General features: G+C 47.4%; 55 protein-coding genes and 1 pseudogene (2 of these 56 cut by a window edge). 7 read left to right on the top strand and 49 right to left on the bottom strand.

Annotated features, from left to right (window positions below; genetic code table 11):
- The 14 genes from glyS to rpsU form a co-directional block, all read right to left on the bottom strand.
- Window positions 1–1,179: the 5' portion of a glycine--tRNA ligase subunit beta gene (gene glyS, locus ACZGCQ_RS00895; RefSeq protein ID WP_481265111.1), read on the bottom strand. 882 nt of this gene lie to the left of the window's left edge; 1,179 of the gene's 2,061 nt are visible here — the first part of the coding sequence; the start codon lies at window positions 1,177–1,179; its stop codon lies off the left edge, out of view.
- Window positions 1,172–2,062 (bottom strand): glycine--tRNA ligase subunit alpha, encoded by an 891-nt coding sequence (gene glyQ / locus ACZGCQ_RS00890; protein WP_029341034.1) that lies wholly within the window; start codon window positions 2,060–2,062, stop codon window positions 1,172–1,174. Before glyQ ends, glyS begins: the two co-directional genes overlap by 8 nt.
- A gap of 288 nt (window positions 2,063–2,350) precedes the next feature.
- A complete protein-coding gene (recO, locus tag ACZGCQ_RS00885) occupies window positions 2,351–3,100 on the bottom strand; it encodes a DNA repair protein RecO (RefSeq protein ID WP_023467502.1) in 750 nt (249 codons plus the stop codon).
- Between the two features lie 3 nt (window positions 3,101–3,103).
- A complete protein-coding gene (gene era, locus ACZGCQ_RS00880; protein ID WP_023467500.1) occupies window positions 3,104–4,012 on the bottom strand; it encodes a GTPase Era in 909 nt (302 codons plus the stop codon).
- Window positions 4,005–4,403 (bottom strand): cytidine deaminase, encoded by a 399-nt coding sequence (locus tag ACZGCQ_RS00875; protein WP_023467498.1) that lies wholly within the window; start codon window positions 4,401–4,403, stop codon window positions 4,005–4,007. The genes era and ACZGCQ_RS00875 overlap by 8 nt, the downstream gene beginning before the upstream one ends.
- Window positions 4,404–4,451: 48 nt before the next feature.
- Window positions 4,452–4,769, bottom strand: coding sequence for a diacylglycerol kinase (locus ACZGCQ_RS00870; protein WP_285801479.1), 318 nt, complete (start codon window positions 4,767–4,769; stop codon window positions 4,452–4,454).
- A gap of 29 nt (window positions 4,770–4,798) precedes the next feature.
- Window positions 4,799–5,275 (bottom strand): rRNA maturation RNase YbeY, encoded by a 477-nt coding sequence (gene ybeY / locus ACZGCQ_RS00865; RefSeq protein WP_029341033.1) that lies wholly within the window; start codon window positions 5,273–5,275, stop codon window positions 4,799–4,801.
- Window positions 5,272–7,329, bottom strand: a complete 2,058-nt coding sequence (locus ACZGCQ_RS00860; RefSeq protein ID WP_481265110.1) for an HD family phosphohydrolase — start codon at window positions 7,327–7,329, stop codon at window positions 5,272–5,274. The genes ybeY and ACZGCQ_RS00860 overlap by 4 nt, the downstream gene beginning before the upstream one ends.
- Before the next feature lie 36 nt (window positions 7,330–7,365).
- Entirely contained in the window at window positions 7,366–8,328 is a 963-nt protein-coding gene (locus ACZGCQ_RS00855; RefSeq protein ID WP_023467492.1) for a PhoH family protein, read from the bottom strand.
- A 171-nt stretch (window positions 8,329–8,499) separates the two neighbouring features.
- Window positions 8,500–8,970, bottom strand: coding sequence for a hypothetical protein (locus ACZGCQ_RS00850; RefSeq protein WP_481265109.1), 471 nt, complete (start codon window positions 8,968–8,970; stop codon window positions 8,500–8,502).
- Between the two features lie 13 nt (window positions 8,971–8,983).
- Window positions 8,984–9,967, bottom strand: coding sequence for a flotillin-like protein FloA (gene floA / locus ACZGCQ_RS00845; protein WP_023467489.1), 984 nt, complete (start codon window positions 9,965–9,967; stop codon window positions 8,984–8,986).
- On the bottom strand, window positions 9,964–10,473 hold the full coding sequence (locus ACZGCQ_RS00840; RefSeq protein WP_238239123.1) for an NfeD family protein: 510 nt from the start codon (window positions 10,471–10,473) through the stop codon (window positions 9,964–9,966). Before ACZGCQ_RS00840 ends, floA begins: the two co-directional genes overlap by 4 nt.
- Before the next feature lie 181 nt (window positions 10,474–10,654).
- On the bottom strand, window positions 10,655–11,101 hold the full coding sequence (locus ACZGCQ_RS00835; protein ID WP_035409225.1) for a GatB/YqeY domain-containing protein: 447 nt from the start codon (window positions 11,099–11,101) through the stop codon (window positions 10,655–10,657).
- A 21-nt stretch (window positions 11,102–11,122) separates the two neighbouring features.
- Window positions 11,123–11,296: a 30S ribosomal protein S21 gene (rpsU, locus tag ACZGCQ_RS00830; RefSeq protein ID WP_012369719.1), complete on the bottom strand. Its 174-nt coding sequence runs from the start codon at window positions 11,294–11,296 to the stop codon at window positions 11,123–11,125.
- Window positions 11,297–11,609: 313 nt separating this feature from the next.
- Here rpsU and ACZGCQ_RS00825 point away from each other — a divergent pair, with 313 nt between their 5' ends.
- On the top strand, window positions 11,610–12,869 hold the full coding sequence (locus ACZGCQ_RS00825) for a dicarboxylate/amino acid:cation symporter (RefSeq protein ID WP_481265108.1): 1,260 nt from the start codon (window positions 11,610–11,612) through the stop codon (window positions 12,867–12,869).
- A gap of 68 nt (window positions 12,870–12,937) precedes the next feature.
- On the opposite strand, the gene pulA is transcribed toward ACZGCQ_RS00825, so the two are convergent.
- The 13 genes and pseudogenes from pulA to ACZGCQ_RS00760 all read right to left on the bottom strand — a co-directional run bounded on the left by pulA (window position 12,938) and on the right by ACZGCQ_RS00760 (window position 30,487).
- Entirely contained in the window at window positions 12,938–15,850 is a 2,913-nt protein-coding gene (pulA, locus tag ACZGCQ_RS00820) for a type I pullulanase (RefSeq protein WP_481265107.1), read from the bottom strand.
- Between the two features lie 226 nt (window positions 15,851–16,076).
- Window positions 16,077–17,003, bottom strand: coding sequence for an LCP family protein (locus ACZGCQ_RS00815; RefSeq protein ID WP_481265106.1), 927 nt, complete (start codon window positions 17,001–17,003; stop codon window positions 16,077–16,079).
- Between the two features lie 13 nt (window positions 17,004–17,016).
- Entirely contained in the window at window positions 17,017–18,192 is a 1,176-nt protein-coding gene (locus tag ACZGCQ_RS00810; RefSeq protein ID WP_481265105.1) for a DHHW family protein, read from the bottom strand.
- A gap of 15 nt (window positions 18,193–18,207) precedes the next feature.
- Complete coding sequence (locus ACZGCQ_RS00805) at window positions 18,208–19,596, bottom strand: MBOAT family O-acyltransferase (RefSeq protein WP_214728137.1); 1,389 nt, start codon at window positions 19,594–19,596, stop codon at window positions 18,208–18,210.
- Complete coding sequence (locus tag ACZGCQ_RS00800) at window positions 19,586–20,071, bottom strand: hypothetical protein (protein ID WP_029341025.1); 486 nt, start codon at window positions 20,069–20,071, stop codon at window positions 19,586–19,588. The genes ACZGCQ_RS00805 and ACZGCQ_RS00800 overlap by 11 nt, the downstream gene beginning before the upstream one ends.
- Window positions 20,068–21,168, bottom strand: a complete 1,101-nt coding sequence (gene wecB, locus ACZGCQ_RS00795) for a non-hydrolyzing UDP-N-acetylglucosamine 2-epimerase (protein ID WP_029341024.1) — start codon at window positions 21,166–21,168, stop codon at window positions 20,068–20,070. Before wecB ends, ACZGCQ_RS00800 begins: the two co-directional genes overlap by 4 nt.
- A 112-nt stretch (window positions 21,169–21,280) precedes the next feature.
- Window positions 21,281–22,021: pseudogene (tagH, locus tag ACZGCQ_RS00790) on the bottom strand (teichoic acids export ABC transporter ATP-binding subunit TagH); the annotation flags it as partial.
- Between the two features lie 11 nt (window positions 22,022–22,032).
- The gene (locus ACZGCQ_RS00785) at window positions 22,033–22,833 is read right to left on the bottom strand and encodes an ABC transporter permease (protein ID WP_023467468.1); all 801 of its coding nucleotides are present in this window, start codon (window positions 22,831–22,833) and stop codon (window positions 22,033–22,035) included.
- Complete coding sequence (locus ACZGCQ_RS00780) at window positions 22,830–24,122, bottom strand: nucleotide sugar dehydrogenase (RefSeq protein ID WP_481265104.1); 1,293 nt, start codon at window positions 24,120–24,122, stop codon at window positions 22,830–22,832. The genes ACZGCQ_RS00785 and ACZGCQ_RS00780 overlap by 4 nt, the downstream gene beginning before the upstream one ends.
- Window positions 24,123–24,400: 278 nt before the next feature.
- Window positions 24,401–25,654, bottom strand: coding sequence for a glycosyltransferase (locus ACZGCQ_RS00775; RefSeq protein WP_481265103.1), 1,254 nt, complete (start codon window positions 25,652–25,654; stop codon window positions 24,401–24,403).
- Window positions 25,651–26,967 (bottom strand): glycosyltransferase family 4 protein, encoded by a 1,317-nt coding sequence (locus ACZGCQ_RS00770; protein ID WP_481265102.1) that lies wholly within the window; start codon window positions 26,965–26,967, stop codon window positions 25,651–25,653. Before ACZGCQ_RS00770 ends, ACZGCQ_RS00775 begins: the two co-directional genes overlap by 4 nt.
- Window positions 26,862–27,866 (bottom strand): class I SAM-dependent methyltransferase, encoded by a 1,005-nt coding sequence (locus ACZGCQ_RS00765; RefSeq protein ID WP_481265101.1) that lies wholly within the window; start codon window positions 27,864–27,866, stop codon window positions 26,862–26,864. The genes ACZGCQ_RS00770 and ACZGCQ_RS00765 overlap by 106 nt, the downstream gene beginning before the upstream one ends.
- Complete coding sequence (locus ACZGCQ_RS00760; RefSeq protein WP_481265100.1) at window positions 27,863–30,487, bottom strand: glycosyltransferase; 2,625 nt, start codon at window positions 30,485–30,487, stop codon at window positions 27,863–27,865. The genes ACZGCQ_RS00765 and ACZGCQ_RS00760 overlap by 4 nt, the downstream gene beginning before the upstream one ends.
- Window positions 30,488–30,774: 287 nt before the next feature.
- Here ACZGCQ_RS00760 and ACZGCQ_RS00755 point away from each other — a divergent pair, with 287 nt between their 5' ends.
- Entirely contained in the window at window positions 30,775–30,939 is a 165-nt protein-coding gene (locus ACZGCQ_RS00755; protein WP_023467459.1) for a hypothetical protein, read from the top strand.
- Between the two features lie 58 nt (window positions 30,940–30,997).
- Here the strand turns inward: ACZGCQ_RS00755 and ACZGCQ_RS00750 are convergent, their stop codons facing one another.
- Complete coding sequence (locus tag ACZGCQ_RS00750; RefSeq protein ID WP_481265099.1) at window positions 30,998–31,993, bottom strand: NADP-dependent oxidoreductase; 996 nt, start codon at window positions 31,991–31,993, stop codon at window positions 30,998–31,000.
- A 188-nt stretch (window positions 31,994–32,181) separates the two neighbouring features.
- Between ACZGCQ_RS00750 and ACZGCQ_RS00745 the strand changes: the two genes are divergently transcribed.
- Window positions 32,182–33,240 carry a PTS sugar transporter subunit IIC gene (locus tag ACZGCQ_RS00745; protein WP_029341015.1) on the top strand — a complete coding sequence of 353 codons (1,059 nt, stop codon included), beginning with the start codon at window positions 32,182–32,184 and terminating at the stop codon, window positions 33,238–33,240.
- Between the two features lie 86 nt (window positions 33,241–33,326).
- On the opposite strand, the gene ACZGCQ_RS00740 is transcribed toward ACZGCQ_RS00745, so the two are convergent.
- From ACZGCQ_RS00740 to ACZGCQ_RS00730, 3 genes are all read right to left on the bottom strand, one after another.
- Window positions 33,327–33,956, bottom strand: a complete 630-nt coding sequence (locus ACZGCQ_RS00740; protein ID WP_481265098.1) for an HAD family hydrolase — start codon at window positions 33,954–33,956, stop codon at window positions 33,327–33,329.
- 13 nt (window positions 33,957–33,969) lie between these two features.
- Complete coding sequence (locus ACZGCQ_RS00735; protein ID WP_481265097.1) at window positions 33,970–34,533, bottom strand: DedA family protein; 564 nt, start codon at window positions 34,531–34,533, stop codon at window positions 33,970–33,972.
- A gap of 131 nt (window positions 34,534–34,664) precedes the next feature.
- Window positions 34,665–35,099, bottom strand: coding sequence for a YkvA family protein (locus tag ACZGCQ_RS00730; protein WP_047396354.1), 435 nt, complete (start codon window positions 35,097–35,099; stop codon window positions 34,665–34,667).
- A 137-nt stretch (window positions 35,100–35,236) separates the two neighbouring features.
- Between ACZGCQ_RS00730 and ACZGCQ_RS00725 the strand changes: the two genes are divergently transcribed.
- The gene (locus tag ACZGCQ_RS00725) at window positions 35,237–35,986 is read left to right on the top strand and encodes an SDR family NAD(P)-dependent oxidoreductase (RefSeq protein ID WP_481265096.1); all 750 of its coding nucleotides are present in this window, start codon (window positions 35,237–35,239) and stop codon (window positions 35,984–35,986) included.
- A gap of 334 nt (window positions 35,987–36,320) precedes the next feature.
- Window positions 36,321–37,568: a murein hydrolase activator EnvC family protein gene (locus ACZGCQ_RS00720; RefSeq protein ID WP_481265095.1), complete on the top strand. Its 1,248-nt coding sequence runs from the start codon at window positions 36,321–36,323 to the stop codon at window positions 37,566–37,568.
- Window positions 37,569–37,632: 64 nt separating this feature from the next.
- Here the strand turns inward: ACZGCQ_RS00720 and ACZGCQ_RS00715 are convergent, their stop codons facing one another.
- The 15 genes from ACZGCQ_RS00715 to lepA form a co-directional block, all read right to left on the bottom strand.
- A complete protein-coding gene (locus ACZGCQ_RS00715) occupies window positions 37,633–39,282 on the bottom strand; it encodes a methyl-accepting chemotaxis protein (protein ID WP_481265094.1) in 1,650 nt (549 codons plus the stop codon).
- Entirely contained in the window at window positions 39,279–40,253 is a 975-nt protein-coding gene (locus tag ACZGCQ_RS00710) for a BMP family lipoprotein (RefSeq protein ID WP_481265093.1), read from the bottom strand. Before ACZGCQ_RS00710 ends, ACZGCQ_RS00715 begins: the two co-directional genes overlap by 4 nt.
- 135 nt (window positions 40,254–40,388) lie before the next feature.
- On the bottom strand, window positions 40,389–41,054 hold the full coding sequence (deoC, locus tag ACZGCQ_RS00705) for a deoxyribose-phosphate aldolase (protein ID WP_023467449.1): 666 nt from the start codon (window positions 41,052–41,054) through the stop codon (window positions 40,389–40,391).
- Between the two features lie 76 nt (window positions 41,055–41,130).
- Complete coding sequence (gene rarD, locus ACZGCQ_RS00700) at window positions 41,131–42,015, bottom strand: EamA family transporter RarD (protein ID WP_481265092.1); 885 nt, start codon at window positions 42,013–42,015, stop codon at window positions 41,131–41,133.
- Window positions 42,016–42,031: 16 nt separating this feature from the next.
- Entirely contained in the window at window positions 42,032–42,913 is an 882-nt protein-coding gene (gene rarD, locus ACZGCQ_RS00695) for an EamA family transporter RarD (protein ID WP_341086937.1), read from the bottom strand.
- 47 nt (window positions 42,914–42,960) lie between these two features.
- Window positions 42,961–43,656 carry a 23S rRNA pseudouridine(2604) synthase RluF gene (gene rluF / locus ACZGCQ_RS00690; RefSeq protein ID WP_023467446.1) on the bottom strand — a complete coding sequence of 232 codons (696 nt, stop codon included), beginning with the start codon at window positions 43,654–43,656 and terminating at the stop codon, window positions 42,961–42,963.
- A 107-nt stretch (window positions 43,657–43,763) separates the two neighbouring features.
- The gene (gene mtaB, locus ACZGCQ_RS00685) at window positions 43,764–45,098 is read right to left on the bottom strand and encodes a tRNA (N(6)-L-threonylcarbamoyladenosine(37)-C(2))-methylthiotransferase MtaB (protein ID WP_481265091.1); all 1,335 of its coding nucleotides are present in this window, start codon (window positions 45,096–45,098) and stop codon (window positions 43,764–43,766) included.
- A 5-nt stretch (window positions 45,099–45,103) separates the two neighbouring features.
- Window positions 45,104–45,850: a 16S rRNA (uracil(1498)-N(3))-methyltransferase gene (locus tag ACZGCQ_RS00680; RefSeq protein ID WP_481265090.1), complete on the bottom strand. Its 747-nt coding sequence runs from the start codon at window positions 45,848–45,850 to the stop codon at window positions 45,104–45,106.
- Window positions 45,851–45,854: 4 nt separating this feature from the next.
- Complete coding sequence (gene prmA, locus ACZGCQ_RS00675) at window positions 45,855–46,802, bottom strand: 50S ribosomal protein L11 methyltransferase (protein ID WP_029341002.1); 948 nt, start codon at window positions 46,800–46,802, stop codon at window positions 45,855–45,857.
- 25 nt (window positions 46,803–46,827) lie between these two features.
- Complete coding sequence (dnaJ, locus tag ACZGCQ_RS00670; protein WP_023467442.1) at window positions 46,828–47,934, bottom strand: molecular chaperone DnaJ; 1,107 nt, start codon at window positions 47,932–47,934, stop codon at window positions 46,828–46,830.
- Window positions 47,935–48,066: 132 nt separating this feature from the next.
- Window positions 48,067–49,893: a molecular chaperone DnaK gene (gene dnaK / locus ACZGCQ_RS00665; RefSeq protein ID WP_035398411.1), complete on the bottom strand. Its 1,827-nt coding sequence runs from the start codon at window positions 49,891–49,893 to the stop codon at window positions 48,067–48,069.
- Window positions 49,894–49,941: 48 nt separating this feature from the next.
- Window positions 49,942–50,499 (bottom strand): nucleotide exchange factor GrpE, encoded by a 558-nt coding sequence (grpE, locus tag ACZGCQ_RS00660; protein ID WP_029341000.1) that lies wholly within the window; start codon window positions 50,497–50,499, stop codon window positions 49,942–49,944.
- A 24-nt stretch (window positions 50,500–50,523) separates the two neighbouring features.
- Window positions 50,524–51,558 carry a heat-inducible transcriptional repressor HrcA gene (hrcA, locus tag ACZGCQ_RS00655; protein WP_481265089.1) on the bottom strand — a complete coding sequence of 345 codons (1,035 nt, stop codon included), beginning with the start codon at window positions 51,556–51,558 and terminating at the stop codon, window positions 50,524–50,526.
- Between the two features lie 316 nt (window positions 51,559–51,874).
- Window positions 51,875–53,020, bottom strand: coding sequence for a radical SAM family heme chaperone HemW (gene hemW / locus ACZGCQ_RS00650; protein ID WP_481265088.1), 1,146 nt, complete (start codon window positions 53,018–53,020; stop codon window positions 51,875–51,877).
- Window positions 53,021–53,078: 58 nt separating this feature from the next.
- A complete protein-coding gene (gene lepA, locus ACZGCQ_RS00645; protein WP_029340997.1) occupies window positions 53,079–54,902 on the bottom strand; it encodes a translation elongation factor 4 in 1,824 nt (607 codons plus the stop codon).
- Window positions 54,903–55,134: 232 nt separating this feature from the next.
- On the opposite strand from lepA, the gene rpsT reads away from it, so the two are divergent.
- Complete coding sequence (gene rpsT / locus ACZGCQ_RS00640; RefSeq protein ID WP_023467434.1) at window positions 55,135–55,395, top strand: 30S ribosomal protein S20; 261 nt, start codon at window positions 55,135–55,137, stop codon at window positions 55,393–55,395.
- Between the two features lie 126 nt (window positions 55,396–55,521).
- On the opposite strand, the gene ACZGCQ_RS00635 is transcribed toward rpsT, so the two are convergent.
- Window positions 55,522–55,965: a GNAT family N-acetyltransferase gene (locus tag ACZGCQ_RS00635; protein WP_481265087.1), complete on the bottom strand. Its 444-nt coding sequence runs from the start codon at window positions 55,963–55,965 to the stop codon at window positions 55,522–55,524.
- A 13-nt stretch (window positions 55,966–55,978) separates the two neighbouring features.
- The gene (gene holA, locus ACZGCQ_RS00630) at window positions 55,979–56,980 is read right to left on the bottom strand and encodes a DNA polymerase III subunit delta (protein WP_023467432.1); all 1,002 of its coding nucleotides are present in this window, start codon (window positions 56,978–56,980) and stop codon (window positions 55,979–55,981) included.
- A gap of 100 nt (window positions 56,981–57,080) precedes the next feature.
- Here holA and ACZGCQ_RS00625 point away from each other — a divergent pair, with 100 nt between their 5' ends.
- Window positions 57,081–57,242: a YqzM family protein gene (locus tag ACZGCQ_RS00625; RefSeq protein WP_023467431.1), complete on the top strand. Its 162-nt coding sequence runs from the start codon at window positions 57,081–57,083 to the stop codon at window positions 57,240–57,242.
- 36 nt (window positions 57,243–57,278) lie between these two features.
- Here ACZGCQ_RS00625 and ACZGCQ_RS00620 read toward each other — a convergent pair whose 3' ends face one another.
- Window positions 57,279–57,671 carry the 3' end of a DNA internalization-related competence protein ComEC/Rec2 gene (locus tag ACZGCQ_RS00620; protein ID WP_481265086.1) on the bottom strand. 1,770 nt of this gene lie beyond the right edge of the window, so only the last 393 of its 2,163 coding nucleotides appear in the window; its start codon lies beyond the right edge, outside the window; its stop codon occupies window positions 57,279–57,281.

The following is a 57,671-nucleotide window of genomic DNA, read 5'->3' as shown; positions in this document are numbered from 1 at the left end:
ACTGACGAGATCGAATTTATAGATTTGTCCTGCACGTTCAACACGTGTTTTGTCCGCACCGACACGATCTGCAAGTGCGAGCGCCATCTGACGGACGCGACGGACTTTTTCGCCTGTCGTTCCTAATTTTTCATGGAAGACGATTTTATCAAGACGTTTCGCCTGTTCATCGATATCTGCTTTTTTATCTTCTTCATAGAAGAACTGCGCATCGGCTAAACGAGCACGGATGACTTTTTCGTTTCCGCGTGCGACGTTTTCAAGATGTGTTGCGTTTCCGTTTCGTACTGTCACGAAATAGTGGAGCAACGCACCGTCACGTTTGACCGGGAAGTAACGTTGGTGTTCTTTCATCGTCGTGATCAAGACTTCTTCTGGTAACTCAAGATACGCTTCATCGAATGCACCGAACAAGGCTGTCGGATACTCGACCAGGTTCGTGACTTCTTCAAGTAAAGACGCATCGATCGGCACTTCGAATTGTTCGCGTGCCGCAAGCGCTGCGATTTGTTCTTCGATCAACTGGCGACGGGCTTCATAACTGACGATAACGTGTTCTCCTGCGAGCGCTTCGACGTATGCGTTCGGACGCAGGATTGTGATGTCCTGACCGAGGAAACGATGTCCACGCGATGTCCGACCTGTTTCGACAGATGCGACTTCAAACGGGATGACTTGATCGTCAAGCAGGGCAATCAACCAGCGAATCGGACGCATGTAACGTAACGATTGTGTGCTCCAACGCATGTTTTTCGGGAATGTCATCGCTTCGACGACTTGTTTTAGTCCAGGAAGTAGATCAGCTGTCGCTTGTCCAACTTCCTTACGTGTCGCATAAAGGTATTCGACTCCTTTTTCTTCTCCAAGGAAAAGATCATCCGTCGTTAACCCTTTACCACGCGCGAATCCTTCGGCTGCTTTCGTCCAATTACCGTCTTCATCCATCGCGATGCGTTTTGCTGGTCCTTTTAATGTCTCTTCGAGGTCGCTTTGACGTGCTGCGAGACCTTTGACATACACTGCAAGACGGCGTGGTGTCGAGAAGGATTCAACGCTTGTGAACTCAATCCGTGCTTCTTCAAGAAAACGCGTCACGCGTTCCTTGAGTTGTGTTTCCGATTGAAGGACGAATCGAGCCGGCATTTCTTCTAAACCGATTTCAAGTAATAATTCATGCATGTGACTCACCTGCTTTCGACTTGATCAATGGGAAGCCAAGACGTTCCCGTTCTTCGATGAAACTTTGCGCACAACGGCGCGACATGTTCCGGACACGATGGATGAATCCTGTGCGTTCCGTAACAGAGATTGCTCCCTTCGCGTCGAGAAGGTTAAAGGTATGCGAACATTTCAAGATGTAATCATATGCCGGGAAAACGAGGTTCTCGTCCAAGGCACGATTTGCTTCTTTTTCATATTGATCGAACAACGTGAAGAGTAACGCGACATCAGATGTTTCAAACGTATACTTCGAATGTTCGAACTCTGGTTGATAGAAAATATCACCGTATTTGAAGCCATCCGTCCAAACGAGATCAAAGACACTCTCGACGTCTTGAATATACGACGCGAGACGCTCAATTCCGTAAGTGATCTCTACTGCGATTGGATTACACTCGATTCCACCGACTTGTTGGAAGTACGTGAACTGCGTGATTTCCATTCCGTTCAGCCACACTTCCCAGCCGAGACCTGCAGCACCGAACGTTGGGTTCTCCCAGTTATCCTCTACGAAACGGATATCATGTTCGAGTGGGTTGATACCGAGCAACTCGAGACTTTGTAAGTACAATTCCTGAATGTTGTCAGGTGATGGTTTCATGATGACTTGGAATTGATGATGTTGATACAGACGGTTCGGGTTCTCCCCGTAACGACCGTCAGCTGGACGGCGTGATGGTTCTGTATAACAAACGTTCCATGGTTCTGGTCCGAGACTCCGTAAGAATGTCATCGGATTCATCGTACCGGCTCCTTTTTCTACGTCGTATGCTTGCATCGTCAAGCAGCCTTGTTCTGCCCAAAATTTTTGTAATGTCAAGATCATGTCTTGTACTGTCATCTTCACGACTTTCACCTCCGAAATGATTAAGGAACGCAAAAAACGCCCCTATGTACAACAATCGTTGCACATAGGGACGAGACGAGCCCGCGGTTCCACCCTACTTGCATGCATCGCATGCCACTCTTTTTGACAAAGAACACTCCGAAACGCCATTCGCGCCCCTCTCACTCCCAGCTCGCACCACCCTGGAATCGCTTGATTGAGAAAAAGACGGTACTCCTTTTCGTCATCGTGTTCATTTAGTTGCTTCTACCGCATTTATTCTACCGAACCCGCTTGTTGCTGTCAATCGTTGCCGAAATCAATCAACTGGTCGAGGACACGTTTTGAACGTAGGCGTAACCCGCTGTAACGTTCCATATAAGCATCCATGATTTGACGCAATAGACGCTTCGTTTCCGGCTTCACCGTCACGGTCCCGATCCGTGAAAAATCGTAGACAGAAAATACGTAAAGCATCTTCGCGACTGCTTCTGACATGAAGACAGCATGTTCATCCTCATGACGATGCCGGCGACAGAGAAGACCGCCATGGTGTAACGAAAAAGCAAACGGTGCTTCAGCACTCCCGCAAATCGTACAACCATTCAAATGAGGCGCAATCCCTAGATGACGCAACAGACGCAATTCGATGATGAAAGAGACGACGTCAGGATCCAGTCCTTCATCCATCGCCTCCAATCCTTCGACGAATAAATCGTACAGTGCCGGTTGCGGCACCCGTTCATCAAGCGCTTTATCTGCAAGCTCCAGTAGATACATCGCATACGCCATCAAGACGACATCTTGCCGGATATGCGCATGACTCGTGATGACGTCTGCTGATTTCAACTGACCGAGACCACGTGACCGCGGATAAATATAGACGGCTCGAACGAAAGGCTGGCTTGCCGCGTTGAAACGACTACCCGGCTTCTTCGCTCCTCGCGCCATGACGGCGAGCTTGCCGTATTCACGTGTCAGTAGCGTGACGATCTTATTCGATTCACCATATACGACCGTTCGTAGTACAAGCCCTTCCGCCTTATCGATCATCGCTTAATACTCGTCATCGCGGAAGCCAAGTTCACGCAATTGACCGGCCTTATTGCGCCAATCTTTTTGGACTTTGACCCACAAGTTCAGGTAAACTTTCGTTCCGAGTAACATCTCGATGTCCGTTCGTGCTTCAGAACCGATTTCTTTTAGAAGTGCTCCGCGTTTACCGATGATGATTCCTTTTTGGGAATCGCGCTCGATCAAGATCGTCGCATGGACATCGACCATGTTTCCATTCTCACGCGTCTTGATTTGATCAATCGCGACCGCGATCGAGTGTGGTACTTCATCGCGTGTCTTTTGCAAGACTTTCTCACGAATCATCTCTGAGATGATAAAACGCTCCGGGTGGTCAGTGACTTGATCCGCTGGGTAATACATCGGTCCTTCTGGTAGAATTTTCGCGATTTCTTCAAGTAACGGTCCGACGTTGTTCCCTTGAAGCGCAGAGATCGGAACGACTGCCGCAAACTCAAGTTCATTTTTATATGACTCGATGATTGGCGGAATATCATTCGGATGAATCAAATCGACCTTATTCATGACGAGAATGATAGGTGTATCGAGTTCCTTCAATTTTTCAATGATGAAATCGTCACCTTTTCCTTTTGGTTCCGTCACGTTGACCATGAACAAAATCGCATCAACTTCACGCAATGCGTTTGTCGCAACCTTCATCATGAAATCGCCGAGTTTATGTTTTGGTTTGTGAATCCCTGGTGTATCGATGAAAATCGTCTGAACGTCTTCCGTCGTATAGACACCTTGGATCTTATTTCGCGTCGTTTGTGGCTTATCAGACATGATGGCAATCTTTTGTCCGATGACACGGTTGAGGAATGTCGATTTTCCGACGTTCGGGCGTCCGATGATCGAGACAAAGCCCGATTTGAATCCTTCTTTAAACATGTAAATCCCCTTTCGTGAATGCTCCTGGTAAGAGGGCACCCACTGTTGTTTCTGTGACGTCCCCTTTAAGGTTCGTCAAATAAATTGGCATATCCGCGTCACACATCTCTGATAACACTTGGCGGCATTGTCCGCATGGTGCGACCGGTCCTTCTGTGTCAGCAACGACAGCCATCGCTGCATATTCACGAGCATCCTGTGCCCACGCAGAGAAGATTGCCGTCCGTTCTGCACAGTTACAAAGACCATATGCAGCGTTTTCAATATTACAGCCGTGGAAGACTTGTCCGTCTTTCGTCAGGAGAGCAGCACCGACTTGGAATTTCGAATATGGAACATACGCTTTTTCGCGTGCACGTTTAGCTTGTTCGAGTAATTGTTCTGTTTTCATGTGAATATCCCCTTCTTAGGAACGGTATTGGCCAAAAAGGCCGGATTCTTATTGTACCAAATATGGGATGAAGATGCATAGTGCAATTGCAACAGATGTAAGCGCCAACACAAGAACTGCTCCACTTGCGATATCCTTGACTGCTTTTGCCAGTGGATGCCACTCCTGCGTCACGAGATCTACGACACGTTCAAACGCCGTATTGAACATCTCGGCGCTAATGACGATTCCGACCGTCAAGAAGAGGATCGCCCGCTCGACAGACGTCAATGGTAATAAAAAGGCGACAAGTAACACGATGGCGCCAACTGTCACGTGAACTTTCATATGCCGTTCTTCTCGAATCGATTGGCACAATCCGTTCATGGCATGCCGAAACGGTTGCCACCAGCTTTTCACAATGTGCCCCGGTATAACTCGAAGTGATGCAGGATTTCCTCCTGTCGCTTCGTCATGACTTCCTCATCTGCTTTTTCAATGTGATCGTATCCGAGTAAATGGAGGAAACCATGGACAGCGAGGAAACCGAGCTCTCGCTCAAAATGATTGCCATACTCTGCCGCTTGTTCACGACACCGTTCTACGGAAATGATCAAATCTCCGAGGACGATTGGTTCATCTTCGAGTAATCCAAAATCGATTTCATCTTCTCCGAGTTCTTCCATCGCAAAGGAAATGACGTCTGTCGCCTGATCCTTTCCACGCCATTCACGATTGATTTCTTGAATCTCATCGTTTGAGACGAAAGTCACGGACAACTCACTATTTGAATCGACTTCTTCTTGTTCCGCCGTGTAAATCAAAATCGATTCGACAAGCTGTCGTTGTTCTTCCGTTAGACGATTATTTTCGTCTGTCATATAAATATTCATGTCGTTGCCTCTTTCTTTAATTCTGGATACTCGATTCGTTCATGGAACAAACCGGATAAGGTATGACACGCACTTTCACCGACGCGATAAATCTCACGTGTCGTAATGTCACATTCCGCAAATTGGTCATCCATCATCTTTTCACGAATGATTTTCGCGACCAAGTCCCGAATCCCTTCTTCTGAAGGAGATTTCATCGAACGTACGGCTGCTTCAATCGAGTCGACGATCATAATGACCGCCGCTTCACGTGTTTGAGGTTTCGGCCCCTCGTAACGGAACGTCTCCTCGTCGACCTCACCTTGTTCTGCTGCCTTGACATAAAAGTATCGGAGCAACGACGTTCCATGATGCTGGCGGCAAATATCGATGATTGCGGCAGGCAGTTTTGCGTCTTCGAGTAATTCAACACCATCCTCGGTATGTGCCAAGATGACACGTGCTGACTCTTCCGGTGTCAATCGATCATGCGGATTACGTCCATGCTGATTTTCAATAAAATAGAGTGGTCGTCGTGTTTTCCCTAAATCATGATAATAGGCACCGACTCGCGCAAGCAACCCATCTGCTCCGATTGCTTCACAGGCTGTTTCCGCTAGGTTCGCGACCATCATACTATGATGGTACGTCCCCGGTGCTTCAACTAATAGTTTTTTGAGTAACGGATGCGTCGGGTTCAGCAGTTCGAGTAGACGCGTCGGTGCTAAAATACCGAATGTCATCTCAAGAAACGGTAATAACCCAATCGCAAGAACGGCACTTAATATACCACTTGCAATCGCAAAGCCGATTAAAATCAATGTTTCTCGCGGTTCGAACGTACCGCTTCGCAGTAGAACGAATGCTAAGAAAATCGCGATATTTGCTCCGGCAATCGAGATGCTGCTCATGAAAATACGACGCCGTGACAAACTAGACCGTAGGAAAAACGTCGCAACTAGACCACCGATTAATAAATAGATTGCAACATTAAAGCTGAAGTTTTGATTCGTACTATAAAAGAACGTTCCGGCAAGTGCCGTGAAGAGCGAACTCGATAACGCAATCCGTTCATTCAGTAAATTTCGTAGAACGAGCGCAGCAAAAGCTGTCGGTGTGAGTAAGTAAAGTGCAGGGTTGATGTCGTCTGCTAAGAACGCCATACCATACATGACGAGTAATTGTAGACTGACGACGAGATAGACAAGCCCGAATAAACGAATCCGCCCCATTTGAGCGTATCGCAGTTTCGAACGATGAATGAATCCAAACAAAAAGGCAGTCATCAACGCACTGACAAGCATCGCACCGAGTAACGGTTTCAACGACTGTCGATCAGAAATCAAGCCGACGAGTTGTAGCTGACGATAGGCATCTTGTGAAATCACTTCGCCTCGTTTGACGATCACTTCACCTTCCGAAATGATAACCGGTTCTACTTTATCACTCGTCTGCTTACGAAGCTGTTCCGTCTTTTCCGGATCATAGACGTAGTTCGTCACGATCAGTTGATCGGTCAGCGCTTTAGCGACTGCTTTTAATGAGAAGGAGAGCGGCGAACGTTCGATATCAGTCCGCGCATTCTCACGTGCTTCCGCCACTTCACCACCATCGGACGAGATGCGTTGACGCATCGCTTCTTCAATCGCCGTAATGACGACGTCACGTGTCGTATTCCGCAGAGCTGTCGTCGACGTCACAAGCAAGCGTAGCTCATCATCCTTCAACAGCGTCGCCGCCTCCGTTCCACGTAGACGCTGTTTGATTTTACCAATCTCATTTGCTTTTTTTATACCGGACAAACTAGCAAAAAGTTGTTCTACTTTATCAATTTGCTGTGCTGCATACTCTTGTTTGATCGTATACTGACTCTCGATTGCAGCAACCGAATTTTCCTTGATTTGATTTGTTGCGACCCGGTCCTCCATCGTCAAGGGTGACCGGATATCTTCTTCTGCAATTGAGAATGGTTCTGCGGACAAGGCTTCTGGTCGAACACTGACGTACATCATCGTCGATACGATGAGATAGAATACTGCTGTCAAAAGACCGACCCAGACCCCAACCTTGCGCATATCATCTCCCCCTTTTCCCTCTATTTCCGTAACGGCTTAGGTCAAATCCTGACTATAAGCATCAACGATTTTTCGGACAAGTGGGTGACGTACGACATCAGCTGAGCCAAAGTGTTCAAAATGAATCCCTTTGACATTGCCGAGCAAATGTAACGCTTCTTGTAGACCAGACGTTTTCCCACGCGGAAGATCGACTTGTGTTAAATCGCCCGTAACAATCATCTTCGAATGGAACCCGAGACGCGTCAGGAACATCTTCATTTGTTCCCGTGTCGTATTTTGCGCTTCATCGAGAATGACAAAAGCATGTTCAAGCGTCCGTCCTCGCATATAAGCGAGCGGCGCGATTTCGATGACACCACGTTCAAGCAGGCGAGCCGTATGCTCGACACCAAGCACGTCATGTAACGCATCGTACAGAGGACGTAGATATGGATCGACTTTTTCTTTTAGATCCCCCGGAAGAAATCCTAAATTTTCTCCTGCTTCTACTGCCGGACGCGTCAGGACGAGTCGTTTGACGTGACCTTCTTTTAACGCTTTTGCCGCCATCACGACAGCAAGATACGTTTTTCCGGTTCCCGCTGGTCCAATGCCGAATGTCAAATCACAGCGGTCGATTCCCCGAACGTAACGTGCTTGACCGAGTGTCTTTGCGCGAAGTGGTTTTCCTTTATGATTCGTATGAATGACCGTATCGTAAAGTTCTAGCAGTTCATCCACACGATCTTGACGTGCAAGTTGAATAGCGCTCGTCGCGTCACGTTCCGTTAAAACAGCTCCACGATTCACAAGTTGTTTCAAGACGCCTACGACCTGTCCTGCTAAGATCACAGACTGCTCCTGTTCGGATTGTGCCAATAGCTCGTCTCCTCGATGTGTCAGCTGAACGTCAAGTTCTGCTTCCATCGTACGTAAGACTGCATCATTCGGACCGACGAATGCTTGAATCTGTTCTGAATTCGAAAATGCAAATGGGATTCTTTCGTTGAATATCACGTTGTGAATGGCCTCCTAGTCATGGATAACAAGTTGTCATCGCTTCATATCTAATCTCTTCCACTTTAGCACTTCCGCCGAAAAGATGGAAAGAAAAACCCGTTCCCACCTTTTAGGAAATAAAAAGAGTCAATCCTACGCGTTTCGTAGGATCGACTCACTGTCTAATCATCATCGTTTTCGTTTTGAAACGGGTGCACCAAGAACCTCACTCCAGACGATGGCACGACGCATTTCATCCTGCGAGAGTCTCGTCGCTGATGCTGAACGACTCGACGTTCCAATAGCACCGTCTGCGACGCTATCTTTGATTTCACCGATTGTCGAAGAGGACATCCCTTTTTTCGAATGTTGTTTCTGACGTTGGTCCAAACGTTGTTGCAATTCCGTTCGTTCATGAACGGGTCGCGCTTTCGTTTGCGTTACCCCCGGTTGTTTCTTCGCGGGTGCTTTTTTACGAACGACAGGTGGAGGTACCGTCTCTTGTCGCATCGTATCAACCTGTTCGGTTATTTGTTTCACATAGTCGCCGAACTCCTTTGAAGGTGTCCGGTTCGTCTGCTTCGGTTTTTTATCCGCTGCTTTTGAGATGACGGAGATGACACCGAATGCGATCATCAATCCGACCCATATGATATCCATACCGTCTCACCCTTTATTGTGAGTCATTTGGTGATGATTGCCCACCGATTGCTTGACGCATTTTCGTATCTGCCGTCACGTTCAAGTAGTTTGCATAATCCATGACGCCAAAGTTACCGTCACGCATTGCTTCAGCGATTGCAAGTGGTACTTCCGCTTCAGCAGCGACGACTTTCGCACGCATCTCTTCAACACGTGATTTCATCTCTTGTTCGCTCGCGATCGCCATCGCACGACGCTCTTCCGCTTTCGCTTGCGCAATGTTCTTATCTGCTTCTGCTTGGTCCGTTTGCAGAACCGCACCGATATTCTTACCGATATCAATGTCTGCAATATCGATCGAGAGAATCTCGAACGCCGTACCCGAATCGAGTCCTTTTGCAAGAACCGTCCGTGAGATCATCTCTGGATTCTCAAGTACTTCTTTTTGGTCATTACACGAACCAATTGTTGAGATGACACCCTCACCAACACGCGCAATGACGGTTTCTTCGCCAGCACCACCGACGAGACGATCGATGTTCGCACGTACCGTGATCCGGGCTTTCGCTTTTACTTCAATCCCGTTCATCGCCACACCGGCGATGAATGGTGTTTCGATGACTTTCGGGTTAACTGACATCTGGACAGCTTCAAGTACGTTCCGACCAGCAAGATCAATCGCTGCTGCGCGTTCAAAACTCAGTTCGATATTCGCACGATGTGCTGCAATTAAGGCATTGACGACACGGTCAACGTTACCACCAGCAAGGAAGTGACTTTCTAGTTGGTTCGTGTTCAAGTTCAATCCTGCTTTAACAGCCTTGATCAATGGATTGACGATTTTAGATGGTGTAACTCGACGTAGTCGCATCCCGACTAACGTAAAGATCGATACGCGAACTCCTGCTGCGAGCGAGCTAATCCAAAGTGGAATCGGAACGAGCGTGAAGAAGATGGCGAGGAAAATTAAAATTCCTCCGGATATGAGTAATACGGTCAATAGTTCAGGTGTCATGTGTGGGACTCCTCCTTCGTATGTTGGACTCTAACAATAACGCGTCCATGCGTTACTTCTTTTACGACGATCGTTTCCCCCGCTTGAATGAAGGTCCCTTCCGTTACGGCATCGATTCGGTTTCCGTCGATTTCAATCGTTCCTGATGGACGGAGAGGCGTTAAACTGACTCCTTCTTGTCCTAACAGTTGTACTTTTTCTTGATGAGAGAGATACCCTTTCTCAGACGATGTGGAATCCGTCAAAATCAAACCTCTCCATAATAAGGATTGATTCGATTTAATTCTGCGATATGCCCAGTAGCCGGCCGCAAGTGATAGAAATACAGCAAGTCCAATCGCTATTCCTACTTGACCAACTGTCGCACCTGCCATGATCAGACTAGCAAGGACAGCACCGATTCCGAGGACTCCAAAAATCCCGAACCCTGTGACGAATATTTCGACCAGTAACATGAGGACCCCGATCATGAAGACCGCCAAAATCATCCCTAAGCTAAACGTCATGCGTACGTTCACCCCTTTTCATTCGTGTCAGAAGCTACTTCTTTTGCACTTTGATTCGTTACTATAATTATATACGCTTTCAAAACAAAAAGGTTTCATGACTATTCTGAATTCATTAAGAAACTTTTAATTGTGACAGGAACGACAAAAAAGGTGCCCCGAAGGACACCTTTTCCATGTATTAAGCGAGCCGTTGTTTGACGAGTCGATTAATTAATGCACCGTCTGCCTTGCCTTTAAGCTGTGGCATGACGACGCCCATTACTTTCCCCATATCTGAAGGAGCAGAGGCACCCGTCTGCGCAATAGCTGCGTCGACGATTTCCTGTACTTCTTCCTCGGAAAGCTGTTTTGGCATATAAGCTTCGAGCACGACAATCTCTGCTTGAATTTTCTCGACGAGATCGTGACGACCAGCGCTTTCGAATTCTCGGAGGGAGTCGTTGCGCTGCTTCATTTCACGTGAAAGAATCGTTAATTCTTCCTCGTCCGTCAATTCTTGCTTACCGAGTTTGATCGTTTCATTTTGCAGCGATGATTTTACCATCCGAATCGTCGTAAGACGATCTTTTTCACGTAGACGCATGGCATCTTTCATATCCGCTGTCAAACGCTCCTGAAGACTCATGAGGATACACCCTCTCTAACGTTAGAACTTCTTACGCTTACGCGCAGCCTCCGATTTAAGCTTACGTTTTACACTTGGCTTTTCGTAGTGTTTACGTTTACGAACTTCAGCAAGCGTACCATCTTTTGAAACACCACGTTTGAAGCGACGAAGTGCGTCTTCAAGTGATTCATTTTTACGTACACGAGTTTCCACTAGTTTTCCCTCCCTCCGATATTACCGACTAAAGGAAACGTGTCAGACACGTCATACAACATTATAGTAGGAATATACAATTTGGTCAACAGTTGATTCTAGCGACTTTTCTGTACCCTACGCTGTTCCTTTTTGTTCCTTTCTATCCTCTCATGGTTGCATCCGTTTGACAACAAAATCTAGTCATTCCTGCATCAAAATCAAGAAACTTTTTTGTAAGCGTTATCATGTATTTTTTAAAATGTTTTGTCAAAACGGGTGATGATGTGTCAAAATATAGACAATTATCAAATAAAGGAGTGTGACATCACTTATGAAAGAAGCAAAGCGCATCATCTGGGGATTGATTCTCGGGGTGATCCTCGGAATCATTCTTGCAACCTTACCGGATAAGTCGATTTATGAGGGGTTGAATAAATATGCTTTACAACCAATCGGGACAATCTTCCTGAACCTGATTAAGATGCTCGTCGTACCGATCGTTTTCTTCTCGATCACTCTCGGCGTCATGGGACTCGGTAATCCAAAAGAGCTCGGTCGTGTCGGCGGAAAGGCAATTGGCTACTTCATGACGACAACGGCTGTTGCGATTGTCATTGCCCTCGGTTTGTCATTACTGATTAAACCGGGTACGTTCGGTAACTTCGAGACGCAAGGTCTTGAATATGATAACGGAAATCTACCAGATACGAGCATAATCAACACAATCGTCGGTATGTTCCCGACGAACCCGATCACGTCGATGGCAGAAGGCAACATGTTACAAATCATCGTCTTCAGTGTCTTTATCGGTTTTGGAATCACGTTCCTCGGTAAAAAAGTCTCGACGTTACGGACATTCGTCGAACAAGGAAACGAATTGATGACGTACCTCATCACGCTCGTTATGAAGATGGCTCCGCTTGGAGCATTCGCCCTGATCGCATCAGCCGTTGGTTCACAAGGATTTGATTCCCTGAAGGCGATGGGACTTTATATGGGTGTTGTCATCTTGTCACTATTCGTCCATTCCGTATTGACGTATGGTTCGACCGTTTCACTTCTAGGGAAGATGAACCCGTTCTTCTTCTTTAAGAAGTTCGCACCTGTCATGCTGTTCGCTTTCTCGACGTCTTCGTCGAACGCAACACTTCCTGTTGCGATGCAAACGGCTCAAAAAGAGTTGAAGGTTCCGCGTTCCGTCTCAAGTTTCGTCCAGCCTCTTGGTGCGACGATCAACATGGATGGAACAGCGATCATGCAAGGTGTCGCGACTGTCTTCATCGCGCAAGTTTACGCTGTTGATTTGACGCCAGGTCAACTTGCGACGGTCGTCCTGACAGCTGTTCTTGCATCAGTCGGAACAGCCGGTGTACCGGGTGTCGGTCTTGTCATGTTGACGATGGTTCTTCAATCGGTCAATCTACCGGTCGAAGGGATCGCTTTAATCATCGGTGTCGATCGTCTTCTTGATATGATGCGGACAGCCGTCAACATCACTGGTGACGCAGCATGTGCCGTCATCGTCTCGAAATCGGAAGAAGGTAATCTGAAAGAAGAAGAGAACGAAGAAACAGATGAGCGTTACGCTTGATTGCACGTTTCTCGACTGACGAAAAGGACGTTCCGCCAACTGCGGAACGTCCTTTTTTATCTGTTCACTTATTTTGATAAGACGAATGAGCTAAGTCCTTCGACGCGAACCGTACCTGATACTTTACGGATTGCTTTAGTTCCTGCCTGCTTACCATCTACAAGCAGCTTCCATTTCCCTGTCGGTAGCTTCATGTCGACTGCTGTTCGATTCGCATTATGAATGACGTAGAGATCATCCTTTTGTTGTGGCGCAGCATCATCTAATCGATAAGCGATGACTTGTGCCGGTGCTGCTTCAAACGTCAGGTAACGACGAATGTCTTTTGCTGTTGCTAAATGAAGTACTGGATTCTTCTTGCGTAACTCAATCAATCCTGTCATATAATCAACGTCTTGTTGACGGTCCATCTTCCGTTTCCAGTCGAGCTGGTTGACGGAATCCGGTGATTTATATGAGTTATGGTCGCCGCCCTTCGTCCGCATGAAGTCCTGTCCTGCATGGATGAACGTCGTTCCTTGTGACGTCAACAAGATGCTTGAAGCTAGACGATGCATCTTCGTCTTCGTTGCGTCATTATCTTGAGGATTCGTCAGGTTCAACTTATCCCAGAGCGTATGATTATCATGTGCTTCAACGTACGTGATGGCTTGATCTGGTTCTTGCGTAAATCCTTGAATCTCTTTGTCATAAGCAATTTCTCCGACGATTCCGCGTTTAATGCGCGTTTCAAGACCGGTCGTTCCGTTAATGAAACCAGCATCTGAATCGATGAAGACACTTCCTTTGAGTGCATCGCGCAGGTTGTCATTGAAATGTCCGATCCCTGGCATTTGTTTTGTGTTCGTTTGGTTTGCTTTCTCTGCATCCGGAAGCGGTGTTCCAAGACTCCACCCTTCTCCGAATACGAGAATCGACGGATCAATTCGTTTTGTCGCTTGTTTGACGGCATTCATCGTCTTGACGTCGTGAATGCCCATTAAATCAAAGCGGAATCCATCCCAGTGGTATTCTTTCGCCCAGTAGGAGACAGAGTCAACGATCAATTTGTGCATCATTTGACGCTCAGACGCTGTATCGTTTCCGACACCCGTTCCGTTCGCTAAATCGCCGCCTTCTGTATAACGGTAGTAATAACCAGGAACGATTTTATCAAGGTTTGATGCCTTTGCGTCAAACATGTGGTTGTAGACGACATCCATGACGGCACGTAGTCCATTGTCATGTAATCCTTGGATCATCTGCTTCATTTCTGTGATTCGGACTTTTGGATCATATGGGTTTGTCGCATATGATCCTTCTGGTGCGTTATAGTTCTTCGGATCATAACCCCAGTTGTACGATTTAAGTGGATTCGTCTCGTCGACGGACGCTGTATTAAAGTCGTAGACTGGAATGAACTGAACGTGCGTGATACCGAGTTCTTTCAAGTGATCTAATCCTGTTTTGGTCTTCGTTTTCTTACCATCCTTCGTCAAACGTGTACCCGGCTCGATGACTCCGAGGTATTTCCCTTTTTGTTTGATGCCAGAATCGTAACCCGAATTCGTCACATCAAACATCGATAAATCACGGACGTGTGATTCATAGATGATCGCGTCTGTCGCATGGCGAAGTGGCATTTTCCCATTCGTCCAACGTTTTGGATCCGTCTCGCGTAAGTCGACGACGACACCTTGGTCCCCATTGACGGCGACTGCTGTCGCATACGGATCAACGGCACGCGTCGATTCTTTGGCGTGTTTGACTTCGTATGTGTAACCGACACCGTCAAGATCGCCCTTGACCGTCACTTGATACACACCACGATCCGTTCGCTCCATCTTGATTTCACGCGTGATATCTTTTGTCGTAGCAACTTCTTGTTTTGGTAGGCGATACAATTCGAGCTCGACCGCTTGTGCTGTCGGTGCCCAAACTTTAAACGTCGTCTTTGATTTTTGATAGTCGACACCGAGTTTTCCATCGTAGGCATACTTTTGGTCGAATGCTTTCGAACGGAGCACTTTACCCGCCTCAAGGACTGCTTCTCCAAAAACAGGATGAGATGCTCGGACGACTTTTGCTAAATCGATATCTGAAGTGACTTCGACTTTTACCGTTTTGGCATCGATTGCTGACACGACTGGATTCGTCACGCCTTCAAACGTAAATGCTTTTACATCTTCTTCCGTCAATGGTGCATTCGTTTTTAATGTCATCGTCCGGAAGTCATCTGCTAAAAAGCTCGTGATTTTCGGTGTGCGATCGATTTCCGGTTTGCTGTAGTATATCGTCTGATCCCCTTCAATCAACCAGATGTCTTTCGCCCCTGCATAAAAGAAACGATCAGCTCCGTCTTTTTCCGACCATCCTTCAAGATGAGGAATGACGCCTGCAAGACGCGCTTTCGTTGGGTTATCAAGTGTTACCTTTGCAACGGCACCGAACTCATCCTGCTGATTGAATTCGAAACGCTTGCCATCTTGCTCTTCCGGCCAAGACCAGACGCCGTACTTGTCATAATCATTGTCATACCGGTAATAGTGGATGTTCGTGTCAATATTTGCGACATCTGCTCCATTGCTTGGATTGACTGTCGAGATGTCCTTACTTCCCGACTCGATCCAAATTTCGGCAACACCATTTTTAATCATGTCTTTCGTGATGAAGCGATCATTCTCAGATCCCCCATCCTTGTTCCAGTTGTCATCTCGAACGATGAAGCCGATTTTTTCCGGCTGATCCACTGGAAATTCATAAGCTGCGATTTTTCCGTAAGCATCCTCGCCGTTAAAAGCGTGGGCTTTATTCGGAAAATAATCCGGACCATTTGCCCATAACCACAGATTCCAATCCTTTGTGGCATTCGGGTCTTCCTTGTAGTGAATGATGACCAATGTCGACTTCCCTTTTTCCAGTGCTTGACCGGATAAAGAGAGTCCACTAAATATCAGTGCAAACGTTAGCGCAACGATACAAACGAATCTCATGCGTTTCATACGGTAGCCATCTCCTTTTAATATGTAATCGTTTTCATTTTGCATCCGTTTACAAGTCCTGTCAAAGCCTATTTCATCGATTTGATCGAAAATAAGACTTTTGAACCAAGCACTTTTTTCAAAAAGAATAGTGAGCTACATCAGAGAAAGACAGGAAAAAGCGCCTCCACAATTATTTGCTAGAGACGCTCAACTTTGTTTGTTTGATGGTAATACTGGTTATTGCTTACGATTGTGCGAGAAGTTTAGCGATCGCCTGCTTCGTCTGTTCCATTGATTCGTCCGACGCAAAGAAATACCAGACACCATCACTTGCGATATATCCTTCTCCGTCGATTTTCAGCGGCTTCAATTGTTCGAACCCACGCTGATTCTCCTGAGCTAGCTGCGCTGCGACATCAAGTCCGATATTTGTCGTAAAGTTGTTTTTCATGACATCCGTGATCTTTTCGAGTTGCGTCAACAACTGTGGTCCAGCAAGCTTCATTCCGACTGCTTCCAGTACTTGTCGCTGACGAATTTGTCGCCCCATATCGCCGAGTGGATCTTGCTTTCGCATCCGAGCGTAACCACTCGCTTCAAGGCCCGTCAAATGAATTTTCCCTTTCTCATACTCCTTTTGAAGGCGACGATCGTTCCAACTGAAGGCAGATGGATTGTCGACCGTGACACCCCCAACAGCATCGACCAACTCAATCAATCCATCCATGTTGATCTTCGCATAATAAGGAATATCGGTCTCAAACGTCTGCTCCACCGTTTCGACTGTTTCTTTCACACCCCCATAGGCATAGGTATGATTGATTTTAGTCTTTTCGCCAGACGGTACGGTTACCTGCATATCTCTTGGAATAGACAGGGAAGTCGCTTGTCTTGTTTTTGGATTGAACGAAAGAAGCATGACGGCATCAGCACGTCCCTTATCATTTTTCCGTTCATCCACGCCAAGTAACAAGACATTGACCGGCTTCATCGATTCAAGTGGCTTCGGTTGCTTTCCATCTAACGGTGTCAAGAACGCGTCTGCCGTTTGCTTCACTTTTAAAAAAGCTAAACCAGCTGATGTACTAGCAATCAGAACGAACCCTAGTAGGAGCGCACTCAATATGCGCCAAACAAGGCGTGGTTTTCTTTTCGCCATTCGGGATCTCATGTTATGAACTCCTTCATAGTGTGTTTTCATACGTCTTCATCAATCCAGCAATGTTCGAGTTATGCAGGAACAACACGGAGTCGACTTGTTTTTGTTTAGCGAACTGCGAGACGTCGAATGATTTTGGGACATAACGAACGTCGACGACTTCCAGATTGGCACTTTTAGCAAGGAACGGTAAGACTGGATTCGCGAATGAATCCTTTAAGACGAGAATCGTTGGTCGATCATTCTTCGTCTGCTCCTTCATCGACATGATGCCGTGATTCCCGCGCAAGAATACTTCATACCGATCGACGTAATCTCCCTCCTGCTGAACGAAGGATTCATCAATGACTGGGCGATCGCATGCCCCTTCGTAACAGACATCGATCCCTTTAAAGAATGCTGGTCCATAATAAGCTAATTGATCACCAGACGTCGCGTACGCAAGTGTCGTCTTTCGTGCCAACGAACCATAATAGGCATGTTCATCCTCTTTACGATCTGCTTTCGATGGTGTGACCGGTTGTAGGTCCATGCCTTTCGTAATCGTCTGATACGCGGACGCCGCCCCGTCGATATTCCAGTGATGATCCGTCTTGAAGTAGTCCGTTATCTTTAATTGATCAAGTGATAAATTTGTCATTCCGGCAGCCTTGAAGTCACGAATCATTCCTGCGTACCGTGTCCGAGCGTTTGAAGCAACATACGATGGAATCAACTGATCGCGTTCAGCAATGACCGTCTTCGATGGAGCTAGCGCCATATAGACGGGTCGATCGACTTCTTGCACGAACTGCTGAAACGCGTTTGGAATCTGGACTTGAGTCGAGGCACTTGGTTCGATCATATAGCCATTTTTAGCTGTATAGATTCCATTACGAAAAGGCTGTCTGAAGACATCCTTCGATAGCAGTGCCTGCATCTCAACGAACGTCCCTCGCAAAAGCAGTTGATCCGTGAAATACGTCTCCATCTTCAGCATATCTTTTCCGGTCGCGATTCCTCCGATCGTCGGATCGACCGATTGAGCGAGTGTGCGATTTTCTAGCTGAGAACGCACACGATCTTCTCGGACGATCGTTCCAACGCCAATCGTTAATAAGATGAGTAAAAAGCTGATCGTCGTTACCCACATCATGATCCGTTCAAAAGAAGTCGTCCGTTTTTGTCCCTGCTTATTTTCTGTTTCAAGTGGCTGTGCCATCAGTAGACCTCCTTTTTAGAAGCGGAAATAGATGAATGGGTTAAACGTACTTGCAACAAGTGCTGATGTCGCCAAAAATAGTAGCAACATCGCATACCCATACTGCATCGTCGTACCAATTCTTCCGAGTGACACGACTAATCGCTCTCCGATGATTTTCGGAATCGGTGTCGCTGCGATACACGCGACAAGCAGTAGAACACCATTTTGGACAAGCTGGTAGCTTGCGCGTTCATCCCAGATCACATCTGGTACGAACATTGCTTGAATGTACGTAACGGCTTCCGGGAACGTCTCGGAACGGAAGAATACCCAACCGACCAAAACGAGTACGAGTGTCCAAACGGTCGAGAAGACTGGCATTTTCGCCAACCATTTCCCGAGAAATGCTTTCTCAAGCATGATCCAGATTCCGTAATAGGCTCCCCACGCGACGAACGTCCAACTAGCACCATGCCAAAGACCCGTCAGCATCCAGACAATTGCTAAGTTGCGATACTGTAACCACGGTGAGACACGATTTCCACCAAGCGGGATGTAGACATAATCCCGAAACCACGATCCAAGTGAAATATGCCAACGACGCCAAAATTCAGAAACGGACTTTGAAATGTAGGGATAGTTGAAATTCTCAAGAAAATGAAATCCGAACATCAAAGCTAATCCAATCGCCATATCACTGTATCCTGAAAAATCGAAATAGATTTGTAAGGCGTAGGCGATGATGCCGATCCAAGCAAGCCCCATCGAGAGATCCTTCATATTGAAGATGGCATCCGCGACTTGACCACATCCATTGGCAAGAATCAGTTTTTTAGCTAAACCGATCGTAAATCGACGAACTCCTCGAGCAAAATCGGAAACTGTCTCTTCTCGTGACTCGATTTGGCTCGCAATCGTGTTGTAGCGAACGATTGGACCCGCAACGAGTTGGGGGAAGAACGCGATATAAAGGGCGAGGTCAAGCGGATTCTTTTGCACCGCTTCCTTCCCTTTGTAGATGTCGATGACATAACTCATCGCATGGAACGTATAGAACGAAATCCCGAGTGGCAAGACGACTTCTGGTACGAACCACCCTAATCCGAATGTCTCGTTGACCGAACGAACGAAAAATCCGCTGTACTTGAACCAGCCGAGTAATCCTAAATTGACTGCAATCATACTAAACATGATCCATTTGACGCCGATTCGCTGTCGATACAGATCGACGAACAAGGCGAAGAAATAGTTGATCGTAACGCTCAGTAACATCAGCAGTGCAAAGCGTGGTTCTCCGAATGCATAAAAGAATAGACTCGTCACTAGCAGCCAACCATTTCGGAAGCTACGTGGTAGTAGGTAATAGACGATCAAGACAGTCGGTAAGAACAGAAATAAGAATATCGTCGAACTAAATAGCATACGTCGCTTCCTCCCCTGCCGTGACATGTTGCACAATCTGAATGTCCCGGAGATGGACCCGGAAGCTCCCCTCTTGCAAGAACTTCCATGCCACCTTGAAATACTTCGCTCCTGGTACTCGTTTCATCTGTACCTGAACGACTGTTTCATTCATCAGTGTGACGGTTTCCGTTTCCGACCCCATCCGTTTCTTCTGTCCATACTGCATCTTGAATAACTGAACGACACATGGTGCATCGACTTCGAAATGACAGGTCACCTCGATGAGATCTCCTGTAATCGTGGCGTCTGTTCGGTATAACTTTGAAGGCGGATGTTGAAATCCTTGATCAAACAACTGAATGTACAATTTGTCGTCTGCCGTCGCTTCTTGAAAATCAAAATAGACACCATCTGTAGCATCCTCAAGCAAGATTTTTTCCTGCGTTCCGAATGGAAAGAATTGATAAATCGCTGGAGGAATACGTTGACTCATACGGGTACCTCACTCATGATCGCATCGACGATTCGCTCTGCTGCCTGTCCATCGCCATACGGATTCGCCGCTTGTGCCATCGATTGATAGAACACTTCGTCCGTCAATAATTGATGGCTCATCGCATAGATGCGCTCTGGATTCGTACCGACCAGTTTCAAGGTTCCTGCTTCGACGCCTTCAGGTCGTTCCGTCGTCTCCCGTAAGACAAGAACGGGAACACCGAGTGAAGGTGCTTCTTCTTGAATCCCGCCTGAATCTGTCAGGATGAAGGAAGCGCGCGCTGCAAGGTTATGGAAATCAAAGACATCAAGTGGTTCGATTAATTGAATCCGCGGATGATGTTTCAGGCGAGCTGCCGCTTCTAGTACGACCGGATTTGGATGAACCGGATAGACGATTTCGATTTCCGGATGATCATTTGCTAACCGTTCAATCGCATCAAAAATCGTTGCCAGTTGTAAATGATTCTCACGGCGATGAACCGTAAGCAAGACAAGTTTTCGTCCCGACTTCTCGAGGCGTGTTAGGACAGGATGAGTATATGTCGATGATACAGTCGTCTTCAACGCATCGATGACCGTATTGCCGGTTACGATGATCGGTGTCTGCTTGTTCTCAGCACGTAAGTTCATGGCAGCCTGTTCAGTCGGTGCAAAATGATAATCCGCCAGCACACCTGTCAATTGACGATTCATCTCTTCTGGGAACGGCGCATACTTTTCATATGTCCGTAGTCCTGCTTCCACATGACCGACTGGAATCTGTTGATAGAACGCCGCTAAAGAAGCAGCGAACGTCGTCGTCGTATCCCCATGGACAAGGACGAGATCCGGCTGTTCCTTTTCGAGGACACGACGCATCGCGTTTAGGATACGCGCTGTCATTTCCTCTAACGTCTGACGCGGACGCATCAAATCCAAGTCATGGTCCGGAGTGATCTCGAACAGTTCAAGGACCTGATCGAGCATTTCTCGGTGTTGTGCTGTAACGACGACGATTGGTTCGACGTCCTGACGATTTTCAAGTGCTTTAACGACCGGCGCCATTTTGATCGCCTCTGGTCGTGTTCCGAATACAAGCATGACACGTTTCATTTACTTCATCCCCTATCTCATTTCATGACGATCGTTCAATCGTCTCGCCCATCATCTGCTGATCCACGGAACCAATCCGTTCCGTTCGTTTCTTAGCTACGTAATGGGAGGCTTGCTTTTTTGATAACTGTTTGTACCAATATAAATATTTATTGTATTCAGCCAACGTTTCATTCGTCGGACCAAATAGACGGACTTCCCCGTATTCCAACCAAAGGATTTTTGTACAGAAACTCTTTACCTGACTGAGCGAATGACTGACGAAAAAAATCGTTTTCCCTTGATCGCGGAATTCACGCATCTTATCGAGGCACTTTTCAGTAAACGTTTGGTCTCCGACTGAGAGTGCTTCGTCGATGATCAAGATGTCTGGATTGATATGAATCGAGATGGCAAAACCAATCCGAGCTCGCATGCCACTCGAATATGTTTTGACCGGCTGATCGATGAACTCCCCGATATCAGCAAACTCTAGGATTTCTGGAGTAATCGACTCGATTTGTCGCTTCGTTAAGCCCATCATCAGCCCTTTTAATTCAATGTTATCTCGCCCTGTCAGTTGACTGTTCAATCCGCTAGAGATGGCAATCAATGCTGACTTTCCACCCAATGTGACTCGACCGTACGTCGGTGGTGTTACGTTAGCAAGCAGATGCGATAGTGTCGATTTCCCACTTCCGTTGATGCCAACGACACCGACGATTTCTCCCTCTTCCACAGAAAAAGAGACGTTCTTTAGAGCATAGAACGATTTTCCATTCACCTTACCGAACAACACTTCCTTTAGCTTGTCGATCGGTCGGGCATAGAGCATGTACCGTTTCGATACATTCTCAAACACGACATGACCCATCGTTCTCCCTCCTATACGTAATCGATGAAATAGCGTCGGAATCGAATGTGAATCGATGCTCCAACAAGTAAGATTGCGAGCGTCATACACCAGAAGTACACGCCATACCACATATGATCGAGCAGATAGCCCGTTCCGATGAGTGCTGAGCGATACCCCTCAATCAAATAAACGAGTGGGTTTAACATTAACAACATCTTGAATAACGAGTGATCTGGCGGAATCCACATGATTGGCGTTAAATACATCAACATCCGAATGGCAGATGTCACCATGTTTTGCACGTCTCGAATCATCGTTGCAAGCGCGGACAACAATAAGGAGACCGCATAGAGGAACACAACACCCGCCGGTACGATATACAAGAGTTCAAACGTATGCCATCCCGGGAAGTAACCGAAGGCACACCCTAAAATGATCGTTAAGGCAATCATCGCTAAGTGGCGATAGAATTGTGCCAAGATGACGTACGCTGGAATCGTACTCAATGGAAAGTGCATCTTTGAGACGAGCGCGACCCGACCATAAATCGATCGAGAACCACTTGGAATCGTACTACCGATAAAGAACCAAGCAATCAATCCGCTGACGAGCCAAAAGACGAACGGAATCCCATCGACTGGATGCCCACCACGAATCCCGAAGCCGAATACGACCCAGTACACACCGATTTGGAGAAGTGGCGTCATGATTTCCCAAAACCAACCAAGGTATTGCATGCTATATTGACTCTTTGTTTCATAAAGCGAGAGCCGAAAGATCAGATATAGATGATCCTTCAACTCTCCCCCAATCGTTCGTAACGCGTTCATATCGCTTTCGCATCCACTTCCGTCACGCGGTGCGTATGCAAATTACCGAAGTTCAGGACTTTGACAGCGTCGAGCTCATTGACGATCCCTTTCGTATCAAAGAGTAACGGTGTCCGCATGTAGTTTGCGAGACGACGTGAATCGAATTGTTTGAATTCATCGTGGTCGACTAGGACGAGTGCGAGATCAGCGCCTTGAATCGCTTCCAGCTCATCGACGAGTTCGAAACGTGTCGAAATCGAGCGTTCGACGTGCGGATCACAGACAGCGACGTCAAGTCCACGGTCGAGTAATTGTTCAATGACTTCGACAGCTGGACTCTCGCGCATGTCGTCGACGTTTCCTTTATACGTGACACCAAAGACAGCGATTTTCGGACGGACACGCGAACCGACGAGACGCGCTGCTTGTTCGGCAACGAATTGTGGCATCTGAACGTTCGTTTGACGCGCGGTATGAATGATACGCGCGAGCGATGGAGCTTTTGCGACGATGAAGTACGGATCCACTGCGAGACAGTGACCACCCACTCCCGGTCCCGGATGATGCAAGTTCACCCGTGGGTGCATGTTCGCCATCTCAATCACATCTAAGACGTTGATCTCTAGCTGATGACATACTTGCGTCAATTCATTTGCGAGAGCAATGTTGACATCGCGGAACGTATTCTCCATCAACTTCGACATTTCGGCTGTCTTCGCATCTGTCCGGACGATTTCACCTTGAACGAATGTTTCGTAAACGGCAGCACCTGCCTCCGCACACGCTGGCGTCAATCCACCAACGATTCGGTTATTATGGATAAGTTCATGTAAGATTTGTCCTGGCAAGACACGTTCTGGGCAATGGACGACATAGACGTCTTCACCGATCGTAAAGCCAGCTTCTTCAATCAATGGACGAACATGGTCATCCATCGTACGTGGCGCAATCGTCGATTCGACGATGACGACATTCCCTTTTTCAAGGAATGGTAGCATATTGTTAACCGCTGAAATAACGTATTTCAAATCACATGATTTATACGTATCGTTTAAGTTCGGCGTCGGAACAGCAATTAGGAAAACATCTGCCCGTTCTGGCGTTAGTGTCGCCCGGAATTTTCCGTTGGCGACGACCCGTTTGATGACATCCTCGAGTCCTGGTTCTTCAATATGAATCGTTCCTGTGTTCAGAAGATTGACGATTTGTGGATCGATGTCGACACCTATGACTTCCGTGCCATGATCCGCGAACATCGCAGAAGAAGGTAATCCAATATATCCTAGTCCGATTGTGCAAAGTTTCATTTTGTCATTCCTCCATCGAGTTAGTCATACTAGCCAACGAACGGTCTGTGGCTTGGCTGTAACTAGACCATAACGACATTTCCTTTGCTTTCCAATGCTTCTAACCATCTCTTAAACCATTCTTCACAGACCTTACATTTCCAGCGTTTTCTATTGTTTTTGTAAATCTTATGAAGCTTTCGCGAATCCTTCGTGTCTATTTAAATGAAACAAAACGACTCGTCAGGAATCCGCCTTCATTGCACGTGGATTTCCCTTCGAGTCGTTGACTATTTTCCTTATTTTGCGTCAGATTCCATGAAAATCGAATCATAGACAGCAAGAAGTCGACCTTTTTCTTGCTCCCAGTTGTATTGTGTCCTTGCTACGCTTGCTCGCTCCTGCATCGCCCGTCGCAAGCTCTCATCCTTTACTAGACGATTGACCGCTGTAGCAATATTCTGCGGCGATTCGACATCGACGATTAATCCAATTCCTTCTGTTTCGACGACACGACGGATTTCTGGTAAGTCGGCAGCGATGACAGGAATCAACGCCGCCATGTATTCGAATAGTTTATTCGAAGAAGCAGAATAATGATTGAAACAGACGTTCTGGAGGACTTGAAAGCCGACCGTCGCCGCTGCCGTGTAACTTGGTAGTTCAGCAAGCGGAACCTTCTCAATGAAGCGAATGCGAGACTTTTCCGATGATTGGGCAGCCAGTTGCATCAGTTTTCCTTTTAATTTTCCGTCCCCGACGAAAATCAATGTTCCTCGATCGATGAACGGCATCGCTTCAATGAGTCGCTCCAGTCCGCGTCCTTCTTGGATTCCGCCTTGATACAACAAAATCGGCTCATCTTGAGCAAGCGCTAACTCTTCGCGTAACGGTCGCGGTTGCGGAACAATCGGTTCGTAAAACGGATAATTGTGCAAGACAGACGGTCGTGTTCCGTATAACTTCTGGTGGTAATCCGCACGCGTGTCATTTTCAACGATCGTCTGATCGACGAAATGAAGCAACCAACGTTCTAATTTCCCTTGCATGCTTCCGTATCCTGTCCGATCGGTCTGGACTTCATGCGAATCATAGACGATTTTCGTCCCACGGGCCGCTCCAATCGCTTGTGGTAACGTATTGACATCGTTCGCATGCATGACATCATAATCATGCTTCCTAGCAGCTCGTGTCATACGCAGAATGCCGAAACTGTTGTAAAGGGCGTAACGGATGAACCGACTTCGCATGAGTAAAAAGAGCACAAGCATCACGGGAATGAGCCATGGTGCAAGAAGAGCACCCATCAAACCGACAGCAAGGGTCCGTTTTTTCCGTTTACGAAAGAACGGGAGCCACCTCGCAAAAGGTGGCGTCCGGTCAATTCGAATGACGCGAAACCCTGACATCGGGCATTCGACTTCTGGAAGTGTGCCGTCATTTAGGCAGTATAGGTCCACGCGGTGCCCTGCTTCGACGAGTGCCGTACATTCACGTAAGACTCGGGCGTCATTCGTAAAGGGATTCCAAACAAACATTCCAATGCGCTTCATTCTGCGACCGCCTTTCGCGCCTGTGTTCGTTCGATGGCTTCGAACAAGCGCTGTTCATTTTGTTCCCAATCAAAATGGCGTTGGACGTATGCCACACCTGCGCGTCCCATCGCTGCACGTTTTTCTGGATTTCGTGATAACTCGAGAATATGATCGACGATCTCCTCTTTTTTCCGCTGGACAGACACATAACCCGCTCCTGCCTCTTCAATGACATGCGCTGCGTGTCCGGATACCGCTCCGACGATGGCACACCCCATCGCCATGTAGTCAATGATTTTACCGGGTGTCACCGTATCGAATGCTGTACTTTCGACGAGTGTCGCAAAGGCGATGTCACTCTTTGCCAGTTGTTTCAACGCATCCCAACGCGGCATCGCGTCAAGAAACTCGATGTTCGTCAATCCACGTTCCTTGACGAGTCGTTCGAACGTTTGCTTGTGATAACCGTAACCGACGACTTGAAAGCAGATATCCTGCTCTTGTTGAAGTTCCTGTGCGACGTCCAGCAACAAAAACACATCTTGCGCGAGTCCGATATTCCCCGTATATACGACACGTACTTGTTCCGACACTTTTCGCCGTTTAATCAACCACTCGTTTTCCTCGATCGAGTTCGGAATGTAATGAATTTTTTCGGGTGCGATACCACGCCCTTCAATGTACGATCGAAACCCTTCACTATTAATGACCAATTGATCTGCCTGACGATACATCCACTTTTCAAGCCAGTAGAGCGGAGTCAATAACAAACGCGAATTCGTGATGCCGACGCCAATCAGCGACTCCGGCCATAAATCGCGTACATCGAGAATCAATGGCGCCTTTTTGACATGTTTCGCGACGACCCCGACGAGTCCCATGAAGATGGATGGTGTCGTCGCATAGATGTAGGCGTAGGATTTCGGGTCATGTCGCACCTCTTTTACTGCAAGCACGAATTGTTCCACGAATAAGCGAAGGCGCCGCCATAAATTGTTCGTCGCCCGGACGTCACGTGGTTGGATACGGGTTACATGTGCCGTATCCAAGCTCGGCTCATCCCAGAACATTGAATCCGTATAAAGTTCTGCCGTCGGATAGAGCGGTTCTGACGTCAGAACATGGACGTCACTTCCCGCTTGTTCCATCCGCTTGAAGATATTCTTCATTCGGTTTGCCGCACTCCCGATTTCCGGATAAAAATTTTGACAAATCATCAAGACGTTCATCGACGACTCCGGCGCTGCTTGAGTTGACGTCGGAACTTCCAGTAGCGGACGACGATTTTTCCGAGCTTTGATCGTGCGAGTGAGCGGTATTTTGATTTCCATGATGCATTCGCCTCCAGCAGTTCCAGATTTGCCACCAATGCCCCTTCGAATCGATCAAGCAGTGCGGCATATTGTTCTTCAAGCACCTTGTATTGTTCACGCTGTTCCTGTAGTTGCTGTTCCTGACGTAACGATTCTGCTTGTGCCTGCTCTACTACATCTGTTTGTTCCCCTAACCGCTGAACTTTTCGTTCTAGAGTCTGTTGCTTGCGTTTTAAGTCAATGATCGTTGCGAGATGCAATCGCTCCACCTCTTCAAAGGCGTCTTCGAGCCATTCAACTTCCTCCGGTAAAATCGAGCGACCAGATTGAAGTTCCGGATAGACTTGAATCGTGATTCCAAGCCACTTATCGATCCGCTCGACCGTTTCGATTTTACCGAAAGGTGTCAATTGCTCAAGCAGTCGATTTAAATAATACGTCCGTTTATGATCCGCATAATCGTTCACTCCGAATGGGACTGTGATGACCAGTCGTCCTTTTGGTGCGATGAACGAGACGGCACGAGCGATGAAGCGTTCCGGCTCCCCGATATGTTCCAGTACTTCCGTCATTAAGACTGTATCGAATTGAATATCAGGTGTGTATGTCATGACATTCGCTTCATGTAATTCCACCTTTTCTTTAACGGATGTCGGTTCCTCGAGCAACGCTTGTTTGGCTTCAATGATCGCTTCTGGTAATACATCGATCCCAACGACATGTTTCCCTTCGCGTCCAAGCAAAATTGGAACGACTCCGCCTGAACAACCGATATCTAAAATGTGCTCCCCTTTTGCTTGTCGTACGATCCAGTGAACACGCGCGCGGACTTTTTTACCGAATCCACCGCCTAACTGATCGTAGTAGGCCGCCCGGATTTGATCTTTTGGTCGTGCTGTTTTCATCGATGCCGTCATTTCTGCACCTCCTCAAGTAATAGATGTTGAAGCCGATCTGTTTCCTGTCGATCCGCAAGCTCCATGAATCGACGGATCAACGGATTCGTCAACGTGATCGGTTCATAGAAACTGATGATCGTACGTAGCAATGCGACACTCGGTGCGAAATCCTTATCACTGCAGTAGCGTAACTTGACGAGATACCAATGCTCGAAGAAATGCTCGAATCGTGTTTGCTTATATTCCTCTAGCACTCCATAACGGGCGAATTTTTCTGCTCGTGCCCGCTCTCGGACGACACTTCGTTCAAAGAATTTCACCGTCAAGGCATTCACGGTCGATCCGGCAACCGCTGCATAATAATAATGAATGACCCGATTGACAAGTAAGACACGGTTCGCACGGAGCATCAATTCTTGGAAGAACAAGGAGTCCTGACCGACCGCACCGACGACTTGCTCCAATTGATGTTCAAGCAAGAAGGTACGACGGACGACGAGTGCTTGAATGCTTTGTACCGCAAACCGATGTTTCAATAGAAAAGCTTTCGGATCCTCGCAAACCGTTTGTCCTTGTTTACGAATCGTCGGTAAGGCGATGATACTCGTCTTCTCGGCAAGCTTTTTCATATGCCCCGCCACAAAATCAAGTGATGGATCTTTTTCTAGTTCTTGAAGCAAAAAGGCATATCGATCACTGAGTACCTCGTTATCCGGATCAAGGAACGTCACATAGTCAGCTCGTGCCATCTCGACTCCTTTGTTACGTGGACGTGAAGCACTACCGCTTCCGCCTGTCTCGAAGAAATAAGTTCTGACATTTCCATAGCGTCGTGCGAGACGCTCTACCGCTTGACGTGTCGCAACATCCGTTGATCCATCATCTACGAGTAAAATCTCTGACTCCATGAATCGATCCATCCGCGTTAGACTGGCGAAACATTTATACGTGAGGTGTTTTCCATTGTTATAGATCGGAACGACGACCGACAGTTGCGGGGTCTGATTCGTCGGAACTACCGCCTGCTCGTTCCACTCCAATTGATCGAGCAATAGTGTTTTTCCGTTCAGTTCACCTGCTTGGAACATGTCATATCCGATAGCTGATCGCCAAACAATCGCACCGTTTCGACTACCGCTCATCTCTTGTACATGATACGGATGCTCGCTTCCCTTTCGGACGATGCTCGCATCGCTATATTTAAAGCCATTCACGAGGTCCTCTAAATAATATTCGCCGTAAGATTCCTCTCCATCCATCCAAGCAACGAGATCGGCTTGATTATAGGTTTGCTCCGTCAACGTATCCGATGAGACGATTTCATCTGGTGTGAGACTTTGGCGATCGATTGCGTTACGGATGGCTTCCCCGTCTTGAGCGACAACGACTAATAAGCGATGTTCCCGTGTCTCAGGTACTCGTCCAATGAACGCTAGAATCTGATCCATCCGTTCGAAGACTGTATGTTCCGTCATGACGGCACGAAGTCCTTCTGCTCGCAATCGTTCGATTTCTTCTTGCGACGTACGTTCTACGATCGCCGTCGCCTCCTGTGCGTCATGTACGGTGAAGATGTTTGGGAACTCATTGTTGACGGCGATACTGTAATTCGACAGGATCAAATTCCCGAGTGCTTGCGATTCATAGACGCGACGGGCACACATCGTTTTGCTGTATTTGATGCTATTCAGGTTCAAGACCCAGTCATAACATTTACTGACTTGTTGTAAGGCATCATAAGGAATCGCTGGTGCGACCCGTGATTGATAACGTTCCGGAAACTGATAAGCCGGTAAGTCAAGATGATAATTCCGGTCCACGATATCGAGTTCGTGCGAAGACTGCATCACCCCATCAAACAACATCTCCGTGTCTTTGACACGCTCCGGATATTTCGCCATCCAGCTACCGGCAAATAAAACGCCCTTCTTTCGGCTACGCGTTGCTCCGATCGGATTGTGAATCAATGGATTGACACCAAACGGCATTGCCATGATCCGGTCATGTCCACATAAGACGCGGTATTCAGGAATCATCGCCTCATCTGAAGTCAGGACATAATCGGCAGCTTGAGCCACGTCTTGAAACCGTTCATGGTTGCTCGGATCTTCCGTCGATTGAAAGACGACTGGAATTCCTTTAGCTTTGACTTCCTGCATCATTGACAGCAACCGTTGGCGTTTTTTTGAATTCGGTGTGGCGACACCTTTCCAATCGCCTCCTCGTAACCCCTTCCATGAAGAGACGACTAAAAAGAGATCAATCTCGCGCTCGAAAACTTCTTCGAATGTGTGCGCATTGACGTAGTGGAGATGAACGGCATCTTCATAATAGGCGTACATGAATTCCGAGCAGACGATCGCCATCTCGATTGGTCGCTTTTCATAGTAACGCGTCGTCGTCCGGACCGGAATCTCCGAGACATCCAATTGGTTCAGCAGTGATGCTTGGCTATTTTGTCGGTAACGTGTCGTCGTGTTATTAGAAGTTCGAACCGTCGGCAGTCGCAAGACCTCTAACTGACGGAGTTTTTTGAGTGCCTCTTTACTTGCGGTCGTCGCGCTTGTTAGTCGTTTTTTCTCTTCGCGGACCCAGTTCAGTTGTTGCATGATTTGTCGTTTCCATTTTTGATCACTCACACGTAAACACCCTTCCTCTTTTCAACTCTTTCTTAGTCTACGGAAGCAGTTCAAAGGCTACTTGAAGGACTTGCAAGGTTTTTGTAAAGACTTCATGAAGCTTTTTTGGATTTTCCTTACATTCCATTTCAGTCAACCTGTATTTCCTAGGAAATCGACCACTTTCGCTTTCTTGTCCGTGGAAGTCATTCACATGTTTTCAAAAACGAATCCTATGCACCCTCATTGTTTTGGATTTAAAAAACGGGGAAACATTACTACGTACTGATAAAAGGAGATGACTGGACATGTTAAACGAAAAAAATCATGATTTACCAGATGAAAAGGCAGACGTTGGTCTTCACCCGGATCCTGATCCAGCTGAGACATCAGATCCCGGCATCAAGCCTGCGGAAACACAACATCCGGATCCTGATCCGGAAGAACTCGAGCGCGATCGAAAAGATTCATGAATCTCACGCCATAGAAAAAGAGGTTGCGGAAATGATTCCGTAACCTCTTTTGGCATATTTACTTCACTTTTACTAATAGTTTCCCTGTGTTCGAACCATCAAACAATCCGAGGAAAGCATCTGGTACACGATCGAATCCTTCGAAGATCGTCTCTTCGTATTGTAACTTCCCTTCGCTGACCCATTGACCGAGTTGCTCAGCTGCTTCTTTGAATCGTTTACCGTAATCACCCACAAGGAAACCTTGCATGCGCGCACGCGCGATGATTAATTTCGATTGAACACGAGGACCAATGTCCTGTTGTGCGTTATAACCGGAAATGGCACCACAAACCGGTACCCGCGCAAATGGATTGAGTCGATCAAGGACTGCATCACCGATCTCCCCACCGACGTTTTCAAAATAGACATCGATGCCGTCTGGACATGTCCGGTCTAATGCTTCCCGGATGTCTTCCGTTTTATAATTGATGACTTCATCAAAACCAAGATCTGCTTTTAAGTGTTGTAGCTTTTCGTCACTTCCTGCGATTCCGACGACACGAGCACCCTTGATTTTAGCAATTTGACCAACGATCGATCCGACAGCCCCTGCTGCTGCCGATACGACGACCGTTTCCCCTGGTTGTGGATTCCCGATATCAAGCAATCCGAAATACGCTGTCATCCCTGTCATTCCGAGAACACCGAGTGCTGTTGAGATCGGTGCGATCTGCTCATCGATTTTACGAACGGTTTTCGCATCGACGACTGCTTTTGTTGCCCAATCGAGCATCCCGACGACGACATCGCCTGACTTGAGCGCTTCACTTTTAGACTCAATGACTCGCGCAACGACACCCCCGTGAATCGGTTCATCAATCTCAAACGGTTGCGAGTAAGAGCGCGCATCATTCATACGTCCCCGCATGTATGGATCGACCGAGATATAGAGTGACTCCAGTGCGACTTGCCCTTCCTTCAGCTCTGCTAACTCAAATGATTCATAACGGAATGTTTCCCCTGTTGGTTTTCCGTTTGGTCGTGCCGCCAATACGATACGTTGTTCTGACATGATTCATGACCTCCTCTTTCAATGTACTTCCTCACTGTAACAATTCCGTTTCTGAAAGACGAATCCTTTGCTTGTTTGGAATTTTCTAACTTTTTCTTGACGCCTGCCTTTGCTTGCCGTAAGATAAAACACAATTCATAACTTTTATACTGTTATGCATAAAAGCATTACATAAGGAGAGGACTTGTATGGATTCATCTATTTTGCGTCAGCCGCGTCAATTTGCCGTTCATGTTTTAAACGGACTCAGTATCGGAATTCTCGTTGCCCTTATTCCAGGAGCACTACTCGGTGAACTCGCTAAGGCATTGTTGCCATACGTCTCTGGTGCCCAACATGTTTTAGATGCTACAACACTCGCGATGCGCCTTTTGCCGATGGTGATTGGTGTTGCCGTAGCGATGCAATTTAAAGTGACACCGATTGCCACCACCTCGATCGGACTCGCGACAGTCGTTGGATCAGGTGTTGCGACTCGTGCAGATGCGACCTTCGTCTTCGTCGGTACAGGAGACGTCATCAATGCTGGTCTGACGGCAGCTGTTGCGACGGCAATCGTCTTATTGATCGGTGAACGTTTCAAAACGTACACGGTGCTTGTCATGCCGACGATTTTGATTGTTGGAGCCGGTGGAATCGGTGTTTTGACATATCCGTTCGTGACACGGATCACGACAGCGATCGGACATGTCATCTCAGACTTTACGGCACTTCAACCCGTCTTAATGGGTATTCTGATTGCCGTCGCCTTTTCCGTGCTCATCGTCTCTCCGCTTTCAACGGTCGGCATTGCGACAGCGATCAGTTTATCGGGTGTTGCTGCCGGAGCTGCGAACCTAGGCGTCTGTGCCGCTGGATTTGGTCTTGCGATCGCCGGATGGCAAGCGAATTCACGTGGAACGTCGATTGCTCACTTCCTTGGTTCTCCTAAAATCCAGATGGCGAACTTCATTCGTAATCCCTTGATGATTCTTCCTGTCATGTGTAGTGCCGCAATACTTGGTGCACTAGCAGGAATGCTCGGCGTCCAAGGTACGCCGTTCAGTGCCGGATTCGGAATGTCTGGTCTAATCGGTCCGATCAACGCGTTACATCTGATGTCGGGAGGATGGACAGTGTTTAACATGACATTCGTGCTCGGACTGTTCATCGTCTTGCCGGTCATCCTTTGTCTGTTGTTCCATCTACTCTTCCGAAGATTCCGTCCATGGATGAGCGCAGAACCATACCGACTGGATTTTGAGTAAGTTCATCTTTAGTCATTCTTTCATCACAAAAAAAGCCAAGCCGACCGTCTAAAAGATCGACGGATCGGCTTGGCTTTTTGATGCACTTATTTGATCACTGTCAGTAAGTCAAGCGGTGTCTCGATGACATGGTCCGCCGAATCCCACTCGGATTGTGTACCAAAACCGTATTGGCATAAGACGACTGGCATGTTTTCCTTACGAGCCGCTTCGACATCGGAAGACCGATCCCCGATCATCCAGTAAGTCGCTTCCCCAAACTCCTCACGGTGCGCTCGCAAGATATCCGCCTTTTCTTTCCCATTGACGGATTCCAAGCATTTCGGACTCGTGAAGAACGAACGAATATCCTGGCTATCCAGCACAAGGTTTAGATAGTGATTGCCACAATTACTTGCTGTTGAAATGGTATGACCCGCGGACACTAGCGCTTCTAACAAGGTTCGAATTCCGTCGAACAAGACGTTCTGTTCCACCATCGTCGCTTCTAGATGACCATGTCTTTTTTTGCGGATTAACCGAATATCCTCTTCTGAAGCCTCTGGAATCGCCTTACGCCAAAAAGCACTTCCCGCCAACCCATAACTTGCTTGTACACTAGCTTGAGGAGGTTTTGGAAGATGCGGCATGTCCTCCATCGCCCGATGGATTGCTTCTGTCATCTGTTCCGTTGAATCAATCAATGTACCGTCAATATCGAATAAGATAATTGCCATGTTCCCACTCCTTTTACATCTCTTTTTTTGCTTTTCTCTTTTTTTGTATCAAATAGACGACCGTAATCAGCACGCCTAAACCAATCCAAACGATTGGATGATTAAGATGATGCAATCTTCGCCATTCATGGCCGACGGCTTTCCCGCCCCAAATAAAGATGGTCGACCACAGCAAGAAAGAAATCGTCGTCACGACGGTAAACGTCCAGCGCGAGACGCCAGTCAACCCCGCACCAATCGCAAATCCGATGCGCCACATTGGAGACAGAAGAAGGATATAGCGTCCCTTTGTCTCCATTTGTGTCTGAAACTGGAGCATTTTCGTTTCCGAAATCCGAAACCATTTAAATAAACGATTCAATAACCGTTCACTCCCGAACTGACCAATCGTAAAGAAGAGGTTTTGACTGATGACGAAGCTCACTACAGCGAGGAACAACATGAATAGTAGATTCGCCTGTGCGGTATGCACGAGATATCCGGCATACGCGAGCGGTACTTCGCTCGGTATGAATGGAAACATGAGCGTCATCATGATTCCAATATAACCGTATGATTCCATCCAGTGATGTCCCATCTTCGTCCCTCCTCTCTCTTTACCAACTATTTCTAGTGTATCGAAATTTCAAGAAGGCGTACAGGAAACGGCTCTTTGTGGACAAAGAAGAGCGACTTCTGGTGTGAAGTCGCTCGGATCATCTAATTTAATTAATACGCGTCCTCACTTTGTACTGGTTGTGTACGACGCTTTTGTTGTTCATCCTGCCAGTCGCTGAAACGTGTCAATTCTTCGAAGACTGTTTTTGTGACGAAGAGGATGACCGCGATATCGTCTGCAAAACCGAATCCGAGTACAAAATCAGGTACGAGGTCAATCGGTGACACGAGGTAAATCAACGCGCCGATTACTTTTAAGATCGTTGTACGACGAATGTTACGGTATTCACCTGATTGGTACGCGCGAATCATATCGACGAACAACGTCAACGGCGAGAAGACGACGGACAAACGAGAGTTACTGTTCACCTTCGCAGTTGCGCGTTGTAACAGCGAGTTCGTCTTTTCCGGACGATCGATATAATCTTTTGCATCTTCGGCATATTGATGTTCTTGTTTTTCTAATTGTTGATTTGAGAATTTCATTCCTATTTTCCCCCATTCTAAAGTAACTTCAACGCTTTTCTATTTCCCTGTTCCTACGGATGATAATCCTGTCAGGTTTCAGGATATGATGGAACGGTAAAAAAGGGAGAGAAGCGTTACAGAAAGGATGATTTTTTATGAATCATGTTAATCAAACCGTCATCATTACAGGAGCCGCGAATGGAATTGGTGCAGAACTCGCCCGCACCTACGCTGCGCAAGGCGCAAATGTCGTTCTTGCTGACATCGATCAGATGACAGGAGACGAACTGGTCCAACAAATCGAAGAAGATGGAGGGACGGCTTACTTCTATCACTTGGATATCCAACATGAAAAAGACGTTCAACTATTAATCGAAAAGGCGATTGAACATACTGGTCGCATCGATATTGTTATCAACAACGCCGGTATCATGATCCGAAAACCGCTCCTTGAATTGTCGCTTGAGGAATGGGATCGGGTTCACCATACGAACCTGCGCAGCATCTTCCTAACGACCAAGGCGGCTACACCCTATTTGAAACAAAGCAAAAGTGGTGGTCGCATCATCAACCTCTCTTCGACTCGTGCCTTCATGTCGGAGCCGCATACGGAGTCCTATGCATCGACGAAAGGTGGTATTTTCGCACTGACACATGCACTCGCTGTCTCACTAGGAGAAGACGGCATTCTCGTCAACGCGATTGCTCCGGGTTGGATTGAAACCGGTGACTATCAAGAATTATCACCCGAAGACCATAGTCAACATCCAGCCGGCCGTGTTGGAAAACCAAGTGATGTCGCTCGAGCCGCTCTTTATCTAACACATCCAGATAATGATTTCTTGACCGGCGAAACACTAGTCTTAGACGGTGGGATGACACGAAAGATGATTTATGAGGAATGATTCGGATGGAGTGCCTTTCGGGGCACTTTTTCATTTTATAAAAACTATACTTATACCTTTTTCAAACATTAATAAACCTTCTATTTATATGATGTTACAAAAATATATCTTCTGACATCATTCGGAAATCAATCAATTACACATTGATTTTTCCTTTCATATCAATATTTTCTACTTATACTTCTGTTCACGCATTATTATTTTCATAAATTCTTCATACTTTTCGCTAGCTTCTCTTGCATTTTTTTAAAAGAATTGTAAAGTGGATTTTCCGATTTTCTTGTTAGAGTGGGAAAGGTAACACTTCACAAGGGAAAGGAATGACGCTTAGTTTATGAAACGACCTTTCGGAAAGTCACTTGGGCTATCGCTCATGACACTCACTCTACTCGCAAGTCCGCTCATGACGACGACTCCCGTCGACGCGGCAAGTTCATATAAAGAGAAGCAACAACAAAACCAGCAACAACAATCGAAGCAACGCGACGCATTGTCTCAAAAAAATAATCAATTATCTAAAGCACAGCAGCAAGTCTACGCGCTTGATCAACAAATCAATGGGCTGACATTACAAGTCGTCGAGAATCAAAAGAAGATCGACGAAAACACGAAACAGATCGCTCGATTAGAAGACAAGATCGAGAAGTTACAAAAGAAAATCAAGAAACAAGAAAAAATGCTCGGTGATCGTCTGGCGGTCCGTCAGTCGAAAGCAGATAACGCTCCGCTGCTTGAGGCCGTCTTCGGCGCAAAAGATGTCGGTGATATGATTAGCCGTTTCAATGCCTTTAATACAATTGCGGAAAGCGATGCTTCTTTGTTAAAAGATTACGAATCAAACAAAAAGGAACTGGCAGCTGCGAAAGAAGAACTGAAGCAGACACGCCAAGACTTGATTGAAGATCGTAATGTTTTAAAAAAGAAACAACGTGAACTGAAAGAAGAAAAACAAAAACGCACAGCACTGTTGAAACGTTTGACGTCGCAAAAGAAAAAAATCGAATCCAACATCCTCAGCCTGAAAGAGGCATCGGCCCAACTGAAGGCACAGGAAGCAGCTGAAAAAGCAGCAGCACGAGCAGCAAAGGCAGCTGCCGCAAAAGCTGCGAAACAATCGGCAGCACCAGCATCAGTCAGTCAAGCCAGCACGAAAGTCATCTCAAAAGCAAAAGGTAAATTCATTAAACCTGCTCAAGGTTCTGTTTCGCAAGGAATGGGTGCAGCAAGCGGAAGTAATGGTTATGCGTACCACAATGGAACCGACTTCGCTGGTCCACTCAACTCGCCAATCGTCGCTTCGGCTAGTGGAACAGTCATTTTAGCGAGTTCTGGTGGTCCTTACGGCAACCACGTCTATATCTCTCATAATATCGACGGAAAAACGTATACGACCGTATATGCCCATATGAATGCCTTGAACGTCAAACAAGGACAACAAGTCAAACAAGGACAACAAATCGGTGTTCTTGGAAGTACCGGTAACTCGACTGGTCCACACTTGCATTTTGAAATCCACGATGGTGGGTACCAGTATGATGCGAACGGACGGACGAATGAGCTCGACCCAGAAAGCTTCTTCTAAGTCGATTCAAGAAAAAGTGCACGCCTTCTCTTCCCGAGAAAGCGTGCACTTTTTGCTGTGTTCATTAAATTTTGAATTGATGTGTCTGACTATCAAGCGACGTCGTCGTTGACTCGAGTTCTTGCATCAATTGATGAATCTGTTCGAACGATGCCTGTTGATCGCGCATCGAAGCAGCAATCTCTTCATTTCCAGCTGCAAGTTCTTCCATGACGCCACTGACTGTGCTGACTTGACCAACGACATGGCGGGCTTGTTGTTTCGAATGAACGAGTTGTTTCGTCACATAGTCGAGGGTTTCCGTTACACTCGCTACTTTTTGACGCGTCTCGCCGAATGCTTGTTGAACGTGCGTGAAGTTCTCGACCTGGTTTGTCTGCTCCCGCTCCGCTTGTACGAGTGCTTCTTGTAAGACGGCACCGTCCTGACGAATTGAACGGACGAGTGAGAAGATTGAGCGAGTCGCCTCGTGTGTCTCATCCGCTAACTTTTTGACTTCACTTGCTACGACAGCAAATCCACGACCGGCTTCCCCTGCCCGCGCCGCTTCGATTGCCGCATTGAGTGACAATAAGTTCGTCTGTGCGGAGACTCCGGCGACGAGTTGTGCCATCTGCTCGATTTGTTGCGTCTGTTCTAAGAAACCTTCCAGTTTCTGACCGAGTTCGCGGTTTTGTTCCGTTGACGCGCGAAGTGACCGTGCTTGCTGTTCCATGACGGAACTACTTTGAACCATTACGTGATCGGCCGCCTGTCCTTCTGCATAAGCGGTTTGTGCGCGTTGTTCACTCTCTTCAAAGAGCTGTTGCATATCGGACATCGTACTGACTGTCGTCTGGATGTCGTCCGACACTGTTTGTGTCCCACTCGCCATTTCATTGATCGCATGGGTCATGTTACCAGAAACTTCAACGATGTTCGCGTTCTCCGTCGTCGCTTCCGTACTCATCTGACGAATCGTATTCGACGAACGACTGATCGTTCCGATGACCTCATGCAAAGTTCCTTGCATCTGCGCAACCGCTGTCTCGAGTCGACCAATCTCATCTTTTCGACCGGATACGACTAATTCCTGCGATAAGTCTCCGTCCGAAATCTGTTCTGCTGTCCGAACGACACGGCTGATCGGTCGCGTGATGCTACGTGCGAAGTACCAGTTGTATAACGCAAGACCAATCAGGAGAACGAATGTCGCAATCAATACGGTCCGTGTCAAATTCAATGTCTCGTCTTTCGCTTCACGTTGTAAGACATCATAAAACTCTCCATTTTTCGTATGTAACGTGTAGAGATCACTGAGGACACCTTCGATTCGTGCGGCATGGGAGCGAATCTCAATCGGATTCATCGCGTCCGTCAGTTCCGTCCGTTTCACAGCGAGCGTCTTGTATTTCATATCCGCCCGGTTCAACTCTTCTTGGAATGCCGGAATCAAATATGTCTTTTGTAGCTGATTCAATGCTTGTTCGTTCTTTTTACTAAGTGCCTGTACTTGCTCCGCCTGACTTTCAGACGGTTGGCTTGCCAGTCGGTTCCATGCTGCCTGTTCATATAAGAGCTTCGTTTCAAGCTCTGAGATTTCAACGAGCTGTTTCCCGTAATCTTCGTTATAGGACTGAATTTGACGGAGTTGGAACAAAGTCCATCCCATCAAGATGACGACACTCAAAATCGTCACTAACGTGGAGAGTAAAAATCGTTTCCGTAACGTCATTGGATCGTCACCTTACCTTCGAGCACATCTTGTTGTAGCTGCTCTAATTTTTTTCGTTCCCCGTCCGTAAAGTTCGTGTTTCGGATTGGAGCCAACTGGATTGCCCCTTCTTTGACACCCAGGACGACTTGTCCGGACTGTAGACCTTTCGCAGCCACATCTTGTCCGATTTTCGTAATCGCAAGATCAACTTGTTTTAGCATTGACGTCATGACAGCGTCAGGTGCGATTGGGGTTTGGTCGCTATCGACACCGATCGCTTTTTTCCCCTTCGTTTGCGCTGCCTCCAGGACACCGCTTCCCGTCAATCCAGCAGCTGCGTATAATACGTCTGCCTTTTTCTGCATCATTTCGTTTGCGAGCGTCCGTCCCTTTTCGGGCGCTGCAAAGTCTTCAGCATATTCGACGAGTACTTTCGTTTTTGGATTGACCGCTTTAGCGCCAGCTATGTATCCCTTTTCAAACTTCTCGATCAGAGGCGACTTCATCCCACCGATGAAACCAATCGTATTCGTCTTCGTTTGAATCCCTGCAGCCGCACCCGCTAAATAGCTTCCTTCGTCCTCTTTGAACGTAACCGAGAGTACGTTCGGTAACGTCGATACAGCATCAATCAAGGCGAATTGTTGTTTCGGATATTTTTTAGCAACGGTCTCAAGATCCGTCTGCCCCATGAATCCGAGTCCGACGATGACGGTCGGCTTCTTCTTCGCTAACGCTTCGAATGCTACTTTATAGGTCTTCGTTTCGTTCAACTCTCGGTAATCGATTGACCAACCTTCCTTCTCCCGTAACAACGCCATACCGCTCATCGCCGCATCGCTGAATGATTGATCGCCAAGACCCACATCCGACAAGACGACTGCCATTTCCTTTCGCTCTTTGACTGCCCGTTCTGGATCATCGATGACACTGCCGCACCCTGCGAGGCTAAGTGTCGATGCCAGTATGATTCCACTCCACCGTTTCATTCATTCCACATCCTTCCGACATTCTACATCTGATTATCGGAAGCGATGTCTGACTTCTTAATACAAAATTTAAATTCAGAATAGTCCCATAACAAAAAAATGCCCCTCTATAAAAGAGGGACATGTCAGATATTCTTAGTAATCGCTATCAGATGTACCACCTGTAACGATTGCGATTCCTGCTGATGCGCCAATGCGTGATGCACCTGCATCGATCATTGCTTTTGCACCTTCGAAGTCACGAACGCCACCAGATGCTTTAACACCGATGTCAGGACCAACTGTCTCACGCATGAGACGGATATCTTCGACTGTTGCACCACCAGTTGAGAAACCAGTCGATGTCTTCACGAAGTTAGCACCTGCTTTAACTGAAAGTTCAGCAGCTGTTTTGATTTCTTCTTTTGTAAGAAGGCAGTTTTCGAAGATGACTTTAACGAGTGTACCGTTTGCCGCTTCGACAACCGCACGAATGTCACGTTCTACTAACTCAAGATCGCCATCTTTTAATGCGCCGATGTTTAAAACCATATCGATTTCTGTTGCACCGTTTTGAATCGCATCCTTTGTTTCGAATGCTTTCACTTCTGGCGTGTTTGCTCCAAGCGGGAAGCCGATGACTGTACAGACTTTGACGTCATCATCTGATTTTAAGAGTTCTGCTGCTAACGCGACGTAAGTTGGGTTAACACAGACGCTTGCGAATTTGTATTCTAATGCTTCTTTACAGAGTGTTTCGATCTGAGCACGTGATGTTTCTGGCTTCAGTGCCGTATGGTCGATCATTCCTGCTAAATTCATGTTTGTTGTCCTCCTTAAGGGTATCCCTTAGACTCTGTTTTTATTCTATCACGCAAGAGGTCAGACTTCTATCTTTTTACGCGACTTTTCGAAGCTGTTTTTTCCGAATCCAGACACCATTGAGCGTAAAGACGATCGCTGCCGTCCAAATACATGTAAACGCCACCATGTGCGTTTTAGTAAACGGCTCGTGATAGAGCAAAACACCGAGTCCGAGTGACAAGGTCGGTGCGACGAATTGAAGGAATCCGACCCACGTGAACGGAATTCGTTGTGCCCCGAATCCAAATAACAAAAGTGGAACGGCGGTGACGATCCCAGTCAAGATGAGTCCGGTCATCGTACCGACGGATTCGGTCATCGAAGACGTTCCCTGTACTTGCCAATAGCCGAGGAAAATCAAAGCAAGTGGGAGCGGCGCCATCGTCTCGAGCGTCAAACTGACCGTTGATTCCAGCGGACGCCGCTTTTTGACGACGCCGTAAAAACCGAAACTTAAGGCAAGTGCGATCGAGATCCATGGAAACTCGCCGTAGCCAATCGTCAAAATCAAGACACCGATCGTTGCAAGGACAATCGAGATCCACTCGATCCGTGAAAGCTTTTCCCGAAAAAAGAATACACCAAAGACGATGCTGACGAGCGGGTTGATATAATAGCCAAGTGATGCCTCAACGATGAATTGATGATTGACGGCCCAGATATAGATGAACCAGTTCAGACTGATGATCAGTCCGTTTAAGAAAAAGAGTCGGCGCGTCAACGGATCGCGCAGCGCCGTCTTCCACTTCCCAAGCGCTTTTTGAAATGATAATAAGATGAGCAGAAATAAGAATGACCAGATGATCCGGTGTGCCAGTATCTCTTCACTCGGTACATTGGCGAGCATCTTCCAGTAGAGCGGTAAGAGTCCCCAAATGATATACGCGACAAGTGTCGCAAAGAATCCTGGTAGATTCACGTAATCCCCTCTTTCATTATGATACCTTTTTCATTCGCATCTTTCCTGCTGATAAACCGCTGATCGTAAATAGAGCAACAGCAATCCAGATAAACAGGAAAGCGATGAAGTGAATCGTCGTAAAGACGTCGTTAAATAGATAAATTCCAAGTAATAGCGTCAACGTTGGAGCAATGTATTGGAGAATCCCGACGTAGACAAACGGGATTTTCGGCATTCCGTATCCGAATAACATCAATTGGACTGCTGTTGCGATTCCGAGCATGATGATCGCAATCAATGCACTCGTCGGCATCGCAAGCGGTTGACTATCTGTCACACCAAGCGTCAAGAGAGCGAACGGAAGCGTGACGAGTGTCTCTAAAAATAATCCGGATAATGGTTCGGCTGCTGCCTTTTTCTTTAGTACACCGTAAAACGCGAACGAAACGGCAAGTGAGAAGGCGATGATCGGAAATTGACCATAACCGAGCGTTAAAATCATCACACCGGTGATTGCTGATAAAATCGCGATCACTTGCGGACGCGTCAATCGTTCTTTAAAAAAGATCAGGCCGAACAAGACGCTGACGAGCGGATTGATGTAATACCCGAGTGACGACTCAACGATATAGCCTTCCCCGATGGCATACAGATAGAGCGACCAGTTCCCACCTAATACGAGCCCTGCCGCAAGCACGGTATAGCGCTGGCGTTTGTTTTGCCATAATTGACGAACGAATTGGAATTTCTTCGTCAGGCGTAGTAACAGTGTCACGAAGATGAACGCACTCAATATCCGAATTGAAACGACCGTCCATGCTGGAATACCTGCAGCAAATACTTTGTAGATCGGCAACAGTCCACCAATCACGTAGGCGACGAATGTCGCACTCATACCCCGTTTATCCACGGTCATCCCCCTTATGTATGAAGAAAGCCGCCAGTGGCGACTTTCATTGAACCTTATTGCCCGTCAAGCGTCGTAAACAACTCGCGTAATTCTTCTTCTGTCAAATCACGCCAAGAACCGATTGGTAAATCGCCAAGCTCGATGTTCATGATCCGGACGCGTTGGAGACGCTTAACTCGGTAGCCGAACTCTTTACACATACGGCGAATCTGACGATTTAACCCTTGCGTCAAAATGATCCGGAATGTCCGTGTCTCAAGTGGTTCAACGATGCATTCCTTCGTTGTCGTACCGAGAATGTCAACACCACTCGCCATCCCTTGAATGAACGTATCCGTAATTGGTGCATCGACGGTCACGATATATTCCTTATCGTGATTGTTTTCTGCTCGTAAGATCCGGTTAACGACATCACCGTCATTCGTCAAAAGAATCAAGCCGTCTGAATCTTTATCGAGGCGACCGATTGGGAAAATCCGCTTCGGATGATTGACGAAATCGATGATATTTCCTTCGATATCAAGCTCCGTCGTGCATGTGATGCCGACTGGTTTATTTAAGACGATGTAGACAGGTTTTGGTTTTGTCTGGAGCGGCTGACCGTCGATTTCAACGACGTCCGTTTCTTCAGCTTGCGAGCCGAGTTCTGCTGTCAGACCGTTGATCGTCACACGACCTGCATCGATTAGTTTATCGGCAGCACGTCTTGAGCAAAAGCCCGTTTCGCTAATGAATTTGTTGATTCGCATGAATGATATCCTCTTTCCTTAATTGAACTGTATTCAGTGTAGCGCATTCCTGAAATGAAAACAAAAAAAGTGGCAAAGAAAACCAGAGGTTTCCTTTGCCCTTTCGATTAGACCGCAGCGTCTTTTAATGTCTGCATGATGCGAACGAATTGACCATCATTCAACGGATAGCCCGCTTTCGTGATTTTAACACGAACGAGTTGTCCGATCATTGATTCATCACCTTCGATTGCGACACGCAGATAGTTATCCGTGTAACCGACGAGACGACCACCTGCTTCTTCCGAGAATTCTTCCGGAATGATTTCAAGCAGTTCTCCTTCGTATTTCGAAGCATATTCCTTCGCGAGTTGATCTGATAAAGCAATCAAACGCGCGACGCGTTCTTCTTTGATCGATTCCTCGACTTGATCGTCCATCATCGCAGCCGGTGTACCGGTCCGTTTCGAGTACGGGAAGACATGCAATTCACTGAACTTATGATCATTGATGAAGTTGAACGTTTCCATGAACTCTTCTTCCGTCTCACCTGGGAAACCAACGATGACATCCGACGTGATTGCACAGTCAGGCAGGACTTCCTTCAGACGCGTGATCCGTTCTCCGAATTCCGCCATCGTATACTTGCGGCGCATCCGGCGAAGGACCGTATCCGATGCCGACTGGATCGGAACGTGCAAGTGACGAACGACGATCGGCGAATCCTTCAGGACATCAAGTACCTCGTCCGTGATTTGACTCGCTTCAATCGACGAAATGCGTAAGCGTTCAAGTCCATTGACGGATTCGAGTGCTTTAAGTAATTTTGCTAAGTTGTAGTCTTTCAAGTCTTCTCCGTATCCACCTGTATGGATTCCCGTCAGGACGATTTCTTTGTAACCCGCATCAACGAGCTGTTGTGCTTGCTTCAAGACATCTTCCGGTTGACGAGACCGCATGAGACCACGCGCCCATGGGATGATACAGAACGTACAGAAGTTGTTACAACCTTCTTGAATTTTCAGCGAAGCCCGTGTCCGGTCCGTAAAAGCCGGTACATCCAGTTCTTCATAGACTTTTGCTTTCATGATGTTTCCGACCGCATTGATTGGCATGCGTTCTTCACGGAATTGTTCGATGTATCCAATCATTTTATGCCGATCTTGCGTTCCGACGACGACATCGACGCCAGGAATCGCCATGATCTCAGCAGGAGACGTTTGGGCATAACAGCCCGTTACGCAGATGACACTATCCGGATTTTGGCGAATCGCCCGTCGGATGACTTGGCGACTTTTCTTATCTCCAGTATTCGTGACCGTACATGTATTGACGACATACACGTCCGCATGATCCGCAAAATCAACGCGTGCGTAGCCAGCGTCCTTGAACAGTTGCCAGACAGCTTCTGTTTCGTAATGGTTGACTTTACAGCCAAGCGTTTGAAAGGCAACAGTTGCCATTTCGTTCACCCTTTCAATTCAAAATGATACGAGACGGCGGAAAGGACATAAAATGGTGCCGTTTCCGTCCGTAAGATGCGACGCCCTAGAGCGGCTTTTTTAAAACCGGCATCCGTCAAACGTGCGATTTCTGCTTCAGCGAACCCACCTTCAGGTCCGATGACGACAAGAAGGGAATCGCCCTCTTGCAGCCCAGCAAGCGTCGTAGCGAGGACGGAGGCCTCCCCTTGTTTCGCTGATTCTTCATAGGCAACCAGACAAGCCGTATAGTTCGATGCATCCTGTAAGACTTCATCATACGCCACGAAGTCGACTGTCGGCAAGTGGGCACGGTACGATTGTTCCGCTGCTTCCTTGACGATTTTTTCGAGTCGTTCAATCTTTTTCGGAACCTTCTTTTGATCCCATTTCGAGACGGAACGGTCGGCTTCGAAAATCCGTAGATGATGGATCCCGAGTTCCGTTGCTTTTTGGGCAACGAGTTCGATTTTATCGCCTTTTGGCAATCCATGGGCGATCGTCACACGAATCGGTAACTCCGTCTCGATCGGTAGAGTCTCTTCGATCCGGGCAGAAGCCGCTTGTTTATCGAGTGCTTCCAGGCGGCACCGGTAAAGACCTGTCCCGTCGAGTACGAGAATCTCTCCGCCGACTTCCATCCGCATGACGTTTTTCATATGGTGTGCGTCGTCTTTCGGGAGATAAAACACATCTCCCTGACGCATCGAGGGCTCGACGAAATACCGTTGCATGTGTTTACGCCTCCCGTTTCGCGATGATCGCGACCCAGTCCTCAAGCTTCGTTGTCTCGACGATCGTAAATCCTGCTTCTTGCATCGCTTGAACGACCATATCCTTCTTCTGACTAATGATACCGGAAGCGATGAAATGGCCGCCTGGTAACGTCAATGTATAGGCATCCTTGACGAAGAGGAGGATGACTTCCGCTAAGATGTTCGCGACGATCAACTCGACCGGCTCACTCAATTCCTTCATCAAATCGCCTTGACGGACCGTAATCTGCTCACTGACTTCGTTCAAAGCGACGTTTTCCGTCGCTGATTTGACAGCGACTTCGTCTAAATCGAGTGCAAAGACATCCTTTGCCCCAAGCTTCGCAGCTGCAATCGCTAGGACACCGGATCCCGTTCCGACATCGACGACACGGTCTTGCTCTTGCAAGTAGTTCTCAATCGCTTGAATACAGAGGACCGTCGTCGGGTGTGTTCCCGTTCCGAATGCCATACCTGGATCGAGCTCGATGATTTTTTCATCCGGTTGTGGTGTATAATCTTCCCACATTGGGACGACCGTCAGATGGCGACTAATTTTGACCGGCTTATAGAATTGTTTCCATGAATGAGCCCAATCTTCTTCATCTACTTGAGTCAGCGTGACAGCACCCGTGCCAATCGACAAACCGAAGTTCGTCAACTGCTGGATATCATGTTCGATGCCTTTGATCGTGTCCGTCAAATCGCTGCTTTCTGCAAGATACGCCTTCACGAGTACACCTTGTGTCGGATACTCGTCTCGTTTCGTCTCATCCCAAATTTCACCGAAGTTATCTTCGCGGTGGGACATCATCTCGAAATCTTCGACGTCCTCGATGACGACTCCGCTTGCTCCCGCTTCATGTAAGATGTTTGAAACTGCTTCGATGGCTTCTTGTGTCGTATGGACACAGATCTCTGACCATTTCATTTCTTGTCACGCTCCTCTGTAGTGATCACCCTGTGAAGAATGTCTTGATCCGGCTGAAGACACCTTCGTGTTGCTCTTCGACACCTTTTTCATCGCTAATTTCATTGAATTCTCGTAATAGTTCTTTTTGGCGTTCCGTTAGGTTCTTCGGTGTGATGACGACGACATTGACGTACTGGTCGCCATGGTGACCAGACCGAACGTTCGGCATCCCTTTTCCGCGGAGACGGAACCGCGATCCTGTCTGTGTTCCGGCTGGAATCTTCAGACTGACCTTACCGTGAACGGTTGGTACTTCAATCTCATCTCCAAGTGTTGCTTGTGCGAATGTCAGTGGCATATCCATGACGATATGATCATCGACACGTTCGAACAGTTCGTGTGCTGCGACACGAACAACGACATACAAGTCACCCGCTGGTCCACCGTTGACACCAGCTTCCCCTTTTCCTGCTAAGCGGATTTGTTGCCCATTGTCGATCCCTGCTGGAATTTTGACACGGACATCTTTGTTTTTACGAACGCGACCGGCTCCACGACATGTTTCACATGGCTCCTTGACGATTTGTCCACGGCCATGACATGTCGAACATGTCGTTTGGTTGACGACACGACCGAACATCGTGTTTTGTTCGACGTTGATGTGACCCGAACCACCGCATCGTTTACAGGTTTCCGGATGTGTTCCTGGTTTAGCACCCGAACCATGACATGTACCGCAATCTTCTTCGACTGGGATCGTGATCGTCTTCTCGACGCCTGTGACCGATTCCATGAAGTCGATTTCCTCGACGTATTGTAAATCCTGTCCTTTACGTGGTGCGTTTGGATCTTGACGACGTCCGCCACCGAAGAACATGTCGAAGATATCGCCAAATCCTTCAGCTCCACTGAATCCACCGCCACCTTGTGATGGATCTTGGTGACCGAATTGGTCGTAACGTGCTCGTTTATTGTCATCGGATAACACTTCATATGCTTCCGATAATTCCTTGAATTTCGCATCCGCATCTGCTTCCTTGTTGACGTCCGGGTGATACGTCCGGGCAAGCTTACGGTACGCGCGTTTGATTTCCGCTGATGAGGCATCGCGCGCGACGCCTAGTACTTCATAATAATCGCGTTTTTCCACGTGCAGTCTTCCTCTCTCTATTCCGATTCATTTCATACTGTTTGATTTTACCGAACTTCGTGCGACATGGAAAGAGCCAAAGCGCGGATACGCTTTGGCTCTCTCTAGCGCCCGAAAAATCGGTCGGATGAATTACTTGTTGTCTTTCTCGTCGACTTCTTCGAACTCAGCGTCCATGACGTTGTCGTCTTGGCCACCAGCTTGTGCGCCTTCAGCGCCAGCTTGTTGCTGTGCCATGTTCTCGTAGACTTTTTGTGTCAACTCTTGAACAACTGTCGACAATTCGTCTTTTGCAGAACGGATTGCTTCGATGTCTGTTCCTTCGAGAGCTTTTGTTACTTTTTCTTTTGCAGCTTCTGCTTTTTCTTTATCAGCGTCAGCGACTTGCTCACCGAGGTCTTTGATTGCTTTATCTGTCGCGAAGACGAGTTGGTCTGCTTCGTTGCGTAATTCGACTTCTTCTTTACGCTTGTTGTCAGCATCCGCGTTTGCTTCTGCATCTTTGACCATTTGCTCGATGTCCGCTTCAGTCAAACCGCTTGATGATTGGATCGTGATCGACTGTTCTTTGTTCGTTCCGAGATCTTTCGCAGAAACGTTAACGATACCGTTCGCATCGATATCGAATTTAACTTCGATTTGTGGCACGCCACGTGGTGCTGGTGGAATGTCCGTCAATTGGAAGCGACCAAGTGTTTTGTTATCTGCTGCCATCGGACGTTCCCCTTGGAGGACGTGGATGTCAACAGCTGGTTGGCTGTCTGCTGCAGTTGAGAAGACTTGTGATTTTGAAGTCGGGATCGTTGTGTTACGATCGATCAATTTCGTCATCACGCCACCCATTGTCTCGATACCGAGTGAGAGTGGAGTTACGTCGAGAAGAACGACGTCTTTGACGTCTCCTGTCAATACGCCACCTTGAACAGCTGCACCGAGGGCAACGACTTCATCCGGGTTAACCCCTTTGAACGATTCTTTACCAGTGAAATCTTGGATTGCTTTTTGAACTGCAGGAATACGCGTCGAACCACCAACGAGGATGATTTTGTCGATTTTGTCTGGTGTCAGACCTGCATCGTTCATAGCACGGCGTGTTGGTTCCATCGTACGTTCAACGAGATCTGCTGTGAGATCGTCGAATTTCGCGCGTGAAAGTGTCATTTCCAAGTGAAGTGGACCTGATGCGCCAGCTGTGATGAACGGAAGGCTGATTTGTGTTGAAGAAACACCTGAAAGGTCTTTTTTCGCTTTTTCAGCTGCATCTTTCAAACGTTGAAGCGCCATCTTATCTTGAGCAAGATCGATGCCGTTTTCTTTTTTGAATTCTGCTACAAGATGGTCGATGATTTTTTGGTCGAAATCATCTCCACCAAGACGGCTGTCACCAGCAGTTGAAACAACTTCAAAAACGCCATCACCGAGTTCAAGGATCGACACGTCGAACGTACCGCCACCAAGGTCATAGATGAGGATCGTGTGATCTTCGCCTTTTTCGAGACCGTATGCGAGTGCTGCCGCTGTAGGCTCGTTGATGATCCGTTTTACGTCAAGACCAGCAATCGTACCAGCGTCTTTTGTCGCTTGGCGTTCTGCATCGTTGAAGTAAGCTGGTACTGTGATGACAGCTTCTGTGACTTTTTCACCGAGGTAGTCTTCTGCTTGTGCTTTTAATTTTTGAAGAATGATTGCAGAGACTTCTTGTGGTGTGTAGTCTTTGCCTTCGACTTCTACTTTATAGTCCGTACCCATATGACGCTTGATCGACATGATCGTGTTCGGGTTCGTGATCGCTTGACGTTTTGCGACTTCCCCTACTTGGCGCTCACCGTTTTTGAATGCGACGACAGATGGTGTCGTACGGTTTCCTTCTGCGTTAGCGATGACGACCGGTTCGCCACCTTCCATTACTGCGACACATGAGTTCGTTGTACCTAAGTCAATACCAATGATTTTTGCCATGATCTATTTCCTCGCTTTCAATGATTGGAATAATAAAGTGCAAGCTGGTTACTCAGCTACTTTAACCATACTCGGACGAATCACACGATCGTGCAATTTGTACCCTTTTTGGAATTCAGCGATGACGATACCTGATTCGTGTTCTTCGCTCGCTTCTTGAACGACTGCTTGGTGTAAGTTCGGATCGAACGCTTCACCGACAGCTGGAATCTCGACGACGCCTTCATTTTGAAGCGTTTCAACGAGTTGACGTTTTACCATCTCGACACCCGTCAAGACGGATTTCGTCTCATCGTTTTCTGTCTCGATTTGGAGCGCACGGTCCAAGTTATCGACGAGCGGCAATAGCTTTTCGACGATCGCTTGTGAAGAATACTTCGCGCGGTTCTCCGCTTCGACACGGTTGCGACGTTTGAAGTTCTCAAAGTCCGCACGGAGGCGTAACTCTGAAGCTTTTGCTTCTGCGAGTTGTGCTTCGAAGTCTGGTTTCTCGTCTTCGACGAGATCCGCTTGGATGACTTCTTCTTCTGTGACTTCGACGGTTTCAGTCGGCTCTGTCACGTTTTCTTCTTGTTGGAGGTTTTGATTCTGTTCTTTTTCTTCCACTCTGAATCGAGCCCCTTTCTATATTCAATCCAAATTGTTCTTATGCAATTCGGTTTGGAATGCTTGAAGTAGATGGATGATCGAGTTGATTCCCCGGTTGTAATCCATCCGTTTCGGTCCGATCAATGCGAGTGTCCCGATCGAGACACCGTCGACCGAATAATGGGCCCGGATGACGCTACAATCTTTTAATGCATCCACATTGTTCTCACTCCCGATCGTGATCAAGATTTGATTATCGAGATTCGGTCGGAGGAAATCGAGAACGGCTTCTTGCTGTTCGATCAACTCGAGAACAGGTCGTAGTTTGGCAACGTCCTGAAATTCGGGCTGATCGAACATGTTGGCTTTCCCGCCCAGATAGATGAACGGGCGCTCCTCTTGATCCGTCAAGACGAGATCAAGTGCCTTCGAGAGTAATACCGTCTGTTCAGAATGCTCTGAACGGAAGCGGCGGATTTCCTCGAGCAGACGACTGCGCAAGGATGAGAGCGGCGTACCGCGTAACGTCTGATTCAGACGTTCCATCAGCCGGCTCGCTGCTTCCTGGGACAACGCTTGATTCAATTGCAATGTCTTGTGTTCGACATGCCCCGTCTCCGTGACGAGAACGATGACGACACGACCTTCGGCAAGAGGAATCAATTCTAAATGATGCAGGCGTTGTCCGTCTTCTTTTGGTCCAAGTACAAGCGTCGTGTAATGGGTTAAATCGCTCAACAGGTCTGCTGTGTGCCGAATCAACCGATCATTCTCATTCACGGAATGGGCAAAGAGTGATTTCAATGCCTGTGCTTCTTTTGGTGTGATGCTTTCCGGACGAATCAGATGGTCGACATAAAAACGATATCCGAGTTCGGAAGGAATCCGTCCTGCGGAAGTGTGTGGCTTTTCAATCAGACCCATCTCTTCGAGGTCCGCCATCTCGTTACGAATGGTCGCGGAACTGAACGTCACGTCGTCTCGTTTTGAGAGCGTCCGTGAGCCGACGGGTTGAGCAGTCTTGATGTAATCATCGACGATTGCACGTAAAATCAACAATTGACGATCCGTCAGCACCTTCTTCACCACCTTATTTTGTTAGCACTCACTTTTAACGAGTGCTAATTACATCTTTTACTATAAGGAATTGTCCGTCCGATGTCAACCGAATTGCGTGACCCTTTGAACAGTTTCCCATTCTGCGATACAGTGAAACAAAGAACGGAAAGGATGAATCGGATGATTGAATTATTGGCAATGGCAGGAGTCTTTGTCTGGCTGTTCATCGCGGTCATCGGAACGACTGCCTATTTTTTAAGGAAATCCAAAAAATGAAAAGAAGCGGTATTCCTCTTTTTTAAGGGAACACCGCTTCCTTTCATTTATTCAAGATTCATTGAACCTGCGCTTCACCGATGAACTCTGCAAAGACTTCGTTCGCTAGCGGAACCCCGGCTGGCGTCAAACGGATATGTGTCTCCGTCTGTTCGACGAGACCGTTTGGCAACAACCGTTTCATGACGTCACCAAACACATCTTCAAACACTACTCCATATTTCGTCCGGAAGCGTTCGAGCGATACGCCATCCTTCATTCGAAGTCCGAGGAACATCTCTTCTTCCATCCGCTCGACGTTCGTCAACGGTGTCTCTTTTCGAACCGGTAATCCTTCCGCTTTGATATAATGCGGAATCGGTGCGATGTTCGCACGACGCGTCTGGTTGATATAGCTGTGTGAGCCTGCACCGAATCCGTAGTACTCATCGTTTTCCCAATAGACACGATTATGCCGGCTCTCTTTTCCAGCTTGCGCGAAGTTCGAGATCTCATACTGCGCATATCCGCCTGCTTCAATCGTTTCAATCATCACTTGATACATCTCCGCCTCGAGATCTTGCGTCGGAAGCGGTAATTTTCCTTTTCGCTCCTGAATCGCAAAGACCGTGTGCGGTTCCAAAATCAATGAATAGGATGAGATATGCGTGATCGGCAATTGAAGTGCCCGCGTGACGTCGTAACGAACCTGATCGAGCGTCTGATTCGGTAATCCGAACATCAAGTCGACGGAGATATTGTCAAACCGTTTCGCGGCTGCATCGAGCGTCTGCGCGACCTTCGCTTCGCGGTGCGTCCGACCGATCCGTTCGAGCAATCCGTCGTCAAACGACTGGACACCAAAGCTGACGCGGTTGACACCACCCGCCTTCATGATATCGAGTTTTTCTTCCGATACACCGTCCGGGTTCGACTCGACCGTATACTCTAAATCATCACCTGTCAGTGGCAACAAGTGCTTCTGGATGATTTCCATCAGCCGTTGCATCTGTGGTTCGTTTAAAGCAGTCGGTGTGCCGCCCCCGATGAAAATCGTCTCGAGATGATCCGTCGGATATTGTTTCAGCGTCAGTTCGATTTCTCGTTCGAGTGCATCGAGGTATTCATCGACGGGCTGATTCTTTAAAAAGACTTTATTGAAATCACAGTAATAACAAATATGTTCACAAAAAGGGATGTGGACATATGCGGCGCGTATTCCCATTTCGCCTCATCCTTTCTCTATAAAAACCAAAAAGGGGACGCAAGCGCCCCCCACCTGTTTAATCTTCGTCCATGGATAGAACGGACATGAAGGCTTCTTGCGGTACCTCTACTGAGCCTACCATCTTCATGCGTTTCTTACCTTCTTTTTGCTTCTCGAGCAACTTACGTTTCCGAGAGATATCTCCCCCGTAACATTTCGCAAGAACGTTCTTCCGTAATGCCTTGATCGTCGAACGCGCGACAATCTTCGTTCCGACAGCAGCCTGAATCGGTACTTCGAACTGCATCCGTGGAATCAATTCCTTCAACTTATCAACGATGACTTTCCCGCGTTCGTATGCAAAGTCACGGTGAACGATGAAGCTGAGCGCATCGACGTTTTCGTTATTGAGGAGGATGTCCATCTTGACGAGACGCGACTGTTGGTAGCCGATCAATTCATAATCAAGTGACGCATACCCTTTCGTACTCGATTTCAACTGATCGAAGAAGTCGTAGACGATCTCAGATAACGGCAACTCATACGTGATTTTGACACGTGTCGTATCGATGTATTGCATATCGACGAATGTTCCGCGCTTCTTCTGGCACAACTCCATGATGGCACCAACGTAATCATTCGGTGTCATGACAGCAGCCTTAACGAACGGCTCTTCGATGAATTCGACTTTTTGCTGATCCGGCATCTTCGATGGATTATCGACGTGCAAGACTTCACCCGCTGTCGTCGTCACGTGGTAGATAACCGACGGTGCCGTCGTGATCATATCGATGTTGAACTCTCGTTCGATCCGCTCCTGGATGATCTCCATGTGGAGCATTCCGAGGAATCCACAACGGAATCCGAATCCGAGTGCTTGTGATGTCTCTGGTTCGAACTCAAGCGCCGCGTCACTGAGTTGTAATTTTTCAAGCGCTTCTCGTAAATCGTTGTATTTCGCAGCATCGATTGGATAGAGTCCACAGTACACCATCGGATTCATCTTCCGGTATCCTGGTAACGCTTCAGCAGCCGGCTGTTTCGCGAGCGTGATCGTATCCCCGACACGTACATCGCCGACCGTTTTGATCGACGCAGACAACGTCCCAACATCACCGACCGTCAATTCTTGCTGACGTAATGGTTTTGGCGTCGCGACGGCAAGTTCTAGAACTTCAAAATCCTTACCTGTCGACATCATCCGAATCTTATCGCCAACCTTAACTGTTCCGTTGACGACTCGGATTGATGCAACGACACCACGATAAGCATCATAGTACGAGTCAAAGATCAATGCTTCGAGTGGTGCAGACGGATCACCCGTTGGAGCTGGTACTTTCTCGACGATTTGTTCGAGAATTTCTTCGATGCCGATCCCTGCCTTCGCAGAAGTCGGAACGGCTTCAGACGCATCAAGACCGATGACATCTTCGATTTCTTGACGGACGCGCTCGACGTCCGCAGAAGGTAAATCGATTTTGTTAATGATCGGAAGGATTTCGAGATCGTTGTCGAGTGCTAAGTAAACGTTCGCAAGCGTCTGCGCTTCGATTCCTTGCGCCGCATCGACGACGAGGACAGCCCCTTCACAAGCTGCAAGTGAACGCGAGACTTCATATGTGAAGTCGACGTGTCCAGGTGTATCAATGAGGTGAAGAATGTAATCTTCCCCATCTTTTGCTGTATACTTCAATTGAACAGCGTTGAGTTTAATCGTGATGCCACGCTCACGTTCGAGATCCATGGCATCAAGTGTCTGATCTTTCATTTCGCGCGATGTCAACGCGCCAGTTTTTTCTAAAATTCGGTCAGCGAGTGTCGACTTCCCGTGATCGATATGGGCAATGATCGAGAAGTTACGAATACTCTTCTGCCGCTTTAAACGGTCTTCATTCGTCATGTTTAGAGTCACCTTACCTTATTTTCAAACGTACATACGGTTCATTATACCAAAAAGCGCTTCACTGTACTATCTCGTTTTGTTTTACCCGAAAAACAAAATGTTAAGATTCCCTAGACGTCGTATTGCTTTTAAGAAAAACGTTTGCTACAATTGTGTTTGTTCTGTTGAACGATAACTGCAGATATGCGAATATAAATCTCGAATGAGTTTTATTGGAGGTGAATCATCCATGGCTAACATTAAATCAGCAATCAAACGCGTTAAAACAGCTGAAAAACGCCGCGTCGCTAACGTACAACGTAAATCGGCAATGCGTTCAGCGATTAAAGCAGTCGAAACTTTCGCAGCTGAAGGTAACAAAGACCAAGCGGTCCTTGCTTTCGCTACAGCTTCTAAAAAAATCGACAAAGCTGCTGCTAAAGGTCTCATCCACAGCAACAAAGCTGGTCGTGACAAATCACGTCTCGCTAAACTCGTAAACGCACTTTAATTCTTTCCGAAGAATACGGTGATGGGTCGCCACTAGGAGGTATCTCCAGTGGCGATTTTTTATATGATCTAAAATGGCGGACGAAGGACTCGTGTAAAACGATTCCTTCGTCCGCCATTTCTTGCCTTACTTGTCGTCTAGACGATCGATCATGACATAGTGAAGACCGATCCCTTCAATGAGGAACGGTTCTCCAATACGTTCCAGTCCGAGGCGTTCATAAAAAGGAAGTGCCGTGACGCGGGCGTTACACCACCATGCTGTCACTTGTCGTTCTTTCAATAGACGACGGGCTTCTTCGATCAGCGCCCGACCATACCCTTCACCACGCACGTCTTCACTCGACGCCATACCACGAAGCTGATACGTTGCTCCTGGCGCTTGTGCATGCGATTGTTCCGAGAAACTACCGATTGCGACGATTTGTTGTCCTTTTATCCCGCCGAGATGAAACGTCGATGCAAGCGCATCGTCTGGGTAGATACATGCTTCACGTGGTTGATGTGGACGTAACACATCATGCCGTAATGGGATGACCTCTTCTGCTGTAATGATCTGGACTTCCATCATCGTTTGCCTCCTCTTATAGCGTCGCTAAGCGAACAATCAACGCATCGAATAGAATCTTCTTATCACCGCGTCCTGTTTTCATACCTTCATCTGTCGTCGTGATGGCGATGAGTGCTTGCTCGAGCTGCGCAAACGTAAACCGTTTGGCAGACTGGAGTGCCAATTTAATCGCATACGGATGAGCTCCGACTTTTGATGCGATTTGTCGTTCTCCGTATCCTTGTTCTGCTAATCGTTTCGACAGCAACATCATCCGGTATTGGCGTGCCATCAGTCCAAGGAGAGCCAACACTTCCTGTCCTTGTTTTTCAAGGTCGCGAATCAAGCGGATCGCTGGTTCGAGTTGACGCTTCATCAAATAGTCCGTTAATTGAAAGACGTTGTCCTCTAATGTCCGCGGAACAAGCAAATCGACATCCTCGATTTCGATTGTTGGTCGGTCCCCTGCAAACAACATCAACTTCTCAAGTTCATGGGCTAATGTTCCCCACATCTCAGCAGTCAAGAAAATGAGTCGCTCGATTGCCGGACGTTCCATCCGGTATCCTTTGTCGTTGACAGCATCCAGAACGAAGCGGAACAACTCTTCGGTCGTCGGTTTTTTTGCCTCTAGTACCGTCGCGCGCTCCTTCAATCGTTTGACGACGGTTTTTCGTTCATCGAGCTTTTCTGCTTCGACGATCAAGACGACGACCGCGTAGTCTGCCGGTTGTAGGATATAATCTGCTAACCGTTCGAGGTTATGTTGTTTTTTATCTTTCGCTCCTGTCAGAAACGTTGCAGGTTTTGCAACGACGACACGGTAGTCGCTTAAAAAGGGTACCGTCTCTGCTTCATCGAGTACCGCATCAAGCGGTTGGTCGTTCAAATCGATTTTCATATAATCAAAGCGTTCTCCGTCCGGAAGAGCTGCTTTTACGATTTCACGTTCCCACTCTTCTAACAAGTGTCGTTCTGTTCCATATAATAAGTATAAATTCGCTAATTTTCCATTGACGAGCCAAGGAGTTTTCATCATTCCCACCACATTTCACAGTTTGTTCTTAACTTCATCATAGATAATCCTCTTTTATTCCGCTATACTAGAAGCGGAATCTATTAAGGGGGAATGCAGCATGGCACATTCAGTACGCCCACCAAGTGAAAACGCGTTCGAGAACGATATTCAATCAAAACGCAACGATGCGCTCGACTCTGCCGTTGGTTTTGGTGCATCATTCGGCTTCTTCGCAGTCTTGTTCATCATCGGTGTCGCAATTAAGTTCTTAAGTCTATAATCAGTAAAACAGCAACCTTGGGGGGTTGCTGTTTTTTTATTTTATCATAGGTTCACAGCCCGCTGAAGAACAAGTTACACTCCCGTCCTCATCCGTTCGAAAGACGATCCGATCTGTTCCGATTCGTTCGAGGACGTCCGGATGCGGATGCCCGTATCGATTTTTCCGTCCGACTGACAAGATGACAATCTTCGGATTCGTCTTCCGCAAGAGTTCTTCACCGGTCGACGTGTTCGACCCGTGATGACCTGCTTTTAGAATATCGATCGGACCAATCGTTAACTCGTCCTCGATTGCTAAACCAGCGTCGCCCGTCAACAAAACACGTTGCTTGGCGATCTGTGCAAGTAATATGATAGACCGATCGTTCTCTTCTTCCTCTCGTCCAGTCGGTGCAAGAACCTGCAACCAAGGACGAATCGTTCGACC

It is taken from the genome of Exiguobacterium sp. HSB13 (genome assembly GCF_056764755.1).
The sequence above is the reverse complement of the archived record's forward strand: the minus strand, read 5'-3'. Positions and strand labels throughout refer to the sequence as shown.

What these genes read in the sequence shown, in the direction of transcription:
- glyQ (WP_029341034.1), bottom strand. Translation starts at nt 2,062, where the DNA reads ATGACAGTACAAGACATGATCTTGACATTACAAAAATTTTGGGCAGAA.
- recO (WP_023467502.1), bottom strand. Translation starts at nt 3,100, where the DNA reads ATGATCGATAAGGCGGAAGGGCTTGTACTACGAACGGTCGTATATGGT.
- era (WP_023467500.1), bottom strand. Translation starts at nt 4,012, where the DNA reads ATGTTTAAAGAAGGATTCAAATCGGGCTTTGTCTCGATCATCGGACGC.
- ACZGCQ_RS00875 (WP_023467498.1), bottom strand. Translation starts at nt 4,403, where the DNA reads ATGAAAACAGAACAATTACTCGAACAAGCTAAACGTGCACGCGAAAAA.
- ACZGCQ_RS00870 (WP_285801479.1), bottom strand. Translation starts at nt 4,769, where the DNA reads ATGAACGGATTGTGCCAATCGATTCGAGAAGAACGGCATATGAAAGTT.
- ybeY (WP_029341033.1), bottom strand. Translation starts at nt 5,275, where the DNA reads ATGAATATTTATATGACAGACGAAAATAATCGTCTAACGGAAGAACAA.
- ACZGCQ_RS00860 (WP_481265110.1), bottom strand. Translation starts at nt 7,329, where the DNA reads ATGCGCAAGGTTGGGGTCTGGGTCGGTCTTTTGACAGCAGTATTCTAT.
- ACZGCQ_RS00850 (WP_481265109.1), bottom strand. Translation starts at nt 8,970, where the DNA reads ATGGATATCATATGGGTCGGATTGATGATCGCATTCGGTGTCATCTCC.
- floA (WP_023467489.1), bottom strand. Translation starts at nt 9,967, where the DNA reads ATGACACCTGAACTATTGACCGTATTACTCATATCCGGAGGAATTTTA.
- ACZGCQ_RS00840 (WP_238239123.1), bottom strand. Translation starts at nt 10,473, where the DNA reads ATGACGTTTAGCTTAGGGATGATTTTGGCGGTCTTCATGATCGGGGTC.
- ACZGCQ_RS00835 (WP_035409225.1), bottom strand. Translation starts at nt 11,101, where the DNA reads ATGAGTCTTCAGGAGCGTTTGACAGCGGATATGAAAGATGCCATGCGT.
- ACZGCQ_RS00825 (WP_481265108.1), top strand. Translation starts at nt 11,610, where the DNA reads ATGAAAGAAGCAAAGCGCATCATCTGGGGATTGATTCTCGGGGTGATC.
- pulA (WP_481265107.1), bottom strand. Translation starts at nt 15,850, where the DNA reads ATGAAACGCATGAGATTCGTTTGTATCGTTGCGCTAACGTTTGCACTG.
- ACZGCQ_RS00815 (WP_481265106.1), bottom strand. Translation starts at nt 17,003, where the DNA reads ATGAGATCCCGAATGGCGAAAAGAAAACCACGCCTTGTTTGGCGCATA.
- ACZGCQ_RS00810 (WP_481265105.1), bottom strand. Translation starts at nt 18,192, where the DNA reads ATGGCACAGCCACTTGAAACAGAAAATAAGCAGGGACAAAAACGGACG.
- ACZGCQ_RS00805 (WP_214728137.1), bottom strand. Translation starts at nt 19,596, where the DNA reads ATGCTATTTAGTTCGACGATATTCTTATTTCTGTTCTTACCGACTGTC.
- ACZGCQ_RS00800 (WP_029341025.1), bottom strand. Translation starts at nt 20,071, where the DNA reads ATGAGTCAACGTATTCCTCCAGCGATTTATCAATTCTTTCCATTCGGA.
- wecB (WP_029341024.1), bottom strand. Translation starts at nt 21,168, where the DNA reads ATGAAACGTGTCATGCTTGTATTCGGAACACGACCAGAGGCGATCAAA.
- ACZGCQ_RS00785 (WP_023467468.1), bottom strand. Translation starts at nt 22,833, where the DNA reads ATGAACGCGTTACGAACGATTGGGGGAGAGTTGAAGGATCATCTATAT.
- ACZGCQ_RS00780 (WP_481265104.1), bottom strand. Translation starts at nt 24,122, where the DNA reads ATGAAACTTTGCACAATCGGACTAGGATATATTGGATTACCTTCTTCT.
- ACZGCQ_RS00775 (WP_481265103.1), bottom strand. Translation starts at nt 25,654, where the DNA reads ATGAAGCGCATTGGAATGTTTGTTTGGAATCCCTTTACGAATGACGCC.
- ACZGCQ_RS00770 (WP_481265102.1), bottom strand. Translation starts at nt 26,967, where the DNA reads ATGGAAATCAAAATACCGCTCACTCGCACGATCAAAGCTCGGAAAAAT.
- ACZGCQ_RS00765 (WP_481265101.1), bottom strand. Translation starts at nt 27,866, where the DNA reads ATGACGGCATCGATGAAAACAGCACGACCAAAAGATCAAATCCGGGCG.
- ACZGCQ_RS00755 (WP_023467459.1), top strand. Translation starts at nt 30,775, where the DNA reads ATGTTAAACGAAAAAAATCATGATTTACCAGATGAAAAGGCAGACGTT.
- ACZGCQ_RS00750 (WP_481265099.1), bottom strand. Translation starts at nt 31,993, where the DNA reads ATGTCAGAACAACGTATCGTATTGGCGGCACGACCAAACGGAAAACCA.
- ACZGCQ_RS00745 (WP_029341015.1), top strand. Translation starts at nt 32,182, where the DNA reads ATGGATTCATCTATTTTGCGTCAGCCGCGTCAATTTGCCGTTCATGTT.
- ACZGCQ_RS00740 (WP_481265098.1), bottom strand. Translation starts at nt 33,956, where the DNA reads ATGGCAATTATCTTATTCGATATTGACGGTACATTGATTGATTCAACG.
- ACZGCQ_RS00735 (WP_481265097.1), bottom strand. Translation starts at nt 34,533, where the DNA reads ATGGGACATCACTGGATGGAATCATACGGTTATATTGGAATCATGATG.
- ACZGCQ_RS00730 (WP_047396354.1), bottom strand. Translation starts at nt 35,099, where the DNA reads ATGAAATTCTCAAATCAACAATTAGAAAAACAAGAACATCAATATGCC.
- ACZGCQ_RS00725 (WP_481265096.1), top strand. Translation starts at nt 35,237, where the DNA reads ATGAATCATGTTAATCAAACCGTCATCATTACAGGAGCCGCGAATGGA.
- ACZGCQ_RS00720 (WP_481265095.1), top strand. Translation starts at nt 36,321, where the DNA reads ATGAAACGACCTTTCGGAAAGTCACTTGGGCTATCGCTCATGACACTC.
- ACZGCQ_RS00715 (WP_481265094.1), bottom strand. Translation starts at nt 39,282, where the DNA reads ATGACGTTACGGAAACGATTTTTACTCTCCACGTTAGTGACGATTTTG.
- ACZGCQ_RS00710 (WP_481265093.1), bottom strand. Translation starts at nt 40,253, where the DNA reads ATGAAACGGTGGAGTGGAATCATACTGGCATCGACACTTAGCCTCGCA.
- deoC (WP_023467449.1), bottom strand. Translation starts at nt 41,054, where the DNA reads ATGAATTTAGCAGGAATGATCGACCATACGGCACTGAAGCCAGAAACA.
- rarD (WP_341086937.1), bottom strand. Translation starts at nt 42,913, where the DNA reads ATGACCGTGGATAAACGGGGTATGAGTGCGACATTCGTCGCCTACGTG.
- rluF (WP_023467446.1), bottom strand. Translation starts at nt 43,656, where the DNA reads ATGCGAATCAACAAATTCATTAGCGAAACGGGCTTTTGCTCAAGACGT.
- mtaB (WP_481265091.1), bottom strand. Translation starts at nt 45,098, where the DNA reads ATGGCAACTGTTGCCTTTCAAACGCTTGGCTGTAAAGTCAACCATTAC.
- ACZGCQ_RS00680 (WP_481265090.1), bottom strand. Translation starts at nt 45,850, where the DNA reads ATGCAACGGTATTTCGTCGAGCCCTCGATGCGTCAGGGAGATGTGTTT.
- prmA (WP_029341002.1), bottom strand. Translation starts at nt 46,802, where the DNA reads ATGAAATGGTCAGAGATCTGTGTCCATACGACACAAGAAGCCATCGAA.
- dnaK (WP_035398411.1), bottom strand. Translation starts at nt 49,893, where the DNA reads ATGGCAAAAATCATTGGTATTGACTTAGGTACAACGAACTCATGTGTC.
- hemW (WP_481265088.1), bottom strand. Translation starts at nt 53,020, where the DNA reads ATGGGAATACGCGCCGCATATGTCCACATCCCTTTTTGTGAACATATT.
- lepA (WP_029340997.1), bottom strand. Translation starts at nt 54,902, where the DNA reads ATGACGAATGAAGACCGTTTAAAGCGGCAGAAGAGTATTCGTAACTTC.
- rpsT (WP_023467434.1), top strand. Translation starts at nt 55,135, where the DNA reads ATGGCTAACATTAAATCAGCAATCAAACGCGTTAAAACAGCTGAAAAA.
- ACZGCQ_RS00635 (WP_481265087.1), bottom strand. Translation starts at nt 55,965, where the DNA reads ATGATGGAAGTCCAGATCATTACAGCAGAAGAGGTCATCCCATTACGG.
- holA (WP_023467432.1), bottom strand. Translation starts at nt 56,980, where the DNA reads ATGAAAACTCCTTGGCTCGTCAATGGAAAATTAGCGAATTTATACTTA.
- ACZGCQ_RS00625 (WP_023467431.1), top strand. Translation starts at nt 57,081, where the DNA reads ATGGCACATTCAGTACGCCCACCAAGTGAAAACGCGTTCGAGAACGAT.